55 protein-coding genes and 1 tRNA gene (1 of these 56 running past the window's edge) are annotated in these 56,399 nt (G+C 59.0%); 23 read left to right on the top strand and 33 right to left on the bottom strand.

The window, feature by feature from the left end; genetic code table 11:
- Positions 1-560, top strand: a 560-nt coding sequence (locus ACESMZ_RS02840) for a M23 family metallopeptidase (RefSeq protein ID WP_372972180.1), incomplete at its 5' end; no start/stop codon positions are given.
- Between the two features lie 26 nt (positions 561-586).
- Here the strand turns inward: ACESMZ_RS02840 and ACESMZ_RS02845 are convergent.
- Entirely contained in the window at positions 587-1,693 is a 1,107-nt protein-coding gene (locus tag ACESMZ_RS02845) for a GGDEF domain-containing protein (protein WP_372957751.1), read from the bottom strand.
- Positions 1,694-1,832: 139 nt separating this feature from the next.
- A complete protein-coding gene (locus ACESMZ_RS02850) occupies positions 1,833-2,183 on the bottom strand; it encodes a hypothetical protein (protein WP_372957752.1) in 351 nt (116 codons plus the stop codon).
- A 189-nt stretch (positions 2,184-2,372) separates the two neighbouring features.
- Between ACESMZ_RS02850 and ACESMZ_RS02855 the strand changes: the two genes are divergently transcribed.
- Both ACESMZ_RS02855 and ACESMZ_RS02860 read left to right on the top strand, forming a co-directional pair.
- Positions 2,373-3,263, top strand: coding sequence for a LysR substrate-binding domain-containing protein (locus ACESMZ_RS02855; protein ID WP_372957753.1), 891 nt, complete (start codon positions 2,373-2,375; stop codon positions 3,261-3,263).
- A 232-nt stretch (positions 3,264-3,495) separates the two neighbouring features.
- Complete coding sequence (locus ACESMZ_RS02860) at positions 3,496-4,422, top strand: hypothetical protein (RefSeq protein ID WP_372957754.1); 927 nt, start codon at positions 3,496-3,498, stop codon at positions 4,420-4,422.
- A gap of 30 nt (positions 4,423-4,452) precedes the next feature.
- Here ACESMZ_RS02860 and ACESMZ_RS02865 read toward each other — a convergent pair whose 3' ends face one another.
- From ACESMZ_RS02865 to xdhA, 8 genes are all read right to left on the bottom strand, one after another.
- Positions 4,453-5,670 (bottom strand): GGDEF domain-containing protein, encoded by a 1,218-nt coding sequence (locus ACESMZ_RS02865; RefSeq protein WP_372957755.1) that lies wholly within the window; start codon positions 5,668-5,670, stop codon positions 4,453-4,455.
- Between the two features lie 182 nt (positions 5,671-5,852).
- The gene (locus tag ACESMZ_RS02870; protein WP_372957756.1) at positions 5,853-7,046 is read right to left on the bottom strand and encodes a urate hydroxylase PuuD; all 1,194 of its coding nucleotides are present in this window, start codon (positions 7,044-7,046) and stop codon (positions 5,853-5,855) included.
- A 3-nt stretch (positions 7,047-7,049) separates the two neighbouring features.
- Entirely contained in the window at positions 7,050-8,450 is a 1,401-nt protein-coding gene (guaD, locus tag ACESMZ_RS02875) for a guanine deaminase (protein ID WP_372957757.1), read from the bottom strand.
- Entirely contained in the window at positions 8,450-8,794 is a 345-nt protein-coding gene (gene uraH / locus ACESMZ_RS02880) for a hydroxyisourate hydrolase (protein ID WP_372957758.1), read from the bottom strand. The genes guaD and uraH overlap by 1 nt, the downstream gene beginning before the upstream one ends.
- Entirely contained in the window at positions 8,791-9,291 is a 501-nt protein-coding gene (gene uraD / locus ACESMZ_RS02885; RefSeq protein WP_372957759.1) for a 2-oxo-4-hydroxy-4-carboxy-5-ureidoimidazoline decarboxylase, read from the bottom strand. Before uraD ends, uraH begins: the two co-directional genes overlap by 4 nt.
- Complete coding sequence (gene xdhC / locus ACESMZ_RS02890; protein ID WP_372957760.1) at positions 9,288-10,184, bottom strand: xanthine dehydrogenase accessory protein XdhC; 897 nt, start codon at positions 10,182-10,184, stop codon at positions 9,288-9,290. The genes uraD and xdhC overlap by 4 nt, the downstream gene beginning before the upstream one ends.
- Positions 10,184-12,538, bottom strand: coding sequence for a xanthine dehydrogenase molybdopterin binding subunit (xdhB, locus tag ACESMZ_RS02895; RefSeq protein ID WP_372957761.1), 2,355 nt, complete (start codon positions 12,536-12,538; stop codon positions 10,184-10,186). Before xdhB ends, xdhC begins: the two co-directional genes overlap by 1 nt.
- On the bottom strand, positions 12,531-13,991 hold the full coding sequence (gene xdhA / locus ACESMZ_RS02900; protein WP_372972181.1) for a xanthine dehydrogenase small subunit: 1,461 nt from the start codon (positions 13,989-13,991) through the stop codon (positions 12,531-12,533). Before xdhA ends, xdhB begins: the two co-directional genes overlap by 8 nt.
- Before the next feature lie 220 nt (positions 13,992-14,211).
- On the opposite strand from xdhA, the gene ACESMZ_RS02905 reads away from it, so the two are divergent.
- The 10 genes from ACESMZ_RS02905 (at position 14,212) to ACESMZ_RS02950 (ending at position 24,169) form a co-directional block, all read left to right on the top strand.
- Entirely contained in the window at positions 14,212-15,765 is a 1,554-nt protein-coding gene (locus tag ACESMZ_RS02905) for an ABC transporter ATP-binding protein (protein WP_372957763.1), read from the top strand.
- Entirely contained in the window at positions 15,752-16,858 is a 1,107-nt protein-coding gene (locus ACESMZ_RS02910) for an ABC transporter permease (RefSeq protein ID WP_372957764.1), read from the top strand. Before ACESMZ_RS02905 ends, ACESMZ_RS02910 begins: the two co-directional genes overlap by 14 nt.
- Positions 16,824-17,780, top strand: a complete 957-nt coding sequence (locus ACESMZ_RS02915) for an ABC transporter permease (protein WP_372957765.1) — start codon at positions 16,824-16,826, stop codon at positions 17,778-17,780. Before ACESMZ_RS02910 ends, ACESMZ_RS02915 begins: the two co-directional genes overlap by 35 nt.
- A gap of 61 nt (positions 17,781-17,841) precedes the next feature.
- Positions 17,842-18,618, top strand: a complete 777-nt coding sequence (locus tag ACESMZ_RS02920; RefSeq protein WP_372957766.1) for an outer membrane protein OmpK — start codon at positions 17,842-17,844, stop codon at positions 18,616-18,618.
- 69 nt (positions 18,619-18,687) lie between these two features.
- A complete protein-coding gene (locus tag ACESMZ_RS02925) occupies positions 18,688-19,371 on the top strand; it encodes a TetR/AcrR family transcriptional regulator (RefSeq protein WP_372957767.1) in 684 nt (227 codons plus the stop codon).
- Complete coding sequence (gene puuE / locus ACESMZ_RS02930) at positions 19,368-20,300, top strand: allantoinase PuuE (protein WP_372957768.1); 933 nt, start codon at positions 19,368-19,370, stop codon at positions 20,298-20,300. The genes ACESMZ_RS02925 and puuE overlap by 4 nt, the downstream gene beginning before the upstream one ends.
- Before the next feature lie 15 nt (positions 20,301-20,315).
- Positions 20,316-21,344, top strand: a complete 1,029-nt coding sequence (gene alc / locus ACESMZ_RS02935; protein ID WP_372957769.1) for an allantoicase — start codon at positions 20,316-20,318, stop codon at positions 21,342-21,344.
- Positions 21,341-21,850: an ureidoglycolate lyase gene (locus ACESMZ_RS02940; RefSeq protein ID WP_372957770.1), complete on the top strand. Its 510-nt coding sequence runs from the start codon at positions 21,341-21,343 to the stop codon at positions 21,848-21,850. Before alc ends, ACESMZ_RS02940 begins: the two co-directional genes overlap by 4 nt.
- The gene (locus tag ACESMZ_RS02945; RefSeq protein ID WP_372957771.1) at positions 21,847-23,193 is read left to right on the top strand and encodes an amidohydrolase family protein; all 1,347 of its coding nucleotides are present in this window, start codon (positions 21,847-21,849) and stop codon (positions 23,191-23,193) included. The genes ACESMZ_RS02940 and ACESMZ_RS02945 overlap by 4 nt, the downstream gene beginning before the upstream one ends.
- A 19-nt stretch (positions 23,194-23,212) precedes the next feature.
- Entirely contained in the window at positions 23,213-24,169 is a 957-nt protein-coding gene (locus ACESMZ_RS02950; protein WP_372957772.1) for an isopenicillin N synthase family dioxygenase, read from the top strand.
- 25 nt (positions 24,170-24,194) lie between these two features.
- Here ACESMZ_RS02950 and ACESMZ_RS02955 read toward each other — a convergent pair whose 3' ends face one another.
- The 3 genes from ACESMZ_RS02955 to ACESMZ_RS02965 form a co-directional block, all read right to left on the bottom strand.
- Positions 24,195-24,509, bottom strand: coding sequence for a hypothetical protein (locus ACESMZ_RS02955; RefSeq protein ID WP_372957773.1), 315 nt, complete (start codon positions 24,507-24,509; stop codon positions 24,195-24,197).
- A 2-nt stretch (positions 24,510-24,511) separates the two neighbouring features.
- Complete coding sequence (locus ACESMZ_RS02960) at positions 24,512-24,886, bottom strand: PH domain-containing protein (protein WP_372957774.1); 375 nt, start codon at positions 24,884-24,886, stop codon at positions 24,512-24,514.
- Between the two features lie 108 nt (positions 24,887-24,994).
- Positions 24,995-26,359 (bottom strand): 8-oxoguanine deaminase, encoded by a 1,365-nt coding sequence (locus tag ACESMZ_RS02965; RefSeq protein ID WP_372957775.1) that lies wholly within the window; start codon positions 26,357-26,359, stop codon positions 24,995-24,997.
- Positions 26,360-26,596: 237 nt separating this feature from the next.
- Here ACESMZ_RS02965 and ACESMZ_RS02970 point away from each other — a divergent pair, with 237 nt between their 5' ends.
- Entirely contained in the window at positions 26,597-27,544 is a 948-nt protein-coding gene (locus ACESMZ_RS02970) for an isopenicillin N synthase family dioxygenase (protein ID WP_372957776.1), read from the top strand.
- A 23-nt stretch (positions 27,545-27,567) separates the two neighbouring features.
- On the top strand, positions 27,568-28,554 hold the full coding sequence (locus tag ACESMZ_RS02975; protein WP_372957777.1) for an ABC transporter substrate-binding protein: 987 nt from the start codon (positions 27,568-27,570) through the stop codon (positions 28,552-28,554).
- Between the two features lie 72 nt (positions 28,555-28,626).
- On the opposite strand, the gene ACESMZ_RS02980 is transcribed toward ACESMZ_RS02975, so the two are convergent.
- Both ACESMZ_RS02980 and ACESMZ_RS02985 read right to left on the bottom strand, forming a co-directional pair.
- On the bottom strand, positions 28,627-29,394 hold the full coding sequence (locus ACESMZ_RS02980) for an alpha/beta fold hydrolase (RefSeq protein WP_372957778.1): 768 nt from the start codon (positions 29,392-29,394) through the stop codon (positions 28,627-28,629).
- Positions 29,387-30,364, bottom strand: coding sequence for an isopenicillin N synthase family dioxygenase (locus ACESMZ_RS02985; RefSeq protein ID WP_372957779.1), 978 nt, complete (start codon positions 30,362-30,364; stop codon positions 29,387-29,389). Before ACESMZ_RS02985 ends, ACESMZ_RS02980 begins: the two co-directional genes overlap by 8 nt.
- A 404-nt stretch (positions 30,365-30,768) precedes the next feature.
- On the opposite strand from ACESMZ_RS02985, the gene ACESMZ_RS02990 reads away from it, so the two are divergent.
- The 8 genes from ACESMZ_RS02990 (at position 30,769) to ACESMZ_RS03025 (ending at position 37,540) form a co-directional block, all read left to right on the top strand.
- Entirely contained in the window at positions 30,769-31,776 is a 1,008-nt protein-coding gene (locus tag ACESMZ_RS02990) for an ABC transporter substrate-binding protein (RefSeq protein WP_372957780.1), read from the top strand.
- Positions 31,776-32,564, top strand: a complete 789-nt coding sequence (locus ACESMZ_RS02995) for an ABC transporter ATP-binding protein (protein ID WP_372957781.1) — start codon at positions 31,776-31,778, stop codon at positions 32,562-32,564. The genes ACESMZ_RS02990 and ACESMZ_RS02995 overlap by 1 nt, the downstream gene beginning before the upstream one ends.
- A complete protein-coding gene (locus ACESMZ_RS03000; RefSeq protein ID WP_372972182.1) occupies positions 32,545-33,336 on the top strand; it encodes an ABC transporter permease in 792 nt (263 codons plus the stop codon). The genes ACESMZ_RS02995 and ACESMZ_RS03000 overlap by 20 nt, the downstream gene beginning before the upstream one ends.
- A gap of 32 nt (positions 33,337-33,368) precedes the next feature.
- Positions 33,369-33,872: a nucleoside deaminase gene (locus ACESMZ_RS03005; protein WP_372972183.1), complete on the top strand. Its 504-nt coding sequence runs from the start codon at positions 33,369-33,371 to the stop codon at positions 33,870-33,872.
- On the top strand, positions 33,869-34,528 hold the full coding sequence (wrbA, locus tag ACESMZ_RS03010) for an NAD(P)H:quinone oxidoreductase (RefSeq protein ID WP_372957784.1): 660 nt from the start codon (positions 33,869-33,871) through the stop codon (positions 34,526-34,528). Before ACESMZ_RS03005 ends, wrbA begins: the two co-directional genes overlap by 4 nt.
- Positions 34,529-34,798: 270 nt before the next feature.
- The gene (locus ACESMZ_RS03015) at positions 34,799-35,794 is read left to right on the top strand and encodes an ABC transporter substrate-binding protein (RefSeq protein ID WP_372957785.1); all 996 of its coding nucleotides are present in this window, start codon (positions 34,799-34,801) and stop codon (positions 35,792-35,794) included.
- 67 nt (positions 35,795-35,861) lie between these two features.
- A complete protein-coding gene (locus tag ACESMZ_RS03020; protein WP_372957786.1) occupies positions 35,862-36,740 on the top strand; it encodes an ABC transporter ATP-binding protein in 879 nt (292 codons plus the stop codon).
- A complete protein-coding gene (locus ACESMZ_RS03025) occupies positions 36,737-37,540 on the top strand; it encodes an ABC transporter permease (protein WP_372957787.1) in 804 nt (267 codons plus the stop codon). Before ACESMZ_RS03020 ends, ACESMZ_RS03025 begins: the two co-directional genes overlap by 4 nt.
- Positions 37,541-37,853: 313 nt before the next feature.
- Here the strand turns inward: ACESMZ_RS03025 and phnP are convergent, their stop codons facing one another.
- The 18 genes from phnP to ACESMZ_RS03115 all read right to left on the bottom strand — a co-directional run.
- Positions 37,854-38,609 (bottom strand): phosphonate metabolism protein PhnP, encoded by a 756-nt coding sequence (gene phnP, locus ACESMZ_RS03030; protein WP_372957788.1) that lies wholly within the window; start codon positions 38,607-38,609, stop codon positions 37,854-37,856.
- The gene (gene phnN / locus ACESMZ_RS03035; protein WP_372957789.1) at positions 38,600-39,169 is read right to left on the bottom strand and encodes a phosphonate metabolism protein/1,5-bisphosphokinase (PRPP-forming) PhnN; all 570 of its coding nucleotides are present in this window, start codon (positions 39,167-39,169) and stop codon (positions 38,600-38,602) included. The genes phnP and phnN overlap by 10 nt, the downstream gene beginning before the upstream one ends.
- Complete coding sequence (locus tag ACESMZ_RS03040; RefSeq protein WP_372957790.1) at positions 39,166-40,374, bottom strand: MFS transporter; 1,209 nt, start codon at positions 40,372-40,374, stop codon at positions 39,166-39,168. The genes phnN and ACESMZ_RS03040 overlap by 4 nt, the downstream gene beginning before the upstream one ends.
- Positions 40,368-41,078, bottom strand: coding sequence for a phosphonate C-P lyase system protein PhnL (phnL, locus tag ACESMZ_RS03045; RefSeq protein ID WP_372957791.1), 711 nt, complete (start codon positions 41,076-41,078; stop codon positions 40,368-40,370). Before phnL ends, ACESMZ_RS03040 begins: the two co-directional genes overlap by 7 nt.
- Positions 41,079-41,090: 12 nt before the next feature.
- Complete coding sequence (locus ACESMZ_RS03050; protein WP_372957792.1) at positions 41,091-41,921, bottom strand: ATP-binding cassette domain-containing protein; 831 nt, start codon at positions 41,919-41,921, stop codon at positions 41,091-41,093.
- Complete coding sequence (locus tag ACESMZ_RS03055; RefSeq protein ID WP_372957793.1) at positions 41,918-42,826, bottom strand: alpha-D-ribose 1-methylphosphonate 5-phosphate C-P-lyase PhnJ; 909 nt, start codon at positions 42,824-42,826, stop codon at positions 41,918-41,920. Before ACESMZ_RS03055 ends, ACESMZ_RS03050 begins: the two co-directional genes overlap by 4 nt.
- Positions 42,823-43,944 carry a carbon-phosphorus lyase complex subunit PhnI gene (locus tag ACESMZ_RS03060; RefSeq protein WP_372957794.1) on the bottom strand — a complete coding sequence of 374 codons (1,122 nt, stop codon included), beginning with the start codon at positions 43,942-43,944 and terminating at the stop codon, positions 42,823-42,825. Before ACESMZ_RS03060 ends, ACESMZ_RS03055 begins: the two co-directional genes overlap by 4 nt.
- The gene (gene phnH, locus ACESMZ_RS03065; RefSeq protein WP_372957795.1) at positions 43,944-44,537 is read right to left on the bottom strand and encodes a phosphonate C-P lyase system protein PhnH; all 594 of its coding nucleotides are present in this window, start codon (positions 44,535-44,537) and stop codon (positions 43,944-43,946) included. The genes ACESMZ_RS03060 and phnH overlap by 1 nt, the downstream gene beginning before the upstream one ends.
- A complete protein-coding gene (phnG, locus tag ACESMZ_RS03070; protein WP_372957796.1) occupies positions 44,530-45,027 on the bottom strand; it encodes a phosphonate C-P lyase system protein PhnG in 498 nt (165 codons plus the stop codon). The genes phnH and phnG overlap by 8 nt, the downstream gene beginning before the upstream one ends.
- A complete protein-coding gene (locus tag ACESMZ_RS03075) occupies positions 45,024-46,250 on the bottom strand; it encodes an alpha-D-ribose 1-methylphosphonate 5-triphosphate diphosphatase (RefSeq protein ID WP_372957797.1) in 1,227 nt (408 codons plus the stop codon). The genes phnG and ACESMZ_RS03075 overlap by 4 nt, the downstream gene beginning before the upstream one ends.
- 12 nt (positions 46,251-46,262) lie before the next feature.
- A complete protein-coding gene (gene phnE / locus ACESMZ_RS03080) occupies positions 46,263-47,087 on the bottom strand; it encodes a phosphonate ABC transporter, permease protein PhnE (RefSeq protein WP_372957798.1) in 825 nt (274 codons plus the stop codon).
- Positions 47,080-47,766 (bottom strand): phosphonate ABC transporter ATP-binding protein, encoded by a 687-nt coding sequence (locus ACESMZ_RS03085; protein WP_372957799.1) that lies wholly within the window; start codon positions 47,764-47,766, stop codon positions 47,080-47,082. Before ACESMZ_RS03085 ends, phnE begins: the two co-directional genes overlap by 8 nt.
- 195 nt (positions 47,767-47,961) lie before the next feature.
- Complete coding sequence (locus tag ACESMZ_RS03090; RefSeq protein WP_372957800.1) at positions 47,962-48,858, bottom strand: phosphate/phosphite/phosphonate ABC transporter substrate-binding protein; 897 nt, start codon at positions 48,856-48,858, stop codon at positions 47,962-47,964.
- A gap of 355 nt (positions 48,859-49,213) precedes the next feature.
- Positions 49,214-49,286 (bottom strand) — tRNA-Arg (locus tag ACESMZ_RS03095).
- Between the two features lie 705 nt (positions 49,287-49,991).
- On the bottom strand, positions 49,992-50,960 hold the full coding sequence (locus ACESMZ_RS03100; RefSeq protein ID WP_372972184.1) for a viperin family antiviral radical SAM protein: 969 nt from the start codon (positions 50,958-50,960) through the stop codon (positions 49,992-49,994).
- A gap of 126 nt (positions 50,961-51,086) precedes the next feature.
- Entirely contained in the window at positions 51,087-53,300 is a 2,214-nt protein-coding gene (locus ACESMZ_RS03105; protein ID WP_372972185.1) for a hypothetical protein, read from the bottom strand.
- A 648-nt stretch (positions 53,301-53,948) separates the two neighbouring features.
- A complete protein-coding gene (locus ACESMZ_RS03110; RefSeq protein ID WP_372972186.1) occupies positions 53,949-56,153 on the bottom strand; it encodes an ATP-binding cassette domain-containing protein in 2,205 nt (734 codons plus the stop codon).
- A 2-nt stretch (positions 56,154-56,155) separates the two neighbouring features.
- A protein-coding gene (locus ACESMZ_RS03115) for a HesA/MoeB/ThiF family protein (protein WP_372972187.1) crosses the window boundary here: on the bottom strand, positions 56,156-56,399 show its final stretch. 860 nt of this gene lie beyond the right edge of the window; the window shows 244 of its 1,104 coding nt (coding positions 861-1,104); its start codon lies off the right edge, out of view; it ends in the stop codon at positions 56,156-56,158.

Raw genomic sequence — 56,399 nt, forward strand, 5'->3', positions numbered from 1 at the left:
GTTCGGCTTCAGAGCCAATCATGAACCGCCGTGGTACGGAACCGTATGCCCGGTGGTGTGAGAGGACGGGGGAGGCAACTCCCCCTCCTACTCGATTCCATCCCATGGGCTTCCACAGGACGGACTGGCACCCCGACAATCCGGCCGGGTACACCACGTTTGGCACTCCGGTCCTCGCGCCCTGTCAGGGAAAGGTAGCCTTGGTGGTGGATGGCCTTGAGGACCAGCCCGTGCCGGTCATGGATCGCGATCATATGGCGGGTAACCATGTCGCTGTGGATTGCGGGGAATTTTTCGTCATCCTGGCGCACTTACGGCAGGGCAGTATCGGGGTGGCAACGGGCGACGAAGTAGCAATCGGTGAACTTCTGGGGCAAATGGGTAACTCGGGAAACAGTTCGGAACCACACCTGCATCTCCACGCCCAGAAAGCCCTGCCGGAAGAGACGCCTCTTTCGGGCGAACCGCTTTGGCTGACTATCAACAACCGGTTTCTGGTTCGCAATGACACGCTTCACCTTTCCCGGCAGGAACAGGGCCGGGGCACCGGGCCTGATTGACGCGTCCGGGGCGAGCGGCGCACTGGTTAACCTTCGAAGCACACAATCCGGTTGCGCCCGGAATCCTTGGCCTGGTACAGCGCCGTGTCAGCCTGTTTGAGCAATGTCTGACTGTCGGCATTGCGGGTGTCGCACGTCGCTATGCCCATGCTGGCAGTAATAACGGATGACACGCCGGATTGCTTGTGGGGTATGGCGGCCCTGGCAATATCGGCTTCAAGCCTGCGGGCAAAGGACAGCGCACCGGCCCGGTCCGTCTCCTTCAGCAGCAGGAGAAATTCCTCACCACCGAAGCGGTACACGTTGTCATCAGAGCGTGACACCGCAGCCTGGAGTAATGAGGCAATCCTCTGCAGGCACTTATCACCCTGCAGGTGGCCGTAGGCATCATTGAACTGTTTGAAGTAGTCCACATCGAGAACGATGATGGAAAACGGCGTTCCCTTGTTCTGCCACTCCCGGATCCGGTCCCCGATATCTTCATTCAGATGGCGTCTGTTCTGCAGGCCGGTCAACGAATCTGTCCGTGACAGGATGGCCAGCTTCCTGGTCTTTTCGATGTTTACTTCCCGCTCACGCTCATAGGCCCGCTCCAAGGTGGCCAGCAGCAGGGCCGTAAAGACAAAGAGCAGGGGAATGTTCACCATCCAGTCGAGAAACTGCTCCTCGGCCGACAGGGTCCGGAACAGCTCCGGTTGAACGTGGTACAGGGAGATCAGGGCCAGGTTCACGCCCAGGAAAACGGTGTTCAGGGCAAGCCGTTCGATGCCGGCCAGCAGGAAATTAATCAGCAGCAAAGCGACCACTGAATAGACCATGCTGGGCGACACCAGGCCGGCGCTGGAAAGCCAGGAAACCGGCAGGACGACAAGACAGAGCCCATAAATGCCGACCCGGTGCACCAGTTCCGTCCTGATCCGTTTCAGGGCCAGCAGGCCCAGGACGGTGCAGAAAGTGCTGATGGCCATCCATTTGTAGTTAAAGGAAAAATCAAACCCGCTCAGGATGTTGGCGACGATGGTCAGTAGTGCCAGGGCCGCAAAGAAGGCCATGTAGAATAGGAAGATCCGTTCCTTCACGGAATACCGCTGCTGGAACGTGGTCAGCCAGGTTTTGTCCGTACTTCGTTTCAACGCGAACCCCAGAAAACTGTTATCACCGGCCGAGCTGTCTTGTCGTTGGCATGATGCAGGATGTTGCCGTCCTCTGGCATGGCGAAGTGTCCGAGAGTCTGATGATAGATGAGGGGTTGCGCGTTAACCAGACGGGACACTAGTGCTCAGCATGTATCCGCCGGGGTGGACCTGATTGTCCGCACCTTTTTTCGCCGGTACCGTACTGACTACCCTCCGCCGCAGCCTTGTCATGAATTCCCCGTGCCTTGCGGCAGGCCTCCAGTGCCTTCAGGGCATCGACTCTCAGTGGCAGCTCAAGGGCCCACTCGATATCAGTCCGGTTCAGGCCGATGTCTGACAGTATCAGATCTTCCTCTTCCAGCAACGGCACGAACAGTCGCCGGAAATGGTGCCTGCGCCACATGATTTTCAGCCAGAAATCAGCTTTTGCCAGCAAAGCCAGTGGCGGTGTTGCCGGCATGTAGAGATCCAGCGTTGGTGGTTTCACAGGGACTTCCGGGGCCAAGTGAGGACGGCGAAACGCTTGTTGGTTGCACATATTGAAGGTCTCCTTGTCACTTGCGTGAGAAGCCCGGCGGGTTGGCCGCGGCTCGTTTCTAAAGCATGCAGCCTCACTTTTGATCAAACAAACGAAAAGAATTAACCTGTGTCTTAAGAAAATCTGAAAGGTAAGGTTATGGACAGCTCAAAGCCATTGATCAGCCGTGAAACCGTTCCCCTGCTGGATACCGATGTGCTGCGTACTTTCGTGGCGATTGCCGAGACCGGAAGCTTTACGCGGGCTGCAAAGCAGGTGTTTCGCACGCCCTCGGCGCTGAGTATGCAGATCAAGCGTCTCGAGGAGATCCTCGGGCATGTCCTGTTTGTACGGGAAGCCCGGCACGTGCGGCTGACACCTGAAGGTGAGGTATTGCTTGGCTATGGCAGGCGGCTCCTGCGGCTGAATGAGGAGGCAATACAGCAATTCCTCACCCCGACACTTGAAGGCCGGGTCAGTCTTGGCACCTCCGATGACGTGGGTAGCCGTATTCTGCCGGGGGTGCTTGCCCAGTTTGCACGCTCTCATCCGGCCGTACAGGTGGATGTGATGGTGGGCTCAAGCCGGCAGAACCTGGAGCGTCTGGATGCCGGGGAGCTGGACATGGTGCTGGTCACCATCGGTAACGAAGGCCAGGAGTGGCGGGGTGAGATCGTCCACACAGAGCCCCTGGTATGGGCAGGGCGCGAAGGGGGCATCGCCGCCAATCGTTCCCCCCTGCCGGTTGCCCTGGCAAACCAGGGCTGTGCCTGGCGCCGGATGGCCCTGAACGCCCTGGATGCGGCCCATATGTCCTATCGCGTGGCCTATACCTGCGACCACTGTTCCGGCCAGGAAGCGGCCATGCTGGCGGACCTGGCGGTCGCGCCTTTTCCGCTCAGCCTTGTACGGCCACCATTGCGTAAACTGGACAGGGAAGGCCTGCCGCCCCTGGGGGACTACCAGATCGCCCTGGCGCGCAATGGCGGCAATCCGGTCAATGATGCGCTGGCTGGTCATGTGAAAGAGGCGTTTGCTGACTTGCGGTGAGAGGTACACAGTGTCTCGCGCCGTTGCCGCCGTGTTCGGGCCACCCCCGCAAAGGCCGGTCAGGCATTGTCGAATGTACTGTAGATTAGGCACCGTGACTGGAATGTATTGGGTGTACTGCCCTGCCGGAGGTTTTCTGGCTGTTTAAGCCGACCTGGTCCGTACTATGGACTGCCAGGGCGGATCAAATGAGCGCTGCTGTGTCAGCGAGCGCAGGCAATGGGTATGAACTATGTTTTTACACACTGGACGAACCAGCCAGACGGTACGACTCTGGGTTATCCTGCTTGCAGGTATGCTGGCAGCCGTACTCTGGCCGATGATTGCCTCTGGTGCCGATGGGGCTGATGAGAGCGAAGGGAATGGTGCGGCTGCGGCTTCTCTCAACATTTCCATGGAGCGCGTTGGCCGAGCAGACGTTGATGATACTGATGCCTCTTTTGGTTTTACGGAATACGCCGCCAGCCTGAGCTGGCAGTTTCTGCTGCTGGACCTTGACCATAGAAGAAGTGACTGGCGCTCCGGCTCAGAGCTTGGCAGTGCCTCTCGCCGGGAGCCATGGGGAGAGTTGACCAGGATCGCACCCGGGTTGCAGTATTACGGTGAGCTTGATGACCGATGGGGGCTCTGGCTTCAGATGTCTGCCATTGCCGGTTTTGAGGATGACGTGTCCTCCCGCTCCTGGACCTTGAACCCACAGGTTGTCGGGCTCTATATGCCCCGGGATGATCTCAATGTATTCGCTGGTATGGGGTCGTTGTATCATCCAGTGGATTCGACGCTCTACCCGGTGCTGGGGGTGACCTGGAACAGGGGCACGCAAGACGGGTTCTCCGGTACGCTCGGCCTTCCAGAAACGACGCTGCGCTATCATTTCAACGAACGGCTGGCGGTAAAGGCCGATGTCCAGCGGGATATCAGAACGTACCGCCTGTCTGACGGCAACCCGACCGCACCTTCAGGCTATCTGCACACCGACGAGGTAACGCCAGGTATTCACCTGGAATATTTTCCGGCGGAGGCGCTACAGGTGACCATGGGGGTCCGCCGGTTTATGGGCCGCAGCATAACGATCTATTCCAGGGAGGAGCGCCGGCTGGCAGATCATGACGTGGATGACGCCTGGTCCTTTCGGTTGGAGATGGAATACGGTTTCTAAGGCGAGCCAGAATGTTTATTCTCTTCAGGTCTATGTCTGCTCACGTGGCATCAGGTCAGTTTGTAAGCCCTGGTTCGCCGTTGCCAGATCGAAAACTCGGTTACGGCCCTGTTTTTTGGCCGCGTAAAGCGCGTTATCAGCACGGTGCAGCACCGAACTCCAATCACTGTCACCCGCACAGTAATGAGCCACCCCGAAACTCGCTGAAAGCGTCACGCTGATATTGCCATCAATCGTAATCCGGGTTGCTGCCGTTTTCGCCCTGATTTGCTCCGCAACCTGTAAACCCTGCTCGGTATTGTTGTTCGGCAACAGCAAAATAAACTCTTCGCCACCAAAACGCGCCACCACATCATGTTGTCGTATTCTGTCCTGGAGAATAGCAGCAAAGCGCCTCAACACCTCGTCACCGATATGATGGCCGTGCTTGTCGTTCACTTTTTTAAAGTGGTCCAGGTCACACATGATAATGGCGAAAGAAGTACCCGAACGCAGCGCGCGGCTGAACTCGATATCACAACATTCGTCGAATGCCCGCCTATTGTAGATTCCCGTCAAAGGGTCAACCCGCGCTATTTCTGAGAGCTCATCCTGCAGTTCATCGGAAGCCATCCATATCGTGCAAAACGACGATAAAATCACCAGAAACTCCCCGGCAATAATTGACAGCGCACTAAGAAATCCGGCATTCATGAAATCATCGGGCGGTATTTCGTAAAACGACCAAATAAAACGGAAGATAAAGAAGGCGCCCACCAGAATAAACATGGCAATAAGCATTTTGGCGACCAACCGGTTGTGGATTTCACGGTGTTGCAACAACCCGACTGCACCAATAAAACAGGCGGCTGCAAAGGTGATAGAGAAAGCCTGTATACGCAGGTTTATATCTGGAATGTGAAAGCTGTAAAAATACATTGCAGCTGCCAACAGGACCACCAGTGTCGGGCTCATCCAGCGCTCAAAACGCAGAGAGATACCTATAAACTGGAACAGTCCTCTGTAGATCAGCACTACCGCTATAATAAGTGCGGTGTTGGAAAGCACGATGGACGCGAAATCATGAATAAAATGACGCAGGCCGAGTAGCACACCGCCAGCGCCAAACAGCAGATAACCTGCCCCAATGGTTTTTATACCTGAGAACTTGGCATGCTCTTTTGAATAAGCAAACATACCCAGGCCAAACACCAGGCTGAAAAGCACCAAGGTCAGGCTGAGGGTGCGAAAATCAAGCTGAATAGACATGGGCCTTCCTGTAAAAGTACGGCAGCAGCGCCCAGCGCCCTAAAAAGGCGCATTGTAGCCCTTAACCCAGCTCCATGCAGCCTGTAAAAGGGGATTGCCGTGACACGGATCCCACGTCGGGCCACTGCCCGAGCCACCGGGCGGTGGCCGAATCAGTCAGCCTCCTGACACACTCTGGCGCCTCACTGTGCGCTTAACCACGCCCCCAGCTGCTCCCGTTCCTCCTCCGTCATCCCCGTACTGTTCCCCAATGGCATGTAATGGGTCTCCACCGCTGCCTGCCGTACCGTGCCTTTATGGTCGGCCAGCAGTGACAGCTCATCGAGCCGGATACCCGCCGGTGCGGACTGGAAGCCGGGGTGTGTCGGGGATTTCGCGTGGCAGGCAACGCAGTGGGTTTCCATGATGCTGGTTGCGGTTTCGTCGCTGACAGCGGCAGTACCGGTGCTGGCGGAGGTGGAGGTTGTTGGGGCAACCACCCAGATCAGAATCACGGTCATGACGGCGGAGGCCACCAGGATGGACGGCCGGTTGATGTCCCGGTGGCGCAGGTTGAAGTAGTGTCTTGCGAAAGCGGTGATAAAGCCGATGGCCGCCAGTATGGCCCAGCCGTGGGGGTGGCCGTACAGCATCGGGTAGTGGTTGCTGATCATGATGAAGATGACCGGCAGGGTCAGGTAGTTGTTGTGGGTGGAGCGCAGTTTGGCGAGGGCGGCCAGCCTGGCGACCCGTTGGTCCGGCTCCTTGCCCGCATTGACCGCGTTCACCAGCGCCCGCTGGGACGGGATGATGCCCAGGAAGACATTGGCCACCATGATGGTGCCGATGACGGCCCCCACGTGGATATAGGCACCCCGGCCGGAGAACACCTGGAACAGGCCCCAGTCCACCAGCAGCAGGATGGCGAACAGCACCAGGCCGAAGGCCTTGCCGTTGTTGGCCAGGGGGCTGCGGATCAGCGATTCATAGATGGCCATCACCACTGCCAGGGTACCCAGGCCGATGGCGACACCGGTGCCCAGGCTGAGATCCGCCTTTGAAGGGTCAATCAGGTAACCCGGCGAGCCCAGATAGTAGACGATGAACAGCAGGGTCATGCCGCTCAGCCAGGTGCTGTAGGCTTCCCACTTGAACCAGTGCAGCTCCCGGGGCATTTCCCTGGGCCCCAGTTGATACTTGGCCACTTCGTAGATGCCGCCGCCGTGGATGGCCCACAGGTCACCCTTGATGCCTTGTTGTTTTTTCCACGCCGGGGGTTCCCGCAGGTGGTTGTCCAGCCAGACGAAGTAGAACGACGCGCCGATCCAGGCGACGCCGGCAATGACATGAAACCAGCGGACCATCAGGCCAAGCCACTCGCTGAGGTAGGCTTCCATCAATCAGGCTCCTTGGGCGGGGGTTGAGGCGGGGTGTGTGGGTTGCGGGGTTGGTGTGACATGGCTGCCGGGCCGCTGGTAACGAATCTCGCCGGCCACGACGGTGGTGGCGATGGCCCGGTCGTCCCCCAGGATCATCAGGTTGAACAGGGTCTCGGCCAGGGTGTGGCTGTGGGCCTGTTTCATGTTCAGCGCCGGTGACGCGCTCTGGTCGAGCACCACGAAGTCGGCATGGCAACCGGGCCGGAAGCTGCCGGTCTGGTCCGCCTGGTGCAGCACCCGGGCGTTGCCCAGGGTGGCCAGGTAGAACGCCTGCCAGGGCGTCAGGGTCTGGCCCCGCAGGCGGCAGACCTTGTAGGCCTCCGCCATGGTGGCCAGCATGGACAGGCTGGTGCCGCCACCCACATCGGATGCCAGGCCCACCTGCACACTGGCCTCCCGGGCACTGCGAAAGTCAAACAGGCCGCTGCCCAGAAAGGTGTTGGAGGTCGGGCAGAAGGCAATGCGGGTGCCGGTCTCCGCCAGCCGCTGGCGGTCCCGGTCATCAATATGGATGCCGTGGGCCAGTACCGTGTGATTCCCCAGCAGGCCGTAGTGGTCGTACACGTCAAGGTAGCTGTGGCGCTCGGGGAAGAGCTCTCTGATCCACTGGATCTCGCTGGTGTTCTCCGCCCAGTGGGTCTGCACCATCACATCCGGGTGATCGGCAGCCATTCTCCCTGCCAGGGTCAGTTGCTCCGGGGTGGAGGTGGCTGCAAAGCGTGGGGTGATCGCGTAGCGCTGGCGGCCGCGGCCGTGCCATTTCTGCAGCAGGGCCAGGCTGTCGTCGTAGCTGCCCCGGGTGGTGTCGGTAAGGTTGTCCGGGGCGTGGCGGTCCATCATCACCTTGCCGGCGGTCAGGCCCATGCCCCGGCTTTCGGCGGCTTCGAAAAGCGCGTCCACCGAGGCAGGGTGTGAGGTGCAGAACACCAGCCCGGAGGTGGTGCCGTGGGCCAGCAGCAGGTCGGTGAACCGCTGCGCCTCCGCCCGGGCCCAGTCGCCATCACGGAAGCGGGCCTCGTGGGGGAAGGTGTAGGTTTCCAGCCAGTCCAGTAACTGGGCACCGTAGCTGGCCATTACCCCCAGTTGCGGCATATGCACGTGGGTATCGATGAAGCCGGGCAGGATCAGACCTGTTTGCCAGTGGGTGACCGGGGTGCCCTCGGGCATGCGGGGCAACAGCTCTTGCGCCGGACCGGTGGCGAGCACCCGACCGTTCAGCAGGATGAGCAGGCCGTCTTCGGCATATTCCAGGCTGCCATCCCTGGGTTCCGGGTCATTACCGGGGTCATCCAGGAAATGGAGTAAGGCGCCGCGATGGGCCTGGCAGCCCGCCGGGAACGGGGTGTGGGTTGTCCTGGTCATCAGCTCCCCCGGTAGGTCGAGTAGCCCCACTGGTTCAGCAGCAGCGGAACGTGGTAGTGGGCGTCGGTGTCGCTTACGTGGAAATCCAGGCTCACTTCGGGGAAGAAGGTGTCCAGTCCACGCTCCTGGTACCAGGTGCCGGTGGTGAAGGTGAGCCGGTAATGGCCAGCATCCAGGGCAGTGTCGAACCAGTTCATGAGGCGGCCGTCGTCGTCGGTGGTGCCTTCGGCGATACGGGTTGCCTGGCCGCCAAGGACCTGGTTGAGGGTGACTGCCACGCCGGCGGCCGGGCGGCCAGCGCCCAGGTCCAGGATATGGGTGGTGATGGGGCTCTTTGCGCTCATGCCAGTTTCTCCAATCGTATCTCGGTGATCCTTGCCTGCTCCCGGGCGGCGTTCTTCAGTTCCATCTCACGGCCGTTGGGCAACCGCGCCTCCAGTAGGTGCAGCATCTCTTTGGCGGACTTGCCGGTGGCACAGACGATGAAGATAAAACCGAACTTCTCCAGGTAGGTGTCGTTGCCCTGTTTCAGGCGCCGCAGCACGTCCTCATCGGCGCTCCGGGCTCCCGCCTGTTCGCCGCTGGCCAGGGCCTTGGAGCTGGCGTATTTCTTTCTCAGACTGTCCACGTCGCCGATTCTCGGGTGGGCCTCGAAGGCCTGCAGCCAGTCGCGCTCGGTGAGGGTGGGCCACAGGCGCTGGCTCTGGGCCAGCATGGCTTCACGGCTGGTATAGGGTCGGTTGTCCACCATGCCCTGCACCCAGGGCTCGGCGGCGCAGCAGTCCCGGAAGCGGGCTTCGGCCTGGTCCGGGGGCAGGGCATTCAGTTCTTCAAGACTCATTCGGTTATCCCTCTTTGCATCGCTGCAGGCGCCACCTGACCTTGCTGGCCGGTGTGGGTGTCCTGTATCAGGCCTTTCAGTTCCTTCCAGGGCAGGCCCCGGCGGGCGGCGGGGTGGTTCGCGCTGGCAGCCAGGCTGAGCAGCTCGGCGCTGATGGACACGGCGACTTCCATGGGGCGTTTGCCCGGCACGTCAGCGCGGCCTACCGGGCAGCGGATGGTATGGATCTGCCCCGGGCTGAACCCCCGGTGGTCCAGCCGCTGTCGGAAGCGCTCCGCCTTGGTGTCTGAGCCGATCAGGCCGATACCCGCACAGTTGCCGGCGGTGAGCAGGGTGCGGCACAGCTCGAAATCCAGCTGGTGGTTGTGGGTGAGGATCAGTACCTGTTTACCGGCACACAGCTGTGGGGCGTCCCCCACCGGATCGTCGGTATGGTGGATCCGAATGTTGGCGGGCGCCTGGTCGGGAAACTGGTCGGCCCGTTCGTCCACCCAGGTGACGTGCCAGGGCAGTTCCCCGAGGATGGTCACCAGGGCTTTGGCCACATGGCCCGCTCCGAAGATCACCAGTTCCTGTTCACAGCCCGGGTGCGCCTCGATCAAGACCGACACACTGCCGCCGCAGCACTGGCCGAGGCTCGCGCCCAGGGGGAAATGGGCCAGTTCGCTGGTGTAGTCCTCCCTTGCCAGCCGCTCCCGGGCCTGCTGGCAGATGCGGTATTCCAGGTGGCCGCCGCCGATGGTGTCGTAGCTGTGCTCGCCGGTAACTACCATCTTGCTGGCGGGCTCCCGGGGTACCGAACCGGTCACCCCCAGCACAGTGACCAGCACATAGGGCTCGCCCCGGTCCTCGCACCGGGCCACGGCCTGGTACCAGGTCAGTCGCCGGTCCATTACGCGGTCTCCTTCTGCCCGGCCAGCCACCGCTGGCTGACGGTTACCGCGCCCAGCACCCGTTCCGGCGTGGCGGGGGTGTCCAGGGGCGGGCTGTAGCGGTAGTCGGTAAGGCTGGCCACCGCATCCCGCAGGGCACTCCATACGGCGATACCCAGCATCAACGGTGGCTCGCCCACGGCCTTGGAGTGAAACACGGTGGCTTCGCGGTTGGGGCTCTGGGGCAACAGGGCCACCCGCAGGTCCGGTGGGCAATCGGATACCGCCGGAATCTTGTAGGTGGCGGGGCCGGTGGTCAGCAGCCGGCCCTCGTCGCTGTAGACCAGCTCCTCGGTGGTCAGCCAGCCCATGCCTTGCACGAAGCCGCCCTCGATCTGGCCAATGTCGATCTCCGGGTTCAGCGAGCGGCCCACGTCGTGGAGGATGTCGGTGCGCACCACCCGGTATTCCCCAGTGAGGGTGTCCACCACCACCTCGGAACAGGCGGCGCCGTTGGCGTAGTAAAGGAAGGGCCGGCCGGTGCCGGTCTCCGGGTCGTAGTGGATCCTGGGGGTGGCGTAGAAGCCGGATGACCACAGGGGCACCCGATTCATGTAGGCGGTCTGGATGAAGGTGTCCCAGGGTACCGCCTGGCCGCCGATGATCACCTGGTTATCGGAGAAAGTGATCTGCTCCGCCGGGGTGGACCAGTGCTTCGCGGCGAACGCCACCAGGGCCTCGATGATTTTCTCGCAAGCGTCCAGTGCGGCCATACCGTTCAGGTCAGAGCCGGAGGAGGCTGCTGTAGGTGAGGTGTTGGCCACTTTGTCGGTGCGGGTGGCAGACACCTTGATCCGTTCCAGGTCTACCTGGAAAGCGGAGGCCACCACCTGGGCTACCTTGATGTAGAGGCCCTGGCCCATTTCGGTGCCGCCATGATTCACCACGATGCTGCCGTCGGTGTAGATGTGCACCAGGGCGCCGGCCTGGTTCAGGTGCTTGGCGGTGAAGGAGATACCGAACTTCACCGGGGTCAGGGCCAGGCCCCGTTTGAGCACCGGGCTGGTCCGGTTGAAGGCGGTGATGTCTGCCCGTCGCTGGCGGTAGTCTGAGCTGGCCTCCAGTTTTTCCATCAGTTCCGGCAGCACGTGCTGCTCCACCGTCTGGCCATAGTGGGTGGTGTCCCGCCCGGGCCGGTAGAGGTTGAGCTTGCGAATGTCGAGCGGGTCCCGGCCCAGGTAGCGGGCAATGTCGTCCATGGCCTGCTCGATGATCATCATGCCCTGGGGGCCGCCAAAGCCCCGGAAGGCGGTGTTGGAGACCGTATGGGTCTTGCAGCGGTGACCCACCACCCGGGCCTGGTCCAGGTAGTAGGCGTTGTCGGCGTGGAACATGGCCCTGTCTACTATGGCGTCGGACAGGTCCGGGGAATAGCCGCAACGGCCGGCCACCATGAGGTCGGCGCCGTGGATCAGGCCGTCGTCATCAAAGCCGATGTCATAGGTGTTGTAGAAGTCGTGGCGCTTGCCGGTCTGCACCATGTCGTCTGCCCGCGACAACCGGTACCTCACCGGCCGCCCGGTGGCGTGGGCCAGTAGGGCAGCGACACAGGCCAGCGGCGCCGCCTGGGTTTCCTTGCCGCCGAAGCCGCCGCCCATGCGCCGGACCTCCGCCTGCACTTCGTGGATGGGCAGGCCCAGCACTTCCGCCACCAGCTTCTGCACCTCCGAAGGGTGCTGGCTGGAGGTGTGCACAAACATTCCGCCGTCTTCGGTGGGCTCCACCAGGCAGGCCTGGCCCTCCAGGTAAAAATGCTCCTGGCCTCCTACGTGCTGTTCTCCCTGCAGGCGATGGGGCGCCTCCGCCAGTGCACGGTCCGGCTCGCCCCGTTGCTGGGTCTGGCTGGGCCGCACAAAGAGTTGCTGCGCCAAGGCCTGTTCTACAGTGACCACGGCATCCAGGGGTTCGTACTCCACCGTCGCCAGTCGTGCTGCCTTGCGGGCGGCCTCGTGGCTGGTGGCGGCCACGGCAAAGATGGGCTGGCCGATGTGCTCCACGATATCGTCCGCGAGCACCAGGTCTCCGGGGAACACCGGGCCGATGTCCAGGTGACCGGGTACGTCCCCGGCCGTGATCACGGCCACCACGCCGGGGTAGTTTCGAACCGCTTCAAGATCGATGGACAGGATGCGGGCGTGGGCCTGCGCGCTGTGGCCAACAGCGGCGTGGAGCAGGGCCTCCGGCATGGGCAGATCATCGATATAGCGGGCCTGGCCGCTGACGTGTTTCCAGGCGCTGTCGTGCTTGACGCTGTGGCCTGCCAGGCCGCGGGCGGTGTGGGCCGGCGTCGGGGTGTTCAGGGGCAGTTTACGCATAGTCGGTCACCATCAGGGTTTCGCTGGAAGTGGATGCCAGCAGCGCCCGGCGCAGCAGGTTGCCGGCCACCTGCAGGCGATAGCCGGCGGAGGCGCGCGCATCGGTGAGGGGTGAAAAATCGCTGGCCAGGGCGGTGATTGCGGCGGTGACGCTGTCGTCGTTCCAGGGCTGGCCTTTCAGCGCGGCTTCAGCCCAAAGGGCCCGGGCCGGAGTGGCCGCCATGCCGCCGAAGGCCAGGTGACAGTCCGTCACCACGCCGTTGTCCACGGTCAGGCGGAAGGCGCCCAGCACCGCGGAGATGTCGTCATCCAGGCGCTTGGAGACCTTGTAGATATAAAGCCGCTCGTTTGCCCGTGGTACCGGCACCCGCACCGAGTGTACGAACTCGCCGGGCTTCAGGTCGGTCTGTTTATAGTCATGGAAGAAGTTTTCCAGGGGCAGGCGCCGCTCACCATCCGGCCCGTCCAGCACCAGGGTGGCGCCCAGGGCGATGAGGGGCGGGGGCATGTCCCCGATGGGCGAGGCGTTGGCAATGTTGCCGCCGAGGGTGCCGCGGTTGCGGATCTGCAGGGAACCCAGCCGCTCCAGCATGGAGTCGAACGCCGGCCACAAGCCTGACAGTGGGCCACGGAACCGCTGGTAGCTGGCGGCGGCGCCGATGACCAGTTCCTCCCCTTGCTGCTTGCAGTCTTTCAGTTCCGCCACCCGTTCGACGCTGATCAGATGGTCCAGCGTCTTCAGTTGCTGGGTGATTTCCAGGGCCAGGTCGGTGCTGCCCGCCACCAGTCGCGACTCGGGGAATGTTCGTCGCAGGGTCCGCAGTTCGTCCAGGCTGACCGGGGCGTCATAACGGGGGCCGCCTGGCGTGGTTAGCGTGATGCTGCTGCCCCGGTGAATGGCGGTCAGTTCGCCGGGAGCCTGGCTACTGCCAAGGCCGGCGGCGGGATGCGTGGCATCCGGAATCCACGCCTGAACCATGGCCTGGCGGCCGGCGTCGACTATGGGGCGGTAGCCGGTGCAGCGGCACAGGTTGCCGGACAGCGCTTCCAGCAGACGGTGATCGTCCGGGGCTGTGCCTTCCCTGTCAGCATGGAGAGCCACCAACGACATCACGATACCGGGGGTGCAGAATCCGCACTGGGCGCCGTGTTTCTCCATCATTGCCCGCTGGACCGGGTGGCCCGGTTCCTGCTGGAACGCCTCCAGGGTAATCAGCTCCTTGCCGTGGAGACTGCCGAGCAGGCTGATGCAGCTGTTTATTGCTTCGTAGCGGATACTGCCCGATTGGTCAGGTGTGCCGGTAATCACCGTACAGGCGCCGCAGTCGCCCGAGGCGCAGCCCTCCTTGGTGGCGGTTAGGCGCATTTTGGTGCGCAACCACTCGAGGATGCTCAAATTTGGGTCGGCCTGGTCAACTTTTTCCATGCGCCCGTTCAGAAGGAATTCGATCACGGTACTCTCCGCTTCCAGTCTGTTTGCAGGGTTTGGCGGGTCCGTGGCCCCTGCCAGTGGCAGGGCCCGGGTCACCGGTTAACCGGTTTCTGCAAAAATCTGACCAGTTGGTTCATTTAGTGTTTTTCAGGGACAGAATTAACTATTGGCAAGCAAATTGCTGCTCGTTGAAATGTTGATTGCATGGTCAGTTTATGAATGGCCTGGACGAGGACACTGAATGAAGACGGGGAAGACGATGAGCGCGGCGCTACGCCTGAAGCTGGAAGGTATCGTCAAGGAGTATCCGGGCTGCCGGGCCAATGATGGTATCGACCTGACCGTGGAGGCGGGGGAGATCCACGCACTGCTGGGAGAGAACGGCGCCGGCAAGAGCACCCTGATGAAGGTGATCTATGGGGTGATCCAGCCGGACGCAGGCCGGGTGATCTGGAACGGCCACCCGGTAAAGGTGGAGAGTCCTGCCAGGGCCCGGGAAATGGGTATTGGCATGGTGTTCCAACACTTTTCCCTCTTCGAAACACTGACCGTCGCGGAGAATATCGCCCTGGGCCTGCCCGCCGATGAGGCCCGCGACCGGCGCAAACTGAACCAGCTCATCCGGGAGGTATCGGACCGGTATGGCATGGCCCTGGACCCACGGCGCTATGTGAGCACCCTGTCCATGGGTGAGCGCCAGCGGGTGGAGATCGTCCGCTGTCTGATCCAGGAAAGCACCCTGCTGATCCTGGACGAGCCCACCTCGGTACTCACGCCCCAGGAGGTCGACTCCCTGTTCACCACCCTGCGCCAGCTGGCCAGGGAGGGCTGCAGCGTGCTGTTTATCAGTCACAAGCTGGAAGAGGTGCGCAACCTGTGTGACCGCGCCACCGTGCTACGTCATGGCCGGGTCAGTGGCGACTGCCGCCCGGCGAAGGTATCCACCACGGAGATCGCCCGGCTCATGGTGGGTGACGATACCCCCATATCCACCGAGGTCTCCCGGGCACAGCCAGGGGACAGCCTGCTGAAGGTCCGGAATCTGAGCTGGAAGACCCGCGACCCCTTCGGCACCAGCCTGGAACGGGTGGCCTTCGAACTGCGCCGGGGCGAGATCGTGGGCATCGCCGGGGTTGCCGGCAATGGCCAGGACGAGCTGCTCAAGGCGTTGTCCGGCGAGATACCGCTTACACCGGAGTGCATTGAATTGTCGGGTAAACCCATTGGCGACCTGGCACCGAACCAGCGCCGCAGGCTGGGCATGGCGGTGGTTCCCGAGGAGCGTCTGGGGCGGGGAGCTGTGCCGGCCATGTCGCTGGCGGACAACGCCCTGCTGACGGCAGCCGGCGAGGGGTTGGTGGAGCGGGGCCTGGTCCGCCCCGGGCGGGTCCGTGCCTATGCCCGCGAGGTCATCCGCCGGTTCGGTGTGCGTTGCAATGGCGAAGACAGTGCGGCTGCCAGCCTGTCGGGTGGCAACCTGCAAAAGTACATCATCGGGCGCGAGGCACTGCAGAATCCCGAACTGCTGGTTGCCTCCCACCCGACCTGGGGGGTGGATGTGGGCTCCGCCGTGGCTATCCACGAGGCCCTGGTTCACTTGCGCAATGAAGGTGCTGCCATCCTGCTGATCTCCGAGGATCTGGACGAGCTATACCAGTTGTGCAATCGCATTGGCGCCATCTGTCATGGTCGCCTGTCACCCCTGGCAGCAACTGCGGATGTGGGCATTGGTCAGCTGGGACAGTGGATGGCCGGGGATTTCGGTGACGACGGGGTGACCGATGTTGCAGCTTGAACGTCGCCCCGTTGATTCCTCGCTGATGCGCTGGGCATCTCCGGTGCTGGCCCTGGTGCTGACTGTCATTACCGGTTTTGTACTGTTCCTGGCCCTTGGCAAGGACCCCGTGGAGGGGCTGACTTTCTTCTTTATCACCCCGATCAGTGACCTGGTCGGCCTGGCCGAGCTGGGCCTGAAAATGGCGCCCCTGTTGCTGTGCGCCGCCGGCCTGACGGTCTGTTACCGGGCAAAGCTGTGGAACATCGGCGCTGAAGGTCACTTCCTGATGGGTGCACTGGGCGCCAGCGTGGTCGCGGTTGCGCTGGTGGATATGTCCGGCTTCTGGGTGCTGCCTGTGGTCCTGCTGGCGGGGGTGCTGGCAGGCATGCTGTGGGCCGGCATTGCGTCCGGGTTGAAGACCTACCTGAACTGCAACGAGATTCTCACCACCATCATGCTCAACTACATCGCCCTGAACCTGCTGTTATACACGGTTCACGGCCCCCTCAAGGACCCCATGGGGTTTGGTTTTCCCCAGTCGGTAATGTTCGCAGACTCCGCCCTGTTGCCGGCGCTGATACCTGGCACCCGGCTGCACCTGGGGCTTGCCTTCGGTTTGCTGGCGGCGGTGGCGGTCTGGGTACTGTTTGCCCGCAGCTTTATCGGCTTTCAGCTCAACGTGGTGGGGCAGGACCATCGTGCGGCGGCGTTCGCCGGCTTCGGCGCACGCCGGCTTACCTGGTTCGCCTTCCTGGTGGGTGGTGCTACTGCTGGCCTGGCCGGTGCGTCGGAAGTGACCGGCCCCATTGGCCAGCTGGTGCCCCAGGTCTCCCCGGGCTACGGCTATACCGCGATCATCGTGGTGTTCCTCGGGCGGATGCACGCCCTGGGCATCATTGCCGCCAGTGCGCTGCTGGCATTGACCTTTATCGGCGGTGAGATGCTGCAGATCGCCATGAATATGCCCAAGGCGGTTACCGGGTTATTCCAGGGGTTGCTGCTGTTCTACCTGCTGACCTGCGACGCCTTTATCCATTACCGGATACGACTCCGCGCGCCGGTCCGCAAACCCACCCATGTCGCAGCGCCTGCTGCGACCCAGGAGGCCTGAGATGGAGCTGCTGACCAACATTCTGGCGGCCATGGTGGTGGCGGGTACGCCGCTGCTGCTGGTGGCCCTGGGCGAACTGATCTGCGAGCGCTCCGGCGTCCTTAACCTGGGGCAGGAGGGCATGATGCTGATGGGTGCCGTGGCAGGTTTCGTGGCCACACTGTCCACTGGCAGCCTGGCGTTGGGCGTGGCAGTCGCCATCCTTGCCGGGGTTGGCATGTCGCTGCTGTTTGCCTTCATGGCGGTCACCCTGGCGGCCAATCAATATGCCGCCGGGCTGGCGCTTACCATCTTCGGTACCGGTCTGAGCGCGTTCGTGGGGGCCGGATTCGTGGGGGAGTCCATCGACGGGTTTGACCGGGTGGCGATCCCGCTGCTCAGTAATCTTCCGGTGATCGGGCGCGTGTTTTTTCACCAGGACCCGCTGGTCTATTTCTCCCTGGTTGCCTGTGCCGGTATTGCCCTGTTCCTGCACCAGAGCCGTGGCGGCCTGCTGTTGCGGGCAGTGGGAGAGTCCCCCGAGTCTGCCAATGCCAATGGCCTGAAAGTACTGACCATCCGCTATCTGGCGGTGGCCTTTGGCGGTGCCATGGCAGGGCTGGCGGGCGCCTATCTGTCGCTGGCCTACACGCCCATGTGGACCGAGAACATGACCGCCGGGCGTGGCTGGATTGCCCTGGCCCTGGTGGTGTTCGCCACCTGGCGCCCGGAACGGGTCCTGCTGGGGGCGTACCTGTTCGGCGCCGCCAGCATCCTGCACCTGGTGCTGCAGGGGCTGGGCTGGCGGGCCTCCACGGAGCTGCTGGCGATGCTGCCCTACGTGGTCACCATCGTGATGCTGATCCTGCTGTCATTCAATCCGGTGCGTACCCGGCTCAATACACCCCTTTCCCTTGGCCAGCCCTACCGGCCCGGCCACTAACAATAACGACACCCGTATGCCAACGATGACCCAAAAAGAAAGTAACCAGAGAGGTTCAACCATGAATGCATTTCGTAAAACGCTGATTGCTGGCTGTGTTGCTGCAGCTTCCTTTGCCCCTGCGGCCCATGCCGAGAAATTCTTCGGCGGCTCAAGCGTCTCCATTCTCCACAGCAACCAGTACCAGGGCGTGGAGTTCGACGCCGGCGGTGACGGTGGCATGGAGTACGAGGCCACTTATTTCACCTTCGAGAACGCAACAGCCCACAACTGGGGAGGCACCTTCTTCTTCATTGACCGGGACCAGCCCCAGGGTGACCTGGAAGGCACAGATGAGGTTTATGGCGAATTTGCGCCCACCCTCAGCACCAGCTGGCTGAGCGGTCAGGATATGTCATTCGGGCCGGTAAAGGATGTGGTTCTGGCCGGTCAGTACGAATTCGGTGGCGGTACTGAGGTCAATAACTACCTGACCGGCTTCGGTCTGGTGTGGGACGTCCCCGGGTTCAACTACTTCAATACCGCCTTCTACTATGTGAACAACAGCGAGATCGCCGACGACTGGCAGACCACCGTAACCTGGGCCGTGCCTTTCAATGTTGGCCCGGCACTGTTCCTGGTGGACGGCTACATCGACTGGTCCACCTCGGCCAGCGACCATGAGTCCGAGTTCCAGTTCACGCCGCAGATCAAGCTGGATGTCAGCAACTTCTGGGGCGAGCCGGGCGTGCTCTACGCCGGTGTTGAATACCAGTACTGGAACAACAAGTTCGGCCTGGACGATACCCTGATCGACACCCAGAGCTCCGTCAGTGCCCTGGTGAAATTCCACTTTTGATCCGTCGCAGGAGTCCGGCAGAATCATTCTGTCGGACTCCTGAACAAATGGACAACAAGTGAGAAGACAATGACCAATCAAACCGTCGCAGACGCTCCTGCCCGTGCCAGTGGTTCCGGTAACGGCCGCAAATACCGCCCGGGGCGGATCCGGGAACGAAACCGGGAAAAGATCCTGCAGGCTGCGGAGCAGGAATTTGCCCAGCATGGCTACAAGGGTGCCACCATCCAGAACATCGCGGAGCGGGCGGGGTTGCCCAAATCCAATGTGCTGTACTACTTCAGCAACAAGAAGCGCATGTACAGCGCCATGTTCGATGACATTCTGGCGCGCTGGAACAAGGTCTTCACCGATATCCGGCCCGAAGACGATCCGGCGGTGGCACTGTCCACCTTCATTCGGACCAAGGTGGAAATGTCACGGCACTATCCGCTGGCTTCCCGGTTGTTTGCCATGGAAATCATCCAGGGCGCGCCGTTCCTGCTGGATCACCTGCGCACCAATATGCGGGAGTGGGTCCGCGGTCGGGCCGAGGTGATGCAGCAGTGGATCGACGATGGCCGCATGGCACCGGTAGACCCTGTACAGCTGATTTTCCTGATCTGGTCATCCACACAACATTACGCTGACTTCCAGGTACAGATCCTGATGGTGGAAAACAAGGCCGAGTACGAAAAGCGTGACTTTGACCATGCGGCCGACTTCCTTGTCGAGGTGATCCTGCGGGGCTGTGGTCTGGAAAAACCGACATGAACGAATCTGAACCCTATCCCAGGGATATGCGTGGCTATGGTGAGCACCCGCCACACCCCCGCTGGCCTGGTGATGCACGGGTCGCCGTGCAATTCGTCCTCAACTACGAAGAAGGCGGCGAGAACTGTGTGCTTCATGGCGACGAGCACTCCGAGACCTTTCTTTCCGACATTATCGGTGCCGAGGCCTACCATGACCGGCATATGAGCATGGAGTCCCTGTACGAGTATGGTTCCCGCGCCGGGGTCTGGCGCATCCTCAGGGAATTTCGCAGGCGCCGGCTGCCACTGACCGTGTTTGGCGTCACCATGGCCATGGCCCGCAACCCGGATGTGGTCAGGGCCTTCATGGCCGATGGCCACGAAATCGCCTGCCACGGTATGCGCTGGATCCACTACCAGGACATGAGTGAGTCGGAAGAGCGCCGCTACCTTGAGCTGGCCATTGAGCAGCACACTCGCCTCACCGGGGCGCCGCCCCTGGGCTGGTATACCGGACGCGATAGCCCCAATACTCGCCGGCTGGTGGTGGAGCAGGGTAGCTTTGAATACGACAGCGACTATTACGGCGACGACCTGCCGTTCTGGACCACCGTGACCACCCGCAACGGCTCAGAGGAGCCCCACCTGGTGGTGCCCTATACCCTGGAGGCCAACGACATGCGATTTACTTCGCCCCAGGGCTTCAATTCCGGTGAGCAGTTCTTCCAGTACCTGAAGGACAGTTTTGATGTGCTCTACGAGGAAGGTGAAGAGAGTCCGAAAATGCTGTCCGTGGGCCTGCACTGCCGAATCGTTGGCCGTCCTGGTCGATTCCGCGCACTGCAACGCTTTCTCGATTATATCCAGCAACACCAGCAGGTCTGGGTCTGCCGTCGCATTGATATCGCCCGCCACTGGAAACAGGTGCACCCCTACCAACCTCATTGATACCGGAGCAAACGAATGACTGATGCCGTGGTGGCCCCCGTAATCGAGGGACCCGACTTTACCCGCCAGGGGCTGAACCTGGCGGATGGCAGCCTGGGCGCAGAAGTGGTCCGGGTGACGGATGAATTCTTCGGTCCCCGGGAGCGCATGCTCAGCCCCGACCAGCCCGTATTCTACCCGGACCGTTACGACGAGCACGGCAAGTGGATGGATGGCTGGGAAACCCGCCGCCGCCGTATCACTGGCCATGACTGGTGCATTGTGCGCCTGGCCATGCCCGGTGTGCTGACGGGCGTGGATTTCGATACCAGTTTCTTTACCGGTAACTTTCCCCCGGCGGCTTCCCTGGAAGCCTGTTTCAGTCCCGAAGGTGAGCCGGACGAACACGGTGACTGGCAACCCCTGGTGCCGGCTACCGAGCTCAAGGGCAACGATCACCGCTTCTGCGCTATATCGAGCGAGCGGCCTTTTACCCATGTGCGGGTGCAGATCTTTCCGGATGGCGGCCTGGCCCGGCTGCGAGTGTACGGCAAGCCATTCTGTGACTGGTCCACCCTGGCAGGCGGCGAATCCCTGAACCTGCTGGCCCTGGAATATGGCGCCGACCAGGTGGACCAGGCCTGGAGCGACGCCCACTATGGTGAACCCCGCAAGCTGCTGCGACCGGGCCGGGGCATCAATATGGGCGATGGCTGGGAAACACGCCGTCGCCGGGAACCGGGCAATGACTGGTGCATCCTGGCCCTGGGTCACAAGGGAATCGCCGAGCGTATCCAGGTAGACACCGCCCATTTCAAGGGCAACTTTCCCTCTGCCTGCTCCATCCAGGCTGCCTGTGTGAATGAAGGCGCGGCCACGCCCCGGTCCCTGGTTACCCAGAGCATGTTCTGGCATACCCTGATGGACGAACAGCCGTTGACAGCGGACAGCATCCACGAATTCCGTGAACTGAACAGCCTGGGTCCGATTACCCATATCCGGTTCAACATGATGCCGGACGGTGGCGTCAGCCGGGTGCGCCTGTTCGGGAAGCCGGTGTCATGAGCTCGCCCCGGGAAATCATCGCCGAGCCCCTGACGAGGGAGGCTTTCGCGCGCTTTGGTGAGGTCATTGATACCCGGGGCGCTGATGCTTTCCCCATAAACCAGGGCCGTACCGAACGGTTCCACGCCCTGGCCGGTGTGGAGCTCCCGGGTGATGATGCCCGGGCCATTTTGTCCATATTCCGGGGCCAACCCCTCGACCCCCTGCAAATTAACCTGATGGAACGCCACCCCCTGGGCAGCCAGGCGTTCGTGCCCATCAACAACCAGCCCTTCCTGGCAGTGGTGGCGCCCCCGGGCGACTTCGATGAATCCGCTATTCGGGTCTTCCTTGTCCGGGGTAACCAGGGGCTGAACTACCGGGCCGGCACCTGGCATGCGCCGCTGCTGCCCCTGGCTGCGGACTCGGACTACCTGGTGGTAGACCGCCAGGGCCCGGGTGAGAACTGTGACGAAGTGATCCTTACAACACCTGTCAGGCCAGTGATTGAGGGAGGTAGCCTGTGACCCGTTTCGCCATCTGTAACGCCGCGATTTTCACGGTCGATCCGCGCAACCGGGTTATTCCCGATGGCACCCTGGTGGTAGAGGAGGGGGTTATTGCGCGGTTGGGGGATAGCCGGGAAATTCCCGTTCCCGCTGATTGCGAGGTGATTGATGGCAAAGGGTACGCCCTGATGCCGGGCCTGATCGACTGTCACTCCCACTCCAGCCTCATGCGGGGTGTGACCGAGAACATGCCGCTGATGGACTGGCTGCCCTGGTACCAGCTGGAGCACCGGGCCATGACGGAGGAGTTCGCTTACCATTCGGCCCGCCTTTGCTACCTGGAAGCCCTGCAGTCCGGTACCACCTGCGTGATGGACATGTTCCGTTACATGGACCGTTGTGCCGATGCCGCTGGCGAGCTTGGTCTGCGGGTGCAGCTGGCCCCCTACGTGGCTGACCGCCCCGGCAAGGACTTTTTCTCCACCCGGGAAGAGAACCGCCGGCTGATCCGCTCCCACCATGAAACGCAGAACGGCCGCATCCGCGTGTGGATGGGGCTGGAGCACCTGTTCTACTGCACAGAAGACGCCTATCGGGAAGCCGCTGCCCTGAGCCGTGAGTTTGGCGTTGGCATCCATACCCATGCCAGCGAACAGAAAGAGGAGGAGCAGGCAGTCACTGCTGAGTTTGGACGCCGGTCCCTGGCCATGCTGGACCATTACGGCATCCTCGGCGAACAAACCCTGCTGGCTCACTGTGTCTGGCTGAACAATGATGAGATCGCCCGGGTGGCGGATACTGGAACCAGCATCGCCCATTGCCCGGTCAGCAACGCCAAGCTCGCCAGTGGTGTGGCACCGGTGCCGGAGCTGCTGGCGGCGGGCGTGACGGTAGGCCTGGGTACTGACGGGCCGGTTTGCAATAACAGCCTGACCCTGTTTGAGGAAATGAAGTTCGCCTCCCTGATCCAGAAAGCCACCCGTCTCGATGCCACCGCACTGCCTGCCGACCAGGTCCTGCGTATGGCCACCATCAATGGTGCGAAAGCCCTGGGGCTGGATCATGAGATCGGCTCACTGGAGCCGGGCAAGAAAGCGGACCTGCTATTGCTGGATACCGGCCAGGCCAACCTGGCCCCGGTCAGTGTCGATGAGCAGGGTGGCAACCTGATCTGGAACCTGGTTTTCGCCGCCGGTACCACCAATGTTGACTCGGTCTGGGTAGACGGGCACCAGCTCATCGCCAGGGGCCAGCCGGTGCAGATCGGTGCGGCATCCGTCATAGCGGATGCCCGGCAACAGGGCCTGCGCTTGCACGAGGCCTGTCGCAGCCTGGCTCATACCCGAATCCCCATGAACTGATTTGTCCGGAGACAGAACCATGCCGTCCTTACCCCTGATTTCCATTGCCGGTCTCAACAGCGACGACCCTGTGGTGCGTCGGAAAACCGCCGCTGAGCTGGGCCGTGCCTGCCGGGAGGTGGGCTTTTTCTACGCCACAGATCATGGCATTCCCGATAACGTTCTTGAGTCCGTCTTTGCGGGTGCCAGGAATCTGTTCGGGTTGCCCCTGAGTGAGAAGGAAGCACTATCCATCAAGCTTTCACCCCATAACCGGGGCTATGTGGCCATGTCCGATGAGAAGCTGAATCCGCAGGCGGGATCGGATATGAAGGAAGCTTTCAACATTGGTACCGACTTCCCGGAAGACCACCCCGACGTAGTGGCCGGCAAGCCCTTCCGGGGCGTGAACTTCTGGCCGCCCATCCCGGGATGGCGGGAGCACGCCCTGGGTTATTTCAATCATTGCCTGGAGCTGGGACGCACCATCCACCGGGGATTCAGTCTCGACCTGGGCCTGGACGAGGGTTTCTTCGCACAGCACCTGACCCTGCCCATTGCCACCCTGCGGATGCTGCGTTACCCGGCCAGTGCGGGGCAGGTAGCCCGTGACGATGGTGGCGCCGGTACCCACACCGATTATGGCAATATCACCATCCTGGCCACCGATGAGGTGGCTGGGCTGGAGGTGCTTAACCGACAGGGAGAATGGATCCAGGCCCCTTATGTGCCGGGGGCCTTTGTCTGCAATATTGGCGACTGCCTGATGCGATGGAGTAACGACACCTATGTGTCGACCCCCCATCGTGTGCGGCCGCCAGCGCGGGAACGTTACGCCATTGCTTTCTTCCTGGAAGTGAACCCGGACTCGGTGGTGGACCCGCGGGATGTCGTCAAAGATGAGGCGCCGAAGTACGAGCCGATCACCTGCGCCGAGTACCTGGCGTCACGGCTGAACGCCACCTATGACCACCGGGCGGTGGACAAGCAGACCTGATACGTCGCACCCAGGCCAGATGCGGTCAGAATATCCAGGCGATCAGCAGCCACAGCACCAGGAAGAAGGCAAAGAAGCCCAGTAGCATGAACTGCAACTCGCCCAGCAGGCCGTCGCCGGCCGCGATGGCGAAGATAATAAGTACCGCAATGGTGGTGATGAAGGCCAGGACAGCCGCTTCCTTCAGATCCACCCCGGGTGCCAGGTAGGCCTGGTTGAAGTCGGACAGCATGGGCACGGACAGCAGCAGGCCACTGGCCAGCGCCACCACCAATACAAGCAGAACGAAAGCCAGGGTTCTGGCTTCTTTCCGGTCCCGGGACTCGTCGTCACTCGCCATGGCTATGCCCCCTGCCGTTCCTTGATCAGGGTGCGGAGGTCATGGGGGCTGGGCAGCCCGGCCACTTCGATCTCCGGCTCGTCACCGGCGGTAAAGATGGAAATTCTGCCGACACCAAAAATCCGGTTGAAGAACGACTGGTAGACGTTCACCGAACGAATGCGCCTCACGTCAAGCTCCATCCGCTCCTTGCTCAGCAGCCCTTTTTCCAGAACCAGGTCGTTGCCGGTGAATTCCAGCTTGGTGGACTTGCACTGCAGGTACCACCACAGCAGGATCAGGATCCCGACGGCAAGGGGGATCAGCAGGATCGACAGGATAAACCCCAGGGGGTTGTTCCGGAACATGGCCGGGTGCTCTGAATAGCTTGCCTCCACAAGGTCCTCCTCAATCGTGTCTGGAATGGAGGCATTAGACCACCTGTAGAGGCAAATTTCGACTCCCTGCGATGACCGTCGCGCAACCTCCGGTGGCCGCCCGGCCGATCAGGGATTCAGCAGTCGTGCCGCCATCCGGTTCTGCTCCTCGATAATGTGGGGCAGCGAGCGGGTCAGCAGATGGCCCTCCTCAATCACCACCCGGCCGTTGATGATGCTCCAGGCCGCCCGGGGTGGGGTACAGAACACCAGCGAGGCCAGGGGGTCGCCCAGGCTCCCGGCCATGGCGATATCGTCGGTGCGGAAAGCGACGATGTCGGCGCAGTAGCCGGCCTGGATGCGCCCAAGGGCATCGCCCCGGCCGAGCACCTCGGCGCCGCCCCGGGTGGCAATTCTCAGTGCTTCCCGCGCAGTCATATGGCCGGGGTTCTGCTCGCGAACCCGCGCGGACAGCATCGCCAGTCGAGCCTCATCCAGCAGGTTGCCGCTGTCGTTGGAGGCGCTGCCGTCGACGCCCAGCCCCACCTTTACGCCGGCGTCGAGCATCCGGCGAACCGGGGCAATGCCCGAGGCCAGCCGCATATTGGAGCAGGGGCAGTGGGCGACACCGGTACCGGTGCGGGCAAACAGGGCGATGCCGGGGTCGTCCAGATGCACGCAGTGGGCGTGCCAGACATCGTCGCCCACCCAGCCCACCTCCCCGGTGAACTCCGTGGGCGTCATTCCGTAGCGCTCCTTGCTGAAGGCCACATCCTTCCAGTTTTCCGCGGTGTGGGTGTGCAGGCCCACCTTCAGGGAACGGGCCATGGTGGCGGCTTCGCGCATCAGGTCGGTGGTCACGGTAAAGGGAGAGCAGGGCGCCAGTGCGACCCGCACCATGGCATCGGGGCGATGGTCGTGATGGGTCTCCACCACTCGCTGCATGTCTTTCAGGATGGCGTTTTCATCCGCCTCCACCAGTGCATCCGGCGGCAGGCCGCCCTGGCTCTGTCCCAGACTCATGGCACCCCGTGCGCCGTGGAAGCGGATGCCCATCTCGGTGGCGGCCTGCACGCTGTCGTCCAGGGTAATGCCGTTGACGTGAAGGTAGGCATGGTCCGCCGCCGTGGTGCAGCCGGACAGCATCAGTTCTGCCATGGCGGTGCGGCTGGCGGCCCGCTGCATCTGCGGGGTGATGTTGCGCCACACCGGGAACAGGGCGCTGAGCCAGTCGAACAGTTCGCCGTTCTGGGCCGCCGGCAGGGCCCGGGTCAGGGACTGGAACATGTGATGATGGGTGTTGATCAGGCCGGGTATCACTACATGGCCGGTCAGGTCGACGATGCGGTCGGCCTGGCCCGGGCATTCTTCAGCAGGGCCGACGGCTTCAATCCGGTTGTCACGGATCAGGATGTATCCGTTTTCAAGTTCCCGCTCGCCGTCATCCATGGTGGCAATGAGTCTGGCATTTTTCAGTAACAGCGTTTTCGTCATCAGGTATTTCCCGCTCCGGGTCGTTGAGGTGGGCAAGCCATGCAAGAGTGGTGCCTCAGCTTGTGCCCTGAAAGACTGACTTTCTGGTCATAAATTTTGGCTGATGCACCTATATGAGGCATTTCACTCGTGGTTATGACCTGAAGAAAGGCGATAACCGGCGTTTTCCTGATGGCACATCCGTTGCTAATAAATTGACCAAATGGGCAATAAATATTACTGGCAATGGGAGGGACCATGTTGGAAGGCACACCGGAAATACCCGTAATCGACTTTGCTCCCTTTCTGGAAGGAACGGCCTCATCCCGTCAGGCGGTTGCCACGGAAATGCGCCAGGCCAGCAGGGAGTGGGGCTTTTTCTACCTGGCCAACTGCGGCATGCCGGAAAAACAGCTGGCCGAAGCGTTTGCTGCGTCGAAGGCATTTTTCAGCCTGCCGGTGGAGGCGAAGAACCGGGTGGCCTGGCAGAACGCCGAGAGCAACCGGGGTTATGTAGGCATCAAGCGTGAGCGCCTGGATCCGGCACGGCCCGGCGACCTGAAGGAAGCCTTCAACCTGGCGCCCGAGCAACCCGGACCGGGGGCCCACCGCAACCGGTGGCCGGCCGGACCGCCGGACTTCGAGGCGGTGATGACGCGGTTCCTGGACGAGTGTATCGCCACCGCGGACCGGGTGCTGGAGGGCTTTGCCCTGGCTCTGGACCAGCCGGCGGATTTCTTTGTGGGTGCCCATGACCAGCACCACCACACTCTGCGGTTGTTGCATTACCCACCACTGCCGGAAGGGTTTGAGCCCCATGACGGAGAGAGCCGCGCCGGCGCCCACACCGACTACGGCAGCATCACCCTGCTGTTCCAGGACTCCGTGGGTGGCCTTGAGGTGTGCACCCGCTCCGGTGAATGGATACGGGCAACGCCGATGCCTGGCACCGTGGTGGTCAATACCGGCGATCTGATGCACCGGTGGACCAATCATGTGTTCTCCTCCACACCCCACCGGGTGAACGTGGCACCGGAGCACCGCCACCGGGATCGCTACTCCATTGCGTTTTTCTGCCACCCCAACAAGGAGGCGGAGATCGCCTGTATCGACACCTGTGCCACGGCGGAGACACCGCCAATCTATGAACCCATTTCGGCGGGCCAGCACCTGCAGGAAAAGCTGACCAGTACCTATGGGGCCTGAGCCCCGAAACCGGAGGAGTTACCATGAACAAACTGCGAACCCTGGCCGTAGGCGTATCGCTCTCGGCGAGCACCCTGGCGGGTCTTGCCCAGGCCGACGAACTGACCCCGGTCACCGTGGCCACCACCTGGTATGCCCAGGCGGAACACGGCGGCATCTACGCCGCCAAGGCCATGGGTATCTACGAGGAACATGGTCTGGACGTGACCATCAAGATGGGCGGCCCCCAGGTCAATAACGTGCAGCTGCTGATGGGGGGCGCGGTGGACTTCATCATGGGTTACGCCCTGCAGTCCCTGAACTCGGTCAATGAGGAAGTGCCCCTGGTGACGGTGGCCGCCTTCTTCCAGAAAGATCCCCAGTCACTGGTGGTTCACACCGGCGTTGGCCATGACTCACTGGAAGACCTTAAGGGCAAGGCCATGCGGGTGCCCACCGCCGGCCGCGTGGCCTACTGGCCCTGGCTGAAGACCGAGTATGGTTATACCGATGATCAGCTGAAGGCCTATGACTACAGCTTTGCCCCGTTCATCCAGGACGACCAGACCATCCAGCAGGGTTACGTCACCAACGACGGCTACTTCCTGGAGCAGGCCGGTGTCGAGGGCAAGAGTCTGTTGCTGGCGGACTATGGTTGGGAGGCCTATTCCGCCACCCTGGACACCACCCGGGAGATGGTTGAGGAAAACCCGGAGGTGGTGCAGAAGATGGTGGCCGCCACTGCCGAGGGTTGGGAGGCCTATTTCGAGAACCCGGAACCGGCAAATGCGCTGATCAAGGAGGACAACCCGGAAATGCAGGACGAACTGCTGGCCTATAGCCATGGCAAAATGCAAAAGGAAGGCATACTGCTGTCCGGTGCCGCCGAAGACGGCCGCTACGGCATGATGACCCGTGAGCGCTGGCAGGCGTTTTTCGAGGATATGGTGGCCGCCGGCACCCTGCCGGAGGACCTGGACTGGGAAAAGGCGTTTGAGCTGACCTTCGTGGAGACGATATACGGCGAGTGAGCGCCTGTCGGACGGTTTGAAAAGGGCGGCTCCGGAGGCCGCCCTATTCGTTGGTTTCACCGGAAAGAAAAATCAGGCCGGGGCGGCCTGCTCGGCGACAAACCCGGAGAGGGCGTCGGCTACGGCTTCTGGCGCCGCCACCTGGGGCACATGGCCGGTATCCAGTGACACCACCCGGGCGCCGGGTACCAGCGCCTGCATGCGTCGCTGAACCGGCAACACCACTGAGCGGTCCTGGAGGGCCTCCACATAGAGCCGGGGGAGATGCCCGAAGCGTTCCTCTGTCCAGTAGGGCGCCAGGGCGCGGCTGCCTTCGGCCTGTGGGCCGAACCGGGGAATGGCCCCGGCTGCGATGGACTCGCTGACATCCTGCAGGAAAACCTCGCGTATGGCTGGCCCCGGTACCCGGGATACCTGGCCGCGGGCTTCCCATTGCAGGAAGGGGCCAATGCCGGAGGCCTCCGGATATTCCTCCACCATCTCCGCAACCACCTCGCCAAAGCCGGTGCCAGAGGGCAGCATCATGCCGGCCAGGTAGGCTACCCCGACTACCCGCTCGCAAATAGCCTCTGCCAGCTGAGTGGCGATTGCGCCACCGCCGGAGTGGCCCACCAGCAGCAGTGGCCTCTCACTATTCGCCAGTTGATTCATCAGGTCCGCGACGCACTGGTCGATGGAGGCGTCTGCCGGATCGCCCAGGCGGGGGCCGCAACCGGGCAGGTCCGGTGCCAGAACGCGAAAGCCCCGCTCCTCAAGGCACGGCGTCAGCGAGTCCCACACCCAGCCACCGGCCCAGGCACCGTGGATCAGAACGGCGGTGATGGACTGCGGCTCAGGCATAGGTTCTCCGGTACATCTCCACCAGGTGGGCCTCCACCGTCGTGGGCGGGTAGTGGGGCTGCTGACCTTCGCCCAGGCAGTTGGGCAGGCAGGTGACTTCATGGTCCGGGTTGCCGCTGTAGAAGAAGGGAACCGAATAGCGCTCGGTGCCGGAGGTGTTCACCACCCGATGCAGGGTGGAGCGATAACGGTCGTTGGTCCAGCGGGAAATCATATCTCCAAGGTTCACCACAAAGGTGCCGGTAATGGGGTCGGCGTTGATCCAGCGCTGATGGCGGTTGTCCCACACCTGTAGTCCCGGGTTGTGGTCAAGCAACAGGATGGTGACACCGCCGAAATCCGTATGGGCACCACAGCCCTTCTCTCCCGGCGCGGGTTGGGCCGGTTGTGGCGGGTAGTGCAGCAGTCGCAGGGTGGACAGGGGTTGCTGGCAGAAGTCCCGGAAGTGGTCCTGCGGCAGGTTCAGCGACAGTGCCAGGGCCTCCATGATGCGGGCGCTGAGCCCGTTCATGGCCTCGAAGTAGGCGGTCATGACCTCACGGAATCGGGGCAGCTGTTGCGGCCATTGGTTGGGACCCTGGTTGAACCGGCCCGCCTTTACCCTCGGGTCGTCCTGATCCAGTTCCTCTCCGATGTAGAAACCTTCCTTCAGATCCGGTGGTGCGCCGGGCTCCAGGGTCTGGCCCCTGAGGGGTTCATAACCACGATTGGCGGGGGAGCGGGCCTTGTTGATCCGCTCCTTGTCCGGTGAGGGCATGTCGAACAGCAAGCGTGTCTGCCGGAAGACATCCCCGATCAATGACTGGGGAATACCGTGGTTGCCGATATAGAAGAAGCCGGTGTCCAGGCATGCCCGGGCGAGCGTCCGGGCCAGTTGATACTGGCCGGAGGGTGCATCGTGGCCCAGCAGGCTCAGATCGATGACCGGCAGAGCGGCGTTTTCTGAGGCCACCGGTTCGGGTTGTGTCATGGGGGACTCCTGCCTGTTGTCGGTTTCCGATTGGTCCTGTTGGTCAGGTATTCACGATTCATGCCATGGGCAAGGGGCTGTGACGGGGCATGTCTGGGGCCGGGCTGGCTTTAAAGCGGGGCACGCCTGGCGCCGGGCGCACCGCATTTGGGCGCAGACCCTGCCAGGGCCCGCCTTCTGTATTCGCGATGGCGCGGTTGCGGCGATTACCCAGGTACTGCTGTCTGTCGCCATGGGAGACGGTGGTTCCCGGCCTGGCGCCCCGGTCAGACGCAACAGATAACCGGAGCTGGTGGGAAAAATGCAGCAGGAAACAGAACTGGCCTCCTGTTTGCTTTCCATACTAAAAAATTGACCGAATGTTCAGATATTGATGACCGATGAATGACCTCAAGGGGATGAAAATGCGCAAACCTGTGACACGCTCTGTTGTCCTTGCCGCCGGTCTGGCCACCGGCTTGCTTGCACAGTTGGCTGCAGCGGCGGATGAAGTGACCTATCAGCTGGACTGGCTGCCCGGTGGCGACAAGTCGCCCATCTACGTGGGCGTCGAGAAGGGGTTCTTTGCGGAAGAGGGCCTGGAGGTCAGCATTGCCTCGGGCCGTGGGTCCACCGATGCCATTACCAAGATTGCCACCGGCCAGGCGGATATCGGCAGCGCCGATATTGCTGCCCTGATGGCGGCCCGGGCCGAGGATGATTCGGTGCCGGTGAAGGTTGTATACAGCATCTTCAACCAGGCACCCCATGCCTTCTTCTCGCTGGCCGGAAACGGTATCTCCTCCGTTGAAGACATTGATGGCAAGAAAGTTGCCACCTCACCGTTCACCTCATCCAATGCCTTCCTTCCGCTGGTGCTGAAGGAAAATGGTCTGGCGGAGGACGCGGTGGCCCTGACCAAGGCGGACCCGGGTGCCCTGGGCCCCATGCTGATGAACGGCGGCACTGACGCGATTATTGCCTGGGTAACCAATGTGCCCCTGTTTGAGGACCAGGCGGAGGAGACCGGTAATGAGCTGGTGGTGGTGCCCTGGTCCGCCGCCGGCCTGGAGCTGTACAGCTCATCCGTGGTGGCCAGCGACAGATTCCTCAGTGAGCGCCCGGATGTGGCCCGCCGGTTTATCAAGGCCTTCGACAAGGCCCTTCGATATACCAACGATAACCCGGACGAGGCGGGCGCTGCGCTTGCCACCATGGTTCCGGAGGTGGAGGCCGAAGTGGCTGCCGCCCAGGTGAGGGCCACCATGCCACTGGTGTTCAACGAAGTCAGCAACCGGGACGGCCTGGGTGCCCTGACCCCCGGGCGGGTGGCACAGACCTGGGAGTGGACCTCACAGGCGGAAGGGCTGCCCCTGGACAGCCTGGATCCCGAGGTGGTGGTCGACCGCTCCCTGCTGGAGTCCCTGGACTGATGACAGAGCCAGCCACCAATCGATCGTTTGTGCGCCTGGAGGGCGTTGGGCACCGGTACGAGCCGGACCCCAACGTGCCTCCGGTGGTTACCGGCATCGACCTGGACCTGCGTCGCCACGAGTTTGTGGCGGTGGTTGGGCCGTCCGGCTGTGGCAAGTCAACGCTACTGCGGATGATCTCGGGTCTGCTGAAACCCACCGAGGGCAGGGTCAGTGTCTTTGGTCGCCAGGTGGATGGCCCCCGTGATGATGTCGGCATCGTCTTCCAGAAACCGACTCTGCTGCCCTGGCTTGATGTGCGTCGCAACGTTCTGTTTCCGCTCAGGCACAAGTTCGGGCGCTACAGCCGGGATGATGAAAAACGGGCCGGCGAGCTGCTGGCCATGGCGGGGCTGGAAAGCTTTGCCGAAAAAATGCCCGACGAGCTGTCCGGCGGTATGCAGCAGCGGGTGGGAATTGTGCGGGCGCTGCTGCTCAATCCGGACATCTTGCTGATGGACGAGCCGTTCTCCGCACTGGATGCCATGACCCGGGAGCAGATCGGTTTTGATTTACTGAAGATCTGGGAGGAACAGCCCAAGACAGTGCTGTTCATTACCCACTCCATTGCGGAAGCCGTACTGCTGGCGGATCGGGTGCTGGTGATGAGCAAGCGCCCGGGCTCGGTGCTTGAGCTGATTGATATTGACCTGCCACGACCGCGCACTGCCCGGAGCATTTCAGATACCCGTTTCGGCGAACTGGCTGACCGCATAAGGAAGCATATCTATGAGCCCGATGTTGCCTGACGGCAGGGTGAAGGTGATCCTCATGGGGGCATCCCCCTGGATGTTTTTCGTGGGTTTGATTCTGCTGTGGGAATTGGTGTGCCGCGCTTTCGCGTTGCCGGCCTATGTACTGCCGGCGCCGTCCGTCATTGTGGAAGCTTTCTTCAAGGTGGAGTTCTCCCGCTGGCTGACGCACCTGTGGGCAACGCTACGGGTCGCGCTGATGGGTTTTGCAGTGTCCATCCTGGTAGCGGTCCCCATTGCCATTGCCATGATGCGTTCGGAACTGTTGTCCCGGACACTGTATCCGTTGCTGGTCGTTATCCAGTCCACGCCCGTGGTGGCGGTGGCGCCGTTGATTATTGTACTGATGGGGTCAGATGACCCCTCGCGGGTGCTGATCACCGCACTGCTGACGTTTTTCCCGCTGGTGGTGTCCACCGGCACCGGTATTAACGAGACCCCACCGGAGCTGATTGAACTGAGCCGGTCCCTGGATGCGCCAACCCGCCGGGAAACCTGGCAGATCCGTATTCCCTATGCCATTCCCCATATTTTCAGTGGCCTTCGGGTTGCCATTACCCTGGCCATTATCGGCGCGGTGGTGGCGGAATTTGTGGCTGCCGAGGAGGGCCTGGGTTATTTCATCCAGTTTTCCACTTCCTTCTTCCGGATTCCCCAGGCCTTTGCCGGCCTCTTCTTCCTGGCGGTGGTCAGTCTGTTGCTGTTCAAGTCCGTACAGTGGACCCAGCAGTGGTTCTTTCCATGGAGCCTGCCGAAGAAATCCCGCTGAGCCGTCAAGCCTGTTAACGAGAGGACTTTGTCTTGAACGCGAGTGATACCGACCTGAACTTTCTGCGCAGGACCATTGATCTTGCCGGCCACGTGGCCGCCCGGGGCATTCACCCGTTCGCGGCGATTCTGGTCAGTGATCAGGGTGAGGTTCTGATGGAACAGGTGAATGCCTACCTGCCGGACCAGGACATGACCGGTCATGCCGAGCGGGTACTGATGACCCGGGCCAGCAAGGCCTGGCGGCCGGATTTTCTGGTCCGCTGCACCATGTACGTGTCCGCCGAGCCCTGTTGTATGTGTGCCGGAGCGGCCTACTGGGCGGGTCTGGGCCGCCTGGTGTACGGGGTGAGCGAGCACCGGCTGAAGCAGATGACCGGTAACCATCCGGAGAACCCCACCCTGGACCTGCCCTGCCGGGAGGTCTTCGCGTCGGGTCAGCGTAAGGTTGAAGTGATCGGTCCCCTGCTGGAAGACGAGGCGGCCGCCGTACATGAAACCTTCTGGCGGGTCGGTACAGAAGGACCGAATCCATGACTGAACGACGCGTTGCCGTGATCGTGGACTCTCGCTACGGCACCACGCTTGCCCTGGCCAGGGCGATTGCCGAAGGGGCTGAAAGCGAGGGCGCTGAAGTGCGACTGTGTCGGGTGGCCATTGAAGAGCCGGAATTCAGTGTGGATGTGGAGCGGGAAGACTATCAACAGGCCCAGGCGTTCTACCGTGAACTGCCCCGGGCCACTGCCGCCGACCTGGAGTGGGCCCGGGGTATTGTCTGGGGCTCGCCCACCCGCTACGGCCTGATGAGCACACCTCTACGAGCGTTCATTGATGAAGTGGCACCGCTGTGGCGGCAGGGCGCGCTGATCGGCAAGGTGGGCGCCGCTTTCACCTCCACCGGGGGCATGCACTCAGGCAACGAGATGACCCTGCTTTCGCTGCTGATGCCCTTCATGCAACACGGCATGGTGTTGGTGGGTGTCCCCCACAGTGTGCCGGAGCTGGTGGCCACCACCAAGGGCGGCTCGCCTTATGGCGCGAGCGCGGTTACCGGCTTTGATGGTACCCGTGGCGTCGACGATAACGAGCTGGCCATTGCCCGCGCGCTGGGTGCGCGGGTTGCCCGACTGGCCGGGCAGGTACGGCCGGAGCCGTCGTCCGTGGAACTTGCTGCCAATCGTGCCCCCGGTTAATCGACCAGTTTTCTCAGGCTGTGCTATGCAGTCTCCTTCGCCGCCCCCGGGCGGCTTTTTTGTGGGCGAACACAGGCTGGTGGGCAAAAGCGGTGCATAAATCCGGTTACTGGTTCAGTGATGAGCACAGGCAAACAGTATACTTTATAAAAGCGTTGTGAAATCAATGAGTTGTGGAGATAATCAGGGTGGCACGGGCGTTGCAATCCAAATCCTGAACAAATGGTCAATATGCAGCGACCCCGATCATCGACTCTCAGGAGATCATCCATGGTACTGAAAACCCAACGTATTACCTGCGCGCCATTGTTTGTCGCCGGACTGGTGACGGCAGCGCCCCTGTCTGCAGAAGAGCTGGACAAGGTGGTCTTTGGCACCAATTGGTACGCCCAGGCTGAACACGGCGGCTTTTACCAGGCGGTGGCCGAGGGCATCTACGAGGAGCACGGCCTGGACGTGGAAATCAGGATGGGCGGCCCCCAGATCAACGGAACCCAGTTGCTGGTCTCCGGTCGTTACGACCTGTTGATGGGTTATCCCATTGGCAACGTCAATGCCGTTGAAAAAGGGCTGCCGGTAATGACCGTGGCGGCCTCCATGCAGGGTGATCCGCAGGCGCTGATTGCCCATCCCCACGTAGAGTCCATTGAGCAGATCAGGGAGGAGGGCCTGCCCGTCTACATCGCCACCTTCGCCCACTCCACCTTCTGGCCGTGGCTGAAGGCGGAATATGGCTTCGAGGATGATGTGGTGCACGCCTACACCTTCAGCGTGGCGACTTTCCTCAACGACAAGGACATTGTCCAGCAGGGTTACCTGTCGTCTGAGCCCTTTGCGATGCGCAAGGGTGGTGTCGAGCCCAACGTGTTCCTGCTTTCTGACCATGGCTACCCGCCCTATGCCACCACCATCGAAACCACCACCGACATGATCGAGGAGCGCCCGGATGTGGTGAAGCGGTTTGTCCAGGCCAGCATGGAGGGCTGGAAGAGCTACCTGGAAAACCCCGAGCCGGGCAACGAGCTGATCATGCAGGAAAACCCGGAAATGACGCCGGAGCAAATCGCCTATGGCATCGAGAAGATGAAGGAATACGAACTGGTCACCGGCGGCGATGCCGGAACCAGTGGCATCGGCGTGATGACCGAGGAGCGCTGGCAGAAAATCAGGGACTTCATGGTGGAAGCCGGCCTGGCATCCGAAGACCTGGACCTGGGCAAGGTCTACACCCTGGAGTTCCTTCCGGAAGAGCCGGTGCTGCCCTGAGCACCACAGCGATAGCCATCCTGATGCTGGCCGGGCAGTGTCCCCGGCCAGCCCTGGAGAGACCCTTATGACAGCGACCAAGGTAACACCCCTGAACCCGGCACCGGACCCCGGGCCGGACACCACCGCGCCCGGCGCCATTGCACCGCGCCCGGTGCTCCAGGTGAGCGGTGTCGACAAGATTTATGGCAACGGAACCATTGCCCTGAAAGGCGCCGACCTGACGGTGAAGCAGGGCGAGTTTGTGAGCCTGCTGGGTCCGTCCGGCTGCGGCAAGAGCACCCTGCTGCGTATTATGGCGGGCCTCGGTGAGGTCTCTACCGGCAAGGTGACGTGGTGGGAGCAGGAGTACGGCGTGGTGGGCAGCAAGGGGCGCAAACTGGCCTTTGTGTTCCAGAACGCCACCCTGATGCCTTGGGCCCGGGTGCGCAAGAACGTGCGTTTGCCCCTGGACCTGGAGCATGCCGGGCGGTCGGAAGGAGTGGAACAGAAAATCGATGATGCCCTGGGCATGGTCGGCCTGAAGGGCTTCGATGACAGTTTTCCGAGGGAGCTGTCCGGTGGCATGCAGATGCGCGCTTCCATCGCCCGGGCCATGGTCACTGAGCCCGACCTGCTGTTGATGGATGAACCTTTCGGCGCCCTTGACGAGATGACCCGCAACAAGCTCAACGACGACGTGCTCCGGCTCTGGCAAGACAAGGGCTGGACCATCGTGTTCGTCACCCACAGTGTCTATGAGGCGGTATACCTCTCCAGTCGGGTAGTGGTGATGGCGGCACGCCCCGGGCGGATTGTCGACGATATCACTATTGAAGAACCCTATCCGCGCTCGCCGGATTTCCGGGTCTCCACCGGATTTGCCGGTTATTGCCGCCAGGTGTCCCAGGCCCTGGAACGCGCCAGTGCCATGGGCGAAGACCGCGATGAGGAGACCAGGCCATGAAAGCCCCGCTGATTCATAACGAGCGTTTCGTGCAGATTGCCGCACCCCTGCTGGTTGGTGTGCTGGTGCTGCTGGTGTGGCAGCTTACCGTGATGGCTTTTGATGTGCCGAAATACCTGGTACCCAGTCCGGTCGACATCGGGCAGTCTCTGGTGTCAGATTTCCCCTCGCTGTTCAATGCCCTGCTGATGACCCTGAAGGTGACGTTACTGGCCTTTGCCATCGCAGTGATTGTCGGCGTCGCCGCGTCATTGCTGTTTGTGCAGAGCAAGTGGATCGAGATCAGCCTGTTTCCCTATGCGGTGCTGATGCAGGTGACACCGGTGGTCGCCATCGCGCCGCTGATCATCATCTGGGTCAACGACACCACCTGGGCTCTCACGGTCTGTGCGGTGATCGTGGCTATCTTCCCGATCATCTCCAACACCACCCTGGGGCTGCGCAGCGTCGATCCGAACCTGCTGAGCATGTTCCGGATGTACCGCACCAGCCGTTGGCAGGAACTGGTGAGACTGCGTATTCCGAGCGCGCTTCCGTACTTCTTTGGTGGGCTGAGGATCAGTTCCGGGCTGGCGCTGATTGGCGCGGTAGTGGCGGAGTTTGTGGCCGGAACCGGGGGAGCCAGGGCAGGGCTGGCCTACATGATCCTGCAGTCTGGCTACAACCTGCAGATTCCCAGGATGTTCGCAGCCCTTATCCTGATCACCGTCACCGGTATCCTGCTGTTTGCCCTGATGGTGTGGATGTCTGACAGGGCCCTGCGCAACTGGCATGAGAGTGCCCTCAAGGTGGAACACTGAGTGGGGAGGCAACCTGCCGAAGCCGGTCCAGTCAAACCTCTTAGGGGCTGGCAACGCTTTGCGCTCGTTGCTCTGGGCTGATGGGGCTGACCATTTTTCACAAAAAAGCCCGCTCAATGGCGGGCTCTTTTGCGGGATATGGCCGCCCGTCAGGATTCGAACCTGACCTCCGGAGGGCGCCCTCAAGAGTAGTGTTACGTCCCTCGCGATCAGTGTCAGGAGGGTCTCGATTTGATGTACCTGATTGGTCAGCAGCACTTGGAACCGTCGTATTACGGTTCTCGAAAGATGCGGGCCCAATTGCAGCTGTCTTTCAAACTTGCACTATAAGACCGTCTGCGGCCCAAGCGAGATTGCTCTCCGGTTTGCAATTAGTTTCAATTCGCCAACGATCCAGTTCGTGGCTCAGGTGAGTTAACCAACTTTTCTGGGGCCTGACCTTATCTATGATATCTAAGGCAACGTTATAGTCATTATGATTGGCGGGAGAGTGAGCCTTTGGGGGGTAGCTGCAATCTATCGCCATGCTAAAAGGACCCCAAGACTGGAGAAAGTGCATGCTGCTTTCTGGCAGGCCGATTGTATCGGTCAGGTAGGCAAACCGCTGTCCGCGTTCGGCTTCAATGGCGTACCCGTAAGTAATTTTGGAATGATTCAAAGGTAAGGGTGTGATTTTCAGGTCACCGATTTCAAACGGCTTGAAGGCCTCAAGGTGCCGAAAATCCAGTATGCCGGAGTTTTTATACAGATCGGCACAGCCGTCGGGATCTGGCGGGCAGAACACGGGGAGCTGTGCCCCTTTGCCCCATCGCAAATGAAAAAGCCCCTGCACATGGTCTGCATGAAAATGAGTCAGAACAATGGCCTTCAGACTACCCGCCGGAAACCGATCATGAATGTCCATCAGGCCGGCATCGAGTAATAACCGCACCTGATCCGTTTCAATCAGTGCCGAGCAAGGCAGGCGCTGGTATTCCGGTTGCTGCCTGGCACGAACACAGGCCGCACATTCACAGCCGTAGCGTGGAACGCCACCGGCGCCGGCGGTCCCGGTGAAGGTTATCTGCATAATGCTGTGTCTCTGACCGGTTGGCGGATTGCTTCGATAAATGCCCGTGATGCTTCACTCAAAGCACCATCATTATTAATCACTATGCAGTGCTCGATTTGCGGCTGAATCTGCTGATGCCGCTGCAAACGGGCCGCAATTTCCACGGCCGATTCCCTGCCGCGCTCTTGCAGGCGCTGGCGCAGTATCGAAGGAGACACCTCGATCAACACCGGAACCAGATCCGGATAACGGGCAAAGGCTTCTGCAAGCCACAGCCTTGAGCCGTTCACCACGACTGTATTGCCATTATTCAACCAGGTATTGATCTCCATGCCGATACCATAATCGTGTCCGTTACCCGACCATTGCATGGCAAATTGGCCCTGTTGCACCCGGGCATTGAAAGCATCCCTGGTCATCGGCAGGTGGTTTTCCCCATCCGGGTCGGCCGGTCGGGTAATACAGCGCCGGGCAAAGCGGATACCGGGATGTTCTGCCAAGGCATTGGCCGCAGCTTTGATTAGAGTGTCCTTGCCACTTCCGGAGGCGCCAATGACGTATATCAGTCGTCCTTTCATCCCTCAGCCCTCCTTACGTCATGAAAGTCGGTATTGGTTGGTGCCATGGACCTGGCTGCGATAATGGCTATTAGCCCACCGGCCAGAATAACGCCGGCGCCAACAATTACAGTGTGATATCCGGCAAGCTCGGAAACCAGCGCCGCTACGGTTGGCCCGAGCGCAAAACCCATCATGAAAGGAATAGCCAGCATCCCGAAAACTGCACCAAAGCTCTGCCGGCCCAGCAACTCCGCTGTCATCACCGGCCTTACAATGCTCGCCACACCGTATCCGGCGCCATGGAAAGCCACAAACACGAAGGCCATCCAGATATTGAACCGGGTTGCCAGCAGGGCGGCCGTCGCAATTATCATCAGCGTGTAGCAGGCAACCGCGACGCCAAAGGTACTGACCCGACCCGCAGTTAACATCATGAACACCCGGCCCACCACCTGCATGGGGCCAATCATCGACACCACCACAACCGCAAGCCATACCGATAATCCGCTCTCCTGAAGAATGAATAACAGGTGAGTGAGAATGGCTCCATGAGCGAACCCGATGGCACAGAAGGCAACGCCAAGCATCCAGAACGTTGGTTGTGCCATGGTTTTTCCGGCGGTTCCAGGCTTTGCAGGCTCCAGCGTCTCGGCAAAGGATCGAAGGCAGCCCAGACCGAAAATGGCAAAAGGTACACTGATGAACAGCACCACTGCGGCGAATATTCTTACCGCGGCCTGCCAGCCAAAGGTTTCCGCCATCAGATGTGCCGCGGGAAACGCCAGGGTACCGGCAAAACCGCCAAGCAGGGTCACTACGGTAATCACCTGCCGTGCCTGGCTGCCAATAATCCGTGTTATCACCGTGAAACAGGCCTCATAAAGGCTCGCCGACATGGCAAGGCCGATACCCGCCCAGATCAGGTAGAAGTGCCACACCTCACCGACCGCTGGCAACGCCACTAGTAGCGATGCACCCAGCGTCATGCCCCCTGCCAGAACGGCGCGACCATAGCCACGATCAATCAGAGCCCCCGCCAGGGGTGCCGCTACGGCGGAAACCACCAGTGCCAGCGTGAACGCCCCGGACAATTCTGATTTTGACCAGCCCAGGGCGGCCTGCCAGGTCGGCAGCAGCGCCGGGAAACTGTAGTAGAGCGAAGCCCAGGTCAGCGTTTGTGCAATGGCCAGTGGAAACCCCGCCCGCTGAAGACCGGTCAGCATGGTTCCGGCATCACCGGCGCAGGCGCTTGTAGCCTGACGGTCTGGTCTGCCAGGCGCTGAACAAGCTCCGGGTGGTGGAATATCGCCAGTATGCCAACACCTTCCTGCTTGATGGTGTCGATCAGCTCGGCCACGCTCTGCGTGGTGCCGGGATCGAGACTGGACGTTGGTTCATCCAGCAGCAGCAATCTTGGCCGGGCAACCAACCCCCGCGCCAGATTGATTCGCTGCTTTTCCCCGCCGGAAAAGGTCGCTGGCGGAAGGCTCCACAAGCGCTCGGGCACCTGTAACTGTGCCAGCAGGTCGCGCCCGCGCCTCTGGGCTTCCTGCTGGCTGACACCCCTGGCCAGTAATGGCTCTATGGTGATGTCGAGCGCGCTTTTGCGGGGCAGGCAATGCAGAAACTGCGTCACAAAGCCTATGTCCCGGCGACGTAACTCCAATATCCGGTATTCAGACGCCTGCGCCAGGTCGATGACTTTATCCTCCTGATCGCGGTACATAATGCGCCCGGAGCTTGGCAGATAAGTGCGGAAAATACACTTGAGCACGGAAGACTTGCCTGAACCGGTAGGCCCTGTGAGTGCCGTCAGCTGGCCCGGATAAACCGTCACTTTGACTGCGCTGCAGGATGGGATCAGCTTCTGCTGTTCGTGAAGCTGAAAATTTTTGCTGAGGCCATCAATATCAAGAAGAGGCTTCATAAAAGGCTTTCCTTAGAGGGCGGACGCCACCAACCGTTGGGTGTAGGCGTGTTGGGGGTCTTCCAGCACCTGATCGGTCAGGCCGCTTTCGATCACCTGTCCGTACTTCATCACCAGCGTTCGCCCTGCCAGCAACCGTATGACGCCCAGATCATGAGTAACCACAATCATCGCGGTATTCAGTTCATGCTGGATTTCCAGAATCAGGTCCAGAATGCGGGCCTGCACGGAAAGGTCCAGCCCGGTAGTCACCTCATCGAGCAGCAACAGGGGTGGACGGGTTGCCAGGGCTTTGGCGATCTGTACACGCTGCTGCATACCACCGGAAAACCGGCGGGGGGATTCATCCATCCGCTCGCCCAGCACTTCTGTACGAGTCAGCAGATCCCGGGCGTGCTGGCGGATGCTGGCGTAGTTTGCCACGTCACTCATCAGCAAACGCTCGGCGATATTGCCGCCAGCGGACACGTTGAAATTAAGGCCAAGATTGGGGTTCTGGTACACCATGCCGAACCGGTGGTTGCGCAGCCAACGCTGACGGGCAGCGTTCAGGGAAAACAGATCCAGCTGCTGGTCGCCATCAAAAAAACGGGCTTCACCGGCACTGGGTTCGGCATCGAAAAACAGGGTTTTCACCACCGTGGACTTGCCGCTGCCGGATTCGCCAACAATACCCAGGATTTCACCCTGATGAAGGTCCAGGTTGACATTCTGGGCAGCCACCACCGAGCCACAGCTGGCACATACATTGGTTTCCGCCTCGGCACCGGTGTTTTCGAAACATAACGGGCAGCCCGGGCCATGAATCCTGCTCAGCCCCCTTACTTCCAGTATTTTCTTCATGACCTGGCCTCTTCGCACGCTGCACCCTTGAGTTGGGCGCACCGCTCACTGCAGTAGCCGGTATCGGAGCACTGCCAGTGGCGCGACCCGTCAGGATGGATAATTTCATCCAGATAGGAGGTGACGCTGTTGCACCGATCACACCGGCGCCGGTTGCCTGTCGAGTCCAGGAAGGCCTCGGTGCGAAAGGCGACGTCTTCGAACGCCAGTGGAACCGCATCCGTAAACGGTGGGACTGCATAAATCTTGCGTTCCCGCCCGGCCCCCAGAAGGATAAGCGCGGCAGACTGGTGCATTTTTGGCACATCGAAACGGGGGATGGGGCTGGAATCAATCACATAGTGGCCATTGAGGCGGGTTGGATAGCGGTTCGATATGGCAATTTCGTCAAACTGGACGATATCTTCGTACAGTTTGGTCAGAAGTGGTGCATAGTCACCCTCGCCGTGCATGATTTTCCGGCGCGCCTCGGAGGGTTCCACAATGGTCAGCGGGTCCGGTGTTGGCACTTGAAGCACCAGTATCTGGTCGGCGGTCAGCCGATCTTCCGGTATCCGGTGACGGGACTGGATGATATTCGCTTCAGCTGCCCGTTCCGTGGTGTTGGCGCCGGGGCAGGTCAGTTCTACAAACTGCCTCAGGTTAACGGCGTTCACGGAATCATCGGCACCCTGGTCAATCACTTTCAGGGTGTCGCCGGCGCCGAGCAATGACAGGGTCAGTTGCAGACCACCCGTGCCAAACCCTCGCCCCATTGGCATTTCCCGAGAAGCATAAGGCGTCTGGTAGCCTGGAATCGAAATGGCTTTCAGGATGTTTCGGCGGATTTCACGCTTGGCGAATTCATCCAGGAAGGCAAAGTTGTAGCTCACATCATCAACAGGCAGTTCGTAACCCGGGTTCATGATTCCGCTCCCTGTGCCTTTGTGTGTGCCGCATCTTTTTCCTGGCTGCTCCGCAGGCGGTCCACCTCCGACTGGAAAGTGACGTAATGAGGCATTTTGTAGTGGTTGGCAAAGCCCATGGAGTCCACCCCGTCCACATGCAACAGCACAAATTCAGGGTCTTCCGAGGGGCAGTCAGGGCCGTCCTGCATGCCCTTTTGCAACGCCCGGTCCAGAATAGCCATGGCAATGGCCTTGACTTCGTTATGGCCGAAACAGGCGCCATAGCCCAGAGAGAACAGCGGTGGCTCACCGGATTCAGCGCCTTCCTGGGTCGCCACGACTTCGCACTCCGTCATCAGGACTTCACCGGCTTCGGTGGGCTCGCCCGTCACCGGGTGTGGCAGCATCACTGGTACGTAACCCACCCGCAGCTCTGCGATGGTGGGATGCACATTGCCGTAACCACGCACGTTGGAATACGCCAGCGCCAGCAGCGATCCGGTTTCCGCCCGTGCCATGGTCGCCAGCGCCGCCGATCGCGGAACCGGGAAGACCAGTGGTTCCCGGGTGATATCGAAAGGGCTATCCGGCCTGTCCGGTTGCGGGGGGAGCAGGCCTTCTTCACGCAGCGCATCAACCACTTTCGGGAAACTGTCGGGAAGGGCACTGTTGGGCGCATCCTTGATGAACCGGCGAGAAACTTGACGAAAGGTTTCCTGCGACTCATCTGCAAGATCCAGCCTGAGCAGTCGCAACGCGTAATCCATGGTCGGCCCCAGCATCTGCCCCCCGGGAATATCCTTGAAGGCACTGGATATGCGCCGGATCAGACGCATTCCGGATGTGGACTGGGCAGGGGTTTCCATCAGCCGGGGCTTGGTGGACCGATAGGCCCGCAGTGCAAAGGCCGCTTCAAGGGTGTCACCGTGCATCTGCTTGATTGCCAGGGCCGCAAGCCGTGGGTGGTAGAGGCCACCCTCCGAGACCACCCGGGATGTCAGCAGGCGCAGTTGATGTTCGATGGAAGCCAACCGTAAGGATGATCCGTCCTCACCCTCGGCTGTGCGCAGGCTTTCTACTGCAGTGTGGGCGCCGGCAATGGCTTTGCCACCGCCTTTAATGGCAACGTAACCCATCAGTTTGCCCCCGTATCTTCAATCAATGTGGTGCGGGGCAGCGCCAGGCAATGCTGCTGATCGGTGAGAACCAGATCAACACCCAGGGGAAAGCCGCCGCACCAGTTATTTCGTGCGTTTAGCCAGGCCCCATCCAGGCCGCCAACCCTGATACGCCGGGATTGCTTGATACCGGGCCCTGAAAGTTGCCAGCAAGGACCGTCGACAAGCGAATTCACAACCACCACCACAGTGGCACCGGTCTCCGGCGATTCCAGGCTGCCCAACTGTGGCTCAAAGTCGGGCGCAAAGTCGCCCCGGGCAATCACATAACCGGCTCGTTCAGGGCCAGTCAGGGGCGCATTAAGGCGGGTTCTAGTGAGGTCACTCAGCAACTGGTGAGGGTCTGAGAGCGAGGTTTCGGCATCCACCAGTGTCGCCAATATGGCCACCGCACTGTCTTTTTCCGCCAGCCAGACGGATTCACCGGGGTAGCTGAAGGCTTTCAACAGGTTCCGGAACAGAGTCTGTTGCATGGTGGAGTGCCAGAACCGCAGGAGATCCGGCCCCGCCTGTCGCGGTTGCGACTGTGCTACAGAAGATGGTTCAGGCATGGTCGTCCTCCTCGTAATGGCCCAGTGTCGAGAAGTTCACCCGGGTGGTTTCCAGCAGCGCTTTACGCTCTTTCGCCTGTGCTGCAAGATGATTCTGGCCCTTGTGCAACAAAGGGATAACGGTCTCATGTCCCCGCAGTTGGTTTGCCAGCACCCCGTCCAGCACCGCGATGGCCCTGGCAAGGCTGGCGCGGTCGTCCATCACCTGGGCAGCACCGTCATACCAGGTTTTGTCTGCGGCAAGAATTCGAACCCTCGCCGTAGCCAGGGGTATTTCACCCGGGAAATACAGCTCGCCCAGAGCGCCATCGCGGATTTTCATCAGACCCAGCCCGGACTGTGGCAGTTGCACGTCTTCAATCCGGAAGGCCTGTTCGAACTGCTCCGCTGCCGTTCTAACTTCCCGTGCATCCAGTGCGAGCAGACAGCGCGGCCATTGATGGCGTGGTAACGGCACCTGGTTGTCTCCGGCGATTTCAGGTCCTGTCATGAAACCACCACCCCAGCTCCCCGGGGTTGTTTTTGCCACTGGCCATCGCGCTGATATACCGGGGTTCCGGCTACAAAGGTTGCCTGCAACGAAAGCGGCGAACCATCCAGTTCACTGAGCAACAACAGGTCAGCGTCATAACCCGGCGCAATTTGTCCTTTCCGGTCACCCATACCGGCTGCCCGGGCCGGGTGTTCACTGACCATTTTCCAGGCGTCCGCCAGCGGCAAAAGATTTTGCCGGGCTGTTACAAACGGTGCGGTAAACAAGCTGGGGTAGTGATAATCGCTGCACAGAATGTCTACCAGGCCCTCCGCTATGGCATCCCGCACGCTGATCGCGCCAACATGGGAGCCGCCCCGAACCAGATTGGGTGCGCCCATCAGCACGGAGATACCGGATTTGCGACTTTCAAGGGCGGTTTCTGCGTCCATCGGGAACTCAGCAATAGCGGTGCCCAGCTGGACATTGCGGGCGACGTCGTCCAGACCGTGATCGTCGTGGGAAGAGAGGCTGACACCTGATGCCAGCGCCAGGCTGGCCAACATCCGGGTCTGTTCCTCGCCCAGTTCCCGGCGGCCCTGCAGGCTGCTGAGGAATTCCTGGGTAGTGTCGTCATCCATGGTTACCCGGCGCTGCAGACCGGCAATATACCGTTTCACGGCACGTTCGTTATCAAGCTCCGGCAAATGGTCGTTCAGCGACAGCATATGAACGCGCCCATTGCGGAGCCATTCAGTCAGTTCCTCGTGGCCTTCAGTATTCACTTTCTCGTGGCGGATATGCACCCTGGCCTGGCAGCTGAACCTGGGCATCAGCTCTTCGAGTGCCAGCAGCAGTTTGCGCACGGTATCCCGGCTGCGGGGGCCTGGCTCGAAACCGTCGGTGATGCTGTAGTAGAAAGTTGTGATTCCGTTGGCAACCAGGCTGGCATCGTTAGCGGCAAGTGCCAGTTCGAGCGGGAATAAAGTGCCTGCACGAGGTGTGATATGGCGCTCGAAAGCATCACCGTGAAGATCAATGATCCCTGGTAGCAGATAGCCCCCGGCCGCATCAATTACGTTGGCATTACCCTGCACGGCGTCGTTTCCGAGTGCGGTAATGATGCCGTCAGTCACCTGCATGCAGGTGTCCATTTGCCAGCCGCCAGACAGCAGCAGGTGCACATTTCTGATGAACACGGTGTTTCCGGCGTTCGGACCTGTTTGTGTGGAGGTCTTCATGAAACTTACTTCCTATCGAATTTGGTTTAGGAGCCGCTCACGCATGCGGGAGGAAAAATGCTCGACGACATAAACCAGGATAAAGATTGCGAAGATGATGAAAGCGGCCTGGTCGTAGCGGAACATCTCCATCGAAACGGCCAGTTCGGCACCAATACCACCAGCACCTACCAGCCCAAGCACAACCGATGAACGCACGGCTTTTTCGAGGGAGAACAGTCCGGTGTTGATCATGCTGGGGAGAGCCCCGGGTATCTGTACCACCGCGATGCGGTCCAGTGGACTGGATCCTATGGAATCCAGTGCCTCCGACGGACCGGGATCAACTTCTTCAAAAGCTTCGGCAAAGAACCGGCCACAGAAGCCGATGGTGTCCACGATGATGGTCAGGGTTCCTGCAAATGGACCAAGGCCAACCGACACGACGAAAAACAGCGCCCACGCCAGGTCGGGTACCGTGCGCACAAAGCTTATGATTGAGCGGGTCACATAACGCACAAGCGGATGGGGTGAGGTATTCCTCGCGGCTAGCAGCGCCATGGGTATGCTCAGGACCACGCCAATGACGGTGCCCACTAACGCCATCTGAAAGGTGACAATTATTGCGGCGAGGATAGGTGTCGCCCGATCGGTGGCCGGAGGGAACATCTCACCAACAATGGTTCCCATATTGGGCAGACCCTGGATAAGGCTTTGCAGGGACATGCCCGCGCCTGCCAGAGACCAGAGAAAGAACCCGAGAAACAGCGCAAAAAGCCCGCTGCTCAGCCAGGAAGGCCGTTGAAAGCGCCCGCGTAGCACCGGTGATGCGGGATGAATCTGACTTGGCTCAGGCATAGAACTCTCTCAGGCTGGCGGTGCTCTCTGAATGACTGGCACTGTCCAGTTGAAGCTCTGATGAGCGCAGCCCCAGAATTCGATCGGCGTAATGGAGGGCATGCTCAACGTGGTGGGAAACAAAAAACACCGTCAGATTGCGTGACCGCGACAAACGGGCGAACAGTTCCATAACCAGCTCGCCGGATTGCGGGTCCAGGCTGGCAGTGGGCTCATCGGCGAACAGGATGCTCGGCTCCTGCATTAATGCCCGGGCAATGGCAACGCGTTGTGACTGGCCACCGGAAAGTTGGTCGCAGCGCTGGTAGGCAAAATCCGCCAGCCCGACAAGTTCCAGGCAATCCATGGCCCTTTGCCGGTCTTCCTGGCGCGCCAGGCTTTGCGCCCAGTTGCGAGGCCCGGAACAATGGGCAAGGTTGCCATGCAGAACATTGGTCAGTGCTGATAGGCGCGGCACCAGGCAGTGCTTCTGGAATACAAAGCCGACGCGGTTGCGAGCCTTTTTCAGGGCCCGGCCGGATTTGCCAGATAAATCCTCACCGGAGAGACTGACCTTTCCGCTATCCGGTTCGATCAGCCTGACACAGCACCTGAGCAGTGTGCTTTTTCCAGCCCCGTTGGCGCCAATCAGAGCAACCGACTGGCCTTCATTGATGCTGAAGCTCACATCACGAAACACAGCTTTGTCCGTACCCTTGAAGTGCTTCGACAACCCTTCAACCTGGAGGGAATCGGATACCATAGACGGTGCAACAAGGTGTGATTGCACCAGAGGTTGAGCGACAGGATTCATAGCGGGTGTCCTTCAAAACGAAATATCTGAGACGAAAACGGCAGGGTCGCTAACGACCCTGCACGTCCGGCTTATGGGCGATCAGTCGCCAACAAAATCAGAGTATTCCGGGTAGCCGATCGTGGCGTACATGGACCGAACATAGTTGTAGTCGCTGTCTTTGATATTGCTGATGAAGCGCATGCCGGTGTACTTGTCGACGTCAGTGCCACCGCCGTTGACAATAGAATTGATCAGCTCGTCAGAGTGATTCACAAAGCCATCACGCAGACGGTCGATCATCTCATCACTGACATGGCTGCCTGCCATCAACAGGTCGTTGGGAAGGTCTGGTCCGCGGGCAATTACGCGGAAAGCGCCAGGCTGGTGACCGCCATTTTCCATTTCCTGGGTACGAAGACGACGGAACTCTGTATGGTTCATGCCAACCGCAGCAGCATCACCTCGCTTGAGTGATTCCCAAAGTACCGGGACTTTGGTGTGCACCAGCTCCAGGTCTTCCATGGGGGTAATCCCACCGTCCGCAAGGGCCTGAATGGGACCAAGGTGACGGGAAGTAGATCCGACGCTGCCCATGGCAACACGCTTGCCAACAAGATCTTTGACATTGGTAATGCCAGAGTCCGCCATGGTGACAATGACCGGGAAATAGTCAGGACGCGAGAAACCGACAACCACCTTTGCATCCGCACGTTTCTGCATAACGACATACTCCGCGGGGCCGGTCAGTACGAAATCGACTTGCTTGAAGCGAAGTGCCTCAACAGCCGCCGTACGATTGGTAACCGGGGTAAATTCAATGTCGTAGCCGGTGACTTCAGAGAGTTTGTCACGAAAGGCACCGAATTCTCGCTGAAGCTCCTCCAGCCCGACCAGGTCGGTGACTGCCAAACGTACGGTTTCAGCGTTAGCAGCTGGAATGACAAATGAAAGTGACAATAGAATAGAGCTTGCGAGTAGCTTGAAACTTTTAAACATGAGGTTACGCCTCCATTACTCAAAATTCAGGAGACATTAGATTCGCGTTATCATGTGACACTCAGGCTAAGAACGCATGAACAACTAATGACGCTATAATTAAAAGTGTGCTCTGCCCTCTTCTCTCTAGGGCACAGTATTCTTTGGAATGGTGAAAATGCTTGGCGTTGATTTCGGCGATTAACGGGATTAGGCAGGTTTTGGCATTCTGGACAGGTGTTAGGGCGCTGGGCGTCACTGCGGTGTGTGAGAGTGCCCTGATCAGCTAGCGGGAGAAGCGCCGTAATAACCATGGACACATTTTGTACACAGCCACAAAAAAGGCCTGCGTTTTCACGCAAGCCTTTGAAAATAATGGCCCGCCCGAGAGGATTCGAACCTCTGACCTCTGCCTCCGGAGTGCACTTGCTCAGGCCGATGGCAAGCGGTCTTAATCGGCAAAAATCTGTATGTTCAATTGCTTGCGCCAAAACTGTGGGTCATAAAAAATCCCTATATATCAATATTATGACCGATTAACGACGACTTTGGGCACAAGGCTGATAAGAATTCGGTGTCCGGGAACCGGACTTTGATCGTTGCCCTAAGAATGCTTTTACCCATTGATGCGACGATTCTACGCCTTAGAGCTAAGTTCGCAACTGTTAAGAAATCAGTGTCCGAAATCCGGACACTGGCAAATTTGGATGCGCAGCTTTTCGTTAGAAGGAAATAACGATAATGGGCGAATAGCCCATCAACTTTATTGGCATTAAAGGGATGGAAGCGACCGAAAAGCGGCCGGAAGTCGAGATTGAATCTTAATGGTTTGGGGCGCGTCAGTACTCTCAGCGAGTTGATCCATTTATATGGCCTCGATCGCAATCTGCCCGTGGACCCCCTCCAAGAGGAGGTCCAGAGAGCTTCATGTTGCATATGGCTGATGGCTCTTTCGATCTAGCCCCGGGTCGACCTGACAGTTCGCATGAAGTTTTTCAAGCTTCGGTGGTCGCTCGGTGAATTCGAAACAATGAGTGTTTTTGAGCAGTCGGGATGGGTTAGTCGTCCGTGCTTGCCACCGCAACGATACCTCCACCCTAGCTTGACGAGGCGTCTGATGACGACGTTCCAATCTTTGTTCGAGCTGTACCTTTTCACTGTCTGCCTCCCAGCTCGCCTGTATAGCGGGATTGAAAGCTGGTCGAATCGAATGCCATTTTCGAGAATGCGGCCTGTGCGCCAACGGCTAGAATGGGATCGCTGTATAGGTACCCTCCGGCTAATGAGGGGTGATTTTGGAAGAAGCGCCCGAAGGGATCGACCATGAGGTAGGACTCACGCATGTCTCGATTGTCCTCGACACATTGAACCGACTGGAAAGCGCGATGCCTTTGAACAAAGGCGACAAACTCCTCGTTGCTGATCGCTAACGAGCGGTCAACAATCGGGAGCATGCGCAGGATCTTCCAGCGTTGGGGGCGTATCTCTCCAACCAAATCGCTGAGATCCTCTCCGGCATTCAGGAGGTTCACGACAGTATTGAGCTTTATTGTGAGTCGGGGGTTGATCTTGCGCGCCAGACGTATATGGCCTGCAAGCTCCTGAAGGTCGAGGAGTTGTCCGCTTCGAAGGGCTCGGCCAATCTTCATGTTGGTAGTCGGATTTTCTGAATCCAGGCTTATCCCCAGGCAGGTCAAATGCGGCGCTAGTTCCTTAACCATGGAACGCGTCAGTCGTGAGCCATTGCTGATAATGGAAAGCTGAAATCCAACTTCCCGGGCTACCTGGGCAATTTCCAACAGACGGTCGCCAAGGATCGAGGGCTCTCCGCCGGCGAGATTTAGGCGTACTGTCTTCCAGGAGAGTTCTTCACCTAACGGATTGTTGGTGTTTGTGGGGTCAAAGTATCGGAATAACTCGGTTAGCAGCTGGCGGGTTCGCCTGCGGTCATGAAACAACTCCCGCGGATTGGGGTAGTCTTTCCATTTGGCGTAGCAATACTGGCAGCTATAGTTGCAGGCTTCCGTGACGTGCCAGTTTATTGTGAGTTCATCTACCGCAGGGACCTTGGCAGGAGGTGTGGCCGATCGGTTTGCTGAAAAAATAAGGGTGTTCGTACGCATGCGTATACTCCTTGACGGAATCCGTTTTACGGACCGTGAAGTTTTTACATGGCGGACGCGGGGCGTCAGGGTAGGAGCATCAGGCTCCAGTACACCACTTGGATTTGGGGTCAGGTTTTCGGTTAGTTACGGGTTGCGCAACAAGTTGCGCCGGGTCTTGAGTGCTTCCTCGTGGTTAATTTCGAGATTGAGTTCAAGCCGTTGACTCATCAACAACCACCATTCAGCGGCAATCAGTCCGCGTTTGAAATCCTGGATGCTCCGGTTCTTTTTGGCCTCTCGGCGGACAGCCCGATAACACTCTTGTGCAACCGCTCGAACACTTTCATCAGGATCGAACTGTTTGGTGAAGTAGACCGTTTTATGGGCCTTCCCGTTTGGATCAAGGCCGAGTTCCAGTAAAGCCTTCAAATACCCTTGTCGCCAAATGGGCGATTTTTCAGTTACTTGGCTAGCATTGTATTTGCCAGCTTTGGGCTTCTCTCCTTTCCGGAGGCGAAGGCGGCTCAGGCAGAATTCAACCAATTCGAGTGCAAAGGACTCGTAGCACTCCAGTGCAGCTTGCTCGTATTCTTCTCTGCTAAGAGGAGATCCCAGGTTCGTTCTTTTTGCCAGACGGTCCCATGCTGCCTCTCTCAGAGGCAAATACCAATCAATGGAGTTCTCGCTGTTCACAGGGTTGAAGCGAGAAACCGACTCGTCAGAAAGTGGCTTTATTGATGAACGCATCAACATGAGTCGATGCCGCAACGCTTTTGACGGCTTGAGAAAGGACAACTTTCTCAGTAATGCCTCAAGCTGCTTGTGATGGTGTGGCTGTGCGCCGTTGGACAGTTCTCCTCGAAGCAACCCGACGCTTTTATCGATGTAGGGAAGCACTAGGTCGTTGTCCAGTCTATCAGCTGCAGAAATCGACCACTGCGGCATTAGGGCAGGCGGGAAATGGGGATCTTGAATTAATTGCTCAAGAAGGTCATCCCACCAATCCCGGTACTCGCGGGCAGCGGCCTCATTGGGAAGACTGCGCAATGCGCCGGAAAGGACTGTCAGTTTAGTCTCGATATCGAGGTTGCTGAGCTCGTCCTCAAGTTGAGCTTTCCAGATGGCTGAGTATTCGGTCGCCCACCATTTCCTGCTTTCATTGCCGCAGAATTCTCTCGCGAGCGGAGTTCTTTCTGCCAGGCGTAGTGCTGCTCCGAAGTCTTTGCGAATCGACCAACGTATCCAAGCTTTCAGTTGGTAGTCTGTGAGCTCGGAACAGATATGTTCCAGGTATTCTTTCTCTCGAATTTCCCGTTCCTCAACCGACTTCGTCAGAACTTCTGAATAGCGAATGCTGAGGGACGTAAAGCAGAGACTAAGTAGTGAAGCCCACTGTTCAATCTGCTGATCATCTGCAGAGGTTAGATCCATATGGAGGCATAGAGCCTCCCAAAATTGGATTCTGGTTTTGTCCAGCCAAACGGTCGCCTGGGACACGTCGAGCTGAGCGCAATCGGAAGAATCGAAAGAGCGAAGTGTCGACTCGAAGTTCGACCACTCAAGCTCCAGTTTCCGGAATGCTCCCTCGTTTATGCTGGCTAGTCTTCCTGCTGCGGCATCGGATGCGACCCAGGCTTTCAGGAATCGGATCCCCTGAAGGAGTTTGGAAGAACCGAGGTTTGGCGGTCCCTCATGCAACTGCAATGAAGCGAGGGAGACCAGGTTCTTAATTTGGAGGCCGCACATGCTTGCCAGGTCGCTCCGGTATCCGTCCTCATACTGGGACATCGTGTTAAAGAAGCCCCAGAGTATTTCGTTCCTTGTCGATTCGTCTTCAGCAACGAGCGCAGGATCGTCGAACAGCGTCGGGGAGAAACAGAACTCTTCTCCGTATAGTGCGGTGACAAACCAGTCGAAGGACACTGTTAAAGATGCAGTGGTGCCCAAATTATTGAGAGCGCTGTACAGTGAGTATGGCGATGCCGAAAAGAGTGTTTGAGCGATTTCTTGAGCAAAAAGAGATACTTCTGAGCCATGATCAGCGACTTCGTTGCGCTGGTTCATGATCGGGTGCTTGTTCAGGAGCTGCATGGTCAGTTTCTGAGCCAAGCGGTCGGAAGAGAGAATTGCAGCACATTTCTTCTGATCTGAAGTCTCATGCTGGGCGGTACTAAGAACCTTTTCCAGATCCGTCGCCGATCCGAATATGCGATTCCAGTTGTCAGAGAAATGTTTGGTCAGCAGTGAGCGGGACTGACCGTCGATTTCAGACTCGTCGAGCGCCTGAAGAAAACGTTCAGTGGGATCACTTTTTTCATCGAGGTAGCGATCGCCGTAGGGCGCATCAATCCTGCACATGGTTTTCTCCATTTCATAGGATTAGGTTTCACAATAGGTGCGCTCCAGATACAAAATCTGATTGGAATCTGCAGCTGAAACCTCCCGTGCAGCAGAGGGGAGCGGAAAAGTGAGCATCAAGCTCGGTAGCCGACCGCAGATAAGCGCAGAGAAAGAGTAGAACGGTTTTTTCTGGGAGTCAATTTACCTTTCCTTATAAAAGCCTGAAGGCTACAAGCTGGTAGGCGACCTTTCGGTAAAGGAAGATAGTGAATGGATTAAGGGCCGAACTCCCATTGTCGAGCCTCTCCTTGTTTCGAAGTCGTCGCTTGGTGATATCATTTAGATTTTTTGGTTCCAGAGTCGATGAGGGAACAGGTTGAGCTTGCATAATCAGGGTGCCAATACAACCGTCATGCCTATGTCTGCCTCGGCAGTCACGCACAAATCGAGCGGGTTTTTTTATGCCTGGAGAAAACAGGCATGACGCAGTTCGCCAAGCCCGCCATCGATGTTCCTCAACAGCTTCAGCTTCTGAAGGCCCGGGGGGCTCTAGATCAACCACGAAGAGCGTGCAGCTGAATTGCTCGAAATCGTTCGTTTTTAGGCATCACAAATACTTTTCGTTGAAGGGGCTAGCTTTCAAAGAAACGTCTTCGGTTGCTATCATCAATCCTTATCTAAACTTAAGCGCTTTAATATTTTATTATATTTCTGGTAGTATCCGTGAGGGTCTCCTTCATAAACGATTGTTCCACCCTCAGGACCTGAGCCTGGTCCCATCTCGATAATATATTCACATTGAGCAAAGACCTGAGGCTTATGATCTATTAGAACAAGACCTTTGATATCCTGTTTTTGATTAACGATAAATTTCATAAGTTTGTTTATAGAGAGGCTGTCAAGGCCTGCGCCAGGTTCATCAATAAATAGTATGCGCTCACTTAGTGAGCGTGACAGGAAATGCTGAGTGATCTTTAAGCGTTTTAACTCGCCACCTGACAATGTGCTCGTTTTTCGATTAAGCGATAGATGAGCTAAACCAATATTATCTAGAATTTTTCGTGCATTTTTTAACCTGGCGATGCAATCAAGGTTTTTAGGTAGCTCCTTTATGTTTAAATCATATATCTCTGAAATCGACAAAGAATTCCACAGGTATTTGTTGACGGTGGGGGAAAATAGTTTGCCCTCGCACTTTGGACAATCAATTATCAAAGCAGATTCATAGCCACGCTGGAATTTAATGGTGCCTGTACCATCGCATTCTTCACATGAAGCAGGGTAACCTGCGGAAGGTAAGAAATTCCGATAATCTTGACCGTGGTTCTTTGAGTAGAATTCTGCCAGAGGCTTACTCAAACCAAGGTAACTTGAAACCGTACTTCTAATATTCCCCCTTATTGGAGATTGATCTATAAAAATAACCTTCGAATCTGTGTTTGATAGATAACGCGCGAGAGAGGATTTTCCGGACCCGGAGGGACCAACCAAAGCTGTAACAGTATTTTTCGGAAGCCTAAGGTTTATGCTCTCAATGTTGTTTATTTTTATGGAGTTATACTCACTGAATGCCTGAGGAGGCATATACTCACTAAGCTGTATTTTTTCGTGTGTAGGCGCGTGATTGGCATAGATAAAGCCGCCGAGTTTTCCTGGCTCAGGGCCTACCCAAACAACCTTATCGCAATGTTGCAGGAAGAACTCGTTGTGCTCAATAAGAACTATAGTATTATTTCGTTTCTTAATTTCATGAGCTTGTTTGATGATCGGCATAAAGTCATTTGGATGAATGCCCGCTGAAATTTCATCAAGAACAACAAGTATGCCATGGATGCTTGAGGCGCACATCTTTGCAAAGTTCAGTTTTTGAAGTTCACCGCCTGAAAGGCTTGGAATGGAACGCCCCAGATGTAGATAATCTAAACCTGCCTCTATTAAAGCTTCCAGGAGTGATTTTAGAGGTGACCCGTGGTATTCATTTAGTGGTGCGAGAGTTTTATTAATAAAACTTACGGGCTTAGTTAAAAATTCCGAAAAGGTTAGGCTTCCTAGATGAATATTGTTTCCTATTTCTGGTTCGACTTTGGAACCAAAGCATTTTTCACAAATGTGACTATCTAGAAAGCCATCTAATGAAAGATGGTCAGATTTATTGTTTGAAGTATGTAGCCGGTCAAGATAAATCGCTAAGCCTTCGTAATTTAAGGAGCGAATCCTTCGTTTGCCGTTGGCTTGAAAAGATACCTTCATCTTCTCGCTAGAAATGTCATAAATAAGTTTATTTTGTTCGAATAGGCTTAGTTTCTTAAAAGGTAGGTTTGTCGGGATTCTTTCTTTATTTGCATAATCTATTAGTAAAGAGTATAGCTTGTTTGAGCCTTTGGATTGCCAAGGTAGGAATGGGTTCTCTAAGATTGATTTGTTATAGTCTATCGATTTCCGGAGAGAATAAGTGCTCGTATGTCCTAGTCCGTTACAGTTTCTGCATTGATTAAGGGGATTTGTAATTTTTAGTTTTCGCGGGCATGGCAATCCATTGCGATCAAGGGCGAAGAAGGTAATTTTTGATGCTAGGCTTAGGTAGCTATAAATCGTAGAGCGCGGGTTGGTGTTCTGGTTAATTTGCTGTAGCCCGACAGCAGGTATAATGCCGCTTGAAGATTCAATTCTATAATTGGGGTTAGCAGCGTAGCCACTTTGGATCGCCTCAAACTCATCTCGGCAAAATTTGTATAGTGTATCAAAAGCCAGCGAAGATTTTCCTCCACCACTTACACCTGTAATGCCTACCATCGTACCGTATTGTAGCTCTAAAGAAACATGTTTTAGATTATTGGTTGATACTCCCGTTAACGTAAGAGTGTTCCGCATAATTATAAATTCCTTGAAAAAATGCCATCTTTTCCACACCAAGGACATTGTAGGTTTTTCGGGATCGGCTCTCTCTGGAAATCCATTTCATTAAGTCTGAATTCTATCCGAGTATTGTTATTTGTGAGATCTTCGTAGGCCCCTATTAATACTTTTATCGAATCTATTGTGGTAATAGACGCAGAAAGGCTTGTTAATGGGCCAAAGCTACCAATTTTTCGGTTTCTTCGATTCAGTTTTTTGACT

Source organism: Marinobacter sp., assembly GCF_041690615.1.
Lineage (GTDB): Bacteria > Pseudomonadota > Gammaproteobacteria > Pseudomonadales > Oleiphilaceae > Marinobacter.

What these genes read in the sequence shown, in the direction of transcription:
- ACESMZ_RS02855 (WP_372957753.1), top strand. Translation starts at nt 2,373, where the DNA reads ATGGACAGCTCAAAGCCATTGATCAGCCGTGAAACCGTTCCCCTGCTG.
- ACESMZ_RS02860 (WP_372957754.1), top strand. Translation starts at nt 3,496, where the DNA reads ATGTTTTTACACACTGGACGAACCAGCCAGACGGTACGACTCTGGGTT.
- ACESMZ_RS02865 (WP_372957755.1), bottom strand. Translation starts at nt 5,670, where the DNA reads ATGTCTATTCAGCTTGATTTTCGCACCCTCAGCCTGACCTTGGTGCTT.
- ACESMZ_RS02870 (WP_372957756.1), bottom strand. Translation starts at nt 7,046, where the DNA reads ATGGAAGCCTACCTCAGCGAGTGGCTTGGCCTGATGGTCCGCTGGTTT.
- guaD (WP_372957757.1), bottom strand. Translation starts at nt 8,450, where the DNA reads ATGACCAGGACAACCCACACCCCGTTCCCGGCGGGCTGCCAGGCCCAT.
- uraH (WP_372957758.1), bottom strand. Translation starts at nt 8,794, where the DNA reads ATGAGCGCAAAGAGCCCCATCACCACCCATATCCTGGACCTGGGCGCT.
- uraD (WP_372957759.1), bottom strand. Translation starts at nt 9,291, where the DNA reads ATGAGTCTTGAAGAACTGAATGCCCTGCCCCCGGACCAGGCCGAAGCC.
- xdhC (WP_372957760.1), bottom strand. Translation starts at nt 10,184, where the DNA reads ATGGACCGGCGACTGACCTGGTACCAGGCCGTGGCCCGGTGCGAGGAC.
- xdhB (WP_372957761.1), bottom strand. Translation starts at nt 12,538, where the DNA reads ATGCGTAAACTGCCCCTGAACACCCCGACGCCGGCCCACACCGCCCGC.
- ACESMZ_RS02905 (WP_372957763.1), top strand. Translation starts at nt 14,212, where the DNA reads ATGAAGACGGGGAAGACGATGAGCGCGGCGCTACGCCTGAAGCTGGAA.
- ACESMZ_RS02910 (WP_372957764.1), top strand. Translation starts at nt 15,752, where the DNA reads ATGTTGCAGCTTGAACGTCGCCCCGTTGATTCCTCGCTGATGCGCTGG.
- ACESMZ_RS02915 (WP_372957765.1), top strand. Translation starts at nt 16,824, where the DNA reads ATGTCGCAGCGCCTGCTGCGACCCAGGAGGCCTGAGATGGAGCTGCTG.
- ACESMZ_RS02920 (WP_372957766.1), top strand. Translation starts at nt 17,842, where the DNA reads ATGAATGCATTTCGTAAAACGCTGATTGCTGGCTGTGTTGCTGCAGCT.
- ACESMZ_RS02925 (WP_372957767.1), top strand. Translation starts at nt 18,688, where the DNA reads ATGACCAATCAAACCGTCGCAGACGCTCCTGCCCGTGCCAGTGGTTCC.
- puuE (WP_372957768.1), top strand. Translation starts at nt 19,368, where the DNA reads ATGAACGAATCTGAACCCTATCCCAGGGATATGCGTGGCTATGGTGAG.
- alc (WP_372957769.1), top strand. Translation starts at nt 20,316, where the DNA reads ATGACTGATGCCGTGGTGGCCCCCGTAATCGAGGGACCCGACTTTACC.
- ACESMZ_RS02940 (WP_372957770.1), top strand. Translation starts at nt 21,341, where the DNA reads ATGAGCTCGCCCCGGGAAATCATCGCCGAGCCCCTGACGAGGGAGGCT.
- ACESMZ_RS02950 (WP_372957772.1), top strand. Translation starts at nt 23,213, where the DNA reads ATGCCGTCCTTACCCCTGATTTCCATTGCCGGTCTCAACAGCGACGAC.
- ACESMZ_RS02955 (WP_372957773.1), bottom strand. Translation starts at nt 24,509, where the DNA reads ATGGCGAGTGACGACGAGTCCCGGGACCGGAAAGAAGCCAGAACCCTG.
- ACESMZ_RS02965 (WP_372957775.1), bottom strand. Translation starts at nt 26,359, where the DNA reads ATGACGAAAACGCTGTTACTGAAAAATGCCAGACTCATTGCCACCATG.
- ACESMZ_RS02970 (WP_372957776.1), top strand. Translation starts at nt 26,597, where the DNA reads ATGTTGGAAGGCACACCGGAAATACCCGTAATCGACTTTGCTCCCTTT.
- ACESMZ_RS02975 (WP_372957777.1), top strand. Translation starts at nt 27,568, where the DNA reads ATGAACAAACTGCGAACCCTGGCCGTAGGCGTATCGCTCTCGGCGAGC.
- ACESMZ_RS02980 (WP_372957778.1), bottom strand. Translation starts at nt 29,394, where the DNA reads ATGCCTGAGCCGCAGTCCATCACCGCCGTTCTGATCCACGGTGCCTGG.
- ACESMZ_RS02985 (WP_372957779.1), bottom strand. Translation starts at nt 30,364, where the DNA reads ATGACACAACCCGAACCGGTGGCCTCAGAAAACGCCGCTCTGCCGGTC.
- ACESMZ_RS02990 (WP_372957780.1), top strand. Translation starts at nt 30,769, where the DNA reads ATGCGCAAACCTGTGACACGCTCTGTTGTCCTTGCCGCCGGTCTGGCC.
- ACESMZ_RS02995 (WP_372957781.1), top strand. Translation starts at nt 31,776, where the DNA reads ATGACAGAGCCAGCCACCAATCGATCGTTTGTGCGCCTGGAGGGCGTT.
- ACESMZ_RS03000 (WP_372972182.1), top strand. Translation starts at nt 32,545, where the DNA reads ATGAGCCCGATGTTGCCTGACGGCAGGGTGAAGGTGATCCTCATGGGG.
- wrbA (WP_372957784.1), top strand. Translation starts at nt 33,869, where the DNA reads ATGACTGAACGACGCGTTGCCGTGATCGTGGACTCTCGCTACGGCACC.
- ACESMZ_RS03015 (WP_372957785.1), top strand. Translation starts at nt 34,799, where the DNA reads ATGGTACTGAAAACCCAACGTATTACCTGCGCGCCATTGTTTGTCGCC.
- ACESMZ_RS03020 (WP_372957786.1), top strand. Translation starts at nt 35,862, where the DNA reads ATGACAGCGACCAAGGTAACACCCCTGAACCCGGCACCGGACCCCGGG.
- ACESMZ_RS03025 (WP_372957787.1), top strand. Translation starts at nt 36,737, where the DNA reads ATGAAAGCCCCGCTGATTCATAACGAGCGTTTCGTGCAGATTGCCGCA.
- phnP (WP_372957788.1), bottom strand. Translation starts at nt 38,609, where the DNA reads ATGCAGATAACCTTCACCGGGACCGCCGGCGCCGGTGGCGTTCCACGC.
- phnN (WP_372957789.1), bottom strand. Translation starts at nt 39,169, where the DNA reads ATGAAAGGACGACTGATATACGTCATTGGCGCCTCCGGAAGTGGCAAG.
- ACESMZ_RS03040 (WP_372957790.1), bottom strand. Translation starts at nt 40,374, where the DNA reads ATGCTGACCGGTCTTCAGCGGGCGGGGTTTCCACTGGCCATTGCACAA.
- phnL (WP_372957791.1), bottom strand. Translation starts at nt 41,078, where the DNA reads ATGAAGCCTCTTCTTGATATTGATGGCCTCAGCAAAAATTTTCAGCTT.
- ACESMZ_RS03050 (WP_372957792.1), bottom strand. Translation starts at nt 41,921, where the DNA reads ATGAAGAAAATACTGGAAGTAAGGGGGCTGAGCAGGATTCATGGCCCG.
- ACESMZ_RS03055 (WP_372957793.1), bottom strand. Translation starts at nt 42,826, where the DNA reads ATGAACCCGGGTTACGAACTGCCTGTTGATGATGTGAGCTACAACTTT.
- ACESMZ_RS03060 (WP_372957794.1), bottom strand. Translation starts at nt 43,944, where the DNA reads ATGGGTTACGTTGCCATTAAAGGCGGTGGCAAAGCCATTGCCGGCGCC.
- phnH (WP_372957795.1), bottom strand. Translation starts at nt 44,537, where the DNA reads ATGCCTGAACCATCTTCTGTAGCACAGTCGCAACCGCGACAGGCGGGG.
- phnG (WP_372957796.1), bottom strand. Translation starts at nt 45,027, where the DNA reads ATGACAGGACCTGAAATCGCCGGAGACAACCAGGTGCCGTTACCACGC.
- ACESMZ_RS03075 (WP_372957797.1), bottom strand. Translation starts at nt 46,250, where the DNA reads ATGAAGACCTCCACACAAACAGGTCCGAACGCCGGAAACACCGTGTTC.
- phnE (WP_372957798.1), bottom strand. Translation starts at nt 47,087, where the DNA reads ATGCCTGAGCCAAGTCAGATTCATCCCGCATCACCGGTGCTACGCGGG.
- ACESMZ_RS03090 (WP_372957800.1), bottom strand. Translation starts at nt 48,858, where the DNA reads ATGTTTAAAAGTTTCAAGCTACTCGCAAGCTCTATTCTATTGTCACTT.
- ACESMZ_RS03100 (WP_372972184.1), bottom strand. Translation starts at nt 50,960, where the DNA reads ATGCGTACGAACACCCTTATTTTTTCAGCAAACCGATCGGCCACACCT.
- ACESMZ_RS03105 (WP_372972185.1), bottom strand. Translation starts at nt 53,300, where the DNA reads ATGTGCAGGATTGATGCGCCCTACGGCGATCGCTACCTCGATGAAAAA.
- ACESMZ_RS03110 (WP_372972186.1), bottom strand. Translation starts at nt 56,153, where the DNA reads ATGCGGAACACTCTTACGTTAACGGGAGTATCAACCAATAATCTAAAA.